This is a genomic window from Micromonospora sp. CPCC 206060, from assembly GCF_036906895.1.
Taxonomy (GTDB): domain Bacteria; phylum Actinomycetota; class Actinomycetes; order Mycobacteriales; family Micromonosporaceae; genus Micromonospora.
This window is the reverse complement of the sequence record NZ_JBAKHU010000011.1, coordinates 57293-114963: the sequence shown is the minus strand read 5'-3', so window position 1 is coordinate 114963 and position 57671 is coordinate 57293. Positions and strand designations below refer to the sequence as shown.

The 57671-nt window shown below is 73.1% G+C and carries 42 protein-coding genes and 2 tRNA genes (2 of these 44 running past the window's edge); 14 read left to right on the top strand and 30 right to left on the bottom strand.

Going from position 1 to position 57671, the window contains the following annotated elements; translation table 11 throughout:
- From V6U90_RS11190 to V6U90_RS11180, 3 genes are all read right to left on the bottom strand, one after another.
- Positions 1-31: the 5' portion of a ClpP family protease gene (locus V6U90_RS11190; RefSeq protein ID WP_334434213.1), read on the bottom strand. 611 nt of this gene lie to the left of the window's left edge; only the first 31 of its 642 coding nucleotides appear in the window; its start codon is at positions 29-31; its stop codon lies beyond the left edge, outside the window.
- A gap of 176 nt (positions 32-207) precedes the next feature.
- Entirely contained in the window at positions 208-1566 is a 1359-nt protein-coding gene (gene tig, locus V6U90_RS11185; RefSeq protein ID WP_334434211.1) for a trigger factor, read from the bottom strand.
- Positions 1567-1702: 136 nt separating this feature from the next.
- A tRNA-Pro gene (locus V6U90_RS11180) sits at positions 1703-1776 on the bottom strand.
- Between the two features lie 223 nt (positions 1777-1999).
- On the opposite strand from V6U90_RS11180, the gene V6U90_RS11175 reads away from it, so the two are divergent.
- Positions 2000-2073, top strand: a tRNA-Gly gene (locus tag V6U90_RS11175).
- Between the two features lie 142 nt (positions 2074-2215).
- Here V6U90_RS11175 and V6U90_RS11170 read toward each other — a convergent pair.
- From V6U90_RS11170 to V6U90_RS11150, 5 genes are all read right to left on the bottom strand, one after another.
- Complete coding sequence (locus tag V6U90_RS11170; RefSeq protein WP_334434209.1) at positions 2216-2896, bottom strand: SMI1/KNR4 family protein; 681 nt, start codon at positions 2894-2896, stop codon at positions 2216-2218.
- Between the two features lie 36 nt (positions 2897-2932).
- On the bottom strand, positions 2933-3202 hold the full coding sequence (locus V6U90_RS11165) for a hypothetical protein (RefSeq protein WP_334434208.1): 270 nt from the start codon (positions 3200-3202) through the stop codon (positions 2933-2935).
- Between the two features lie 230 nt (positions 3203-3432).
- Positions 3433-3960 (bottom strand): DUF6232 family protein, encoded by a 528-nt coding sequence (locus tag V6U90_RS11160; RefSeq protein WP_334434206.1) that lies wholly within the window; start codon positions 3958-3960, stop codon positions 3433-3435.
- A 27-nt stretch (positions 3961-3987) separates the two neighbouring features.
- The gene (locus V6U90_RS11155) at positions 3988-4731 is read right to left on the bottom strand and encodes a CHAT domain-containing protein (protein WP_334434204.1); all 744 of its coding nucleotides are present in this window, start codon (positions 4729-4731) and stop codon (positions 3988-3990) included.
- A gap of 14 nt (positions 4732-4745) precedes the next feature.
- Complete coding sequence (locus V6U90_RS11150) at positions 4746-5123, bottom strand: CATRA system-associated protein (protein WP_334434202.1); 378 nt, start codon at positions 5121-5123, stop codon at positions 4746-4748.
- Positions 5124-5487: 364 nt separating this feature from the next.
- On the opposite strand from V6U90_RS11150, the gene V6U90_RS11145 reads away from it, so the two are divergent.
- The 4 genes from V6U90_RS11145 (at position 5488) to V6U90_RS11130 (ending at position 10740) form a co-directional block, all read left to right on the top strand.
- Complete coding sequence (locus V6U90_RS11145) at positions 5488-6804, top strand: macro domain-containing protein (protein WP_334434200.1); 1317 nt, start codon at positions 5488-5490, stop codon at positions 6802-6804.
- Positions 6805-6837: 33 nt separating this feature from the next.
- A complete protein-coding gene (locus V6U90_RS11140) occupies positions 6838-8496 on the top strand; it encodes a CATRA conflict system CASPASE/TPR repeat-associated protein (RefSeq protein WP_334434198.1) in 1659 nt (552 codons plus the stop codon).
- 175 nt (positions 8497-8671) lie between these two features.
- The gene (locus tag V6U90_RS11135; RefSeq protein WP_334434196.1) at positions 8672-9874 is read left to right on the top strand and encodes an NAD(P)/FAD-dependent oxidoreductase; all 1203 of its coding nucleotides are present in this window, start codon (positions 8672-8674) and stop codon (positions 9872-9874) included.
- Positions 9871-10740, top strand: coding sequence for an RNA polymerase sigma-70 factor (locus tag V6U90_RS11130; protein ID WP_334434194.1), 870 nt, complete (start codon positions 9871-9873; stop codon positions 10738-10740). Before V6U90_RS11135 ends, V6U90_RS11130 begins: the two co-directional genes overlap by 4 nt.
- A 7-nt stretch (positions 10741-10747) precedes the next feature.
- Here V6U90_RS11130 and V6U90_RS11125 read toward each other — a convergent pair whose 3' ends face one another.
- The gene (locus V6U90_RS11125) at positions 10748-11581 is read right to left on the bottom strand and encodes a hypothetical protein (protein WP_334434192.1); all 834 of its coding nucleotides are present in this window, start codon (positions 11579-11581) and stop codon (positions 10748-10750) included.
- Between the two features lie 203 nt (positions 11582-11784).
- Between V6U90_RS11125 and V6U90_RS11120 the strand changes: the two genes are divergently transcribed.
- The 3 genes from V6U90_RS11120 to V6U90_RS11110 are packed head-to-tail and all read left to right on the top strand — an operon-like array spanning position 11785 to position 16015.
- On the top strand, positions 11785-13461 hold the full coding sequence (locus tag V6U90_RS11120; RefSeq protein ID WP_334434189.1) for a right-handed parallel beta-helix repeat-containing protein: 1677 nt from the start codon (positions 11785-11787) through the stop codon (positions 13459-13461).
- 5 nt (positions 13462-13466) lie between these two features.
- Positions 13467-14747 carry a type VII secretion protein EccE gene (locus V6U90_RS11115; protein WP_334434188.1) on the top strand — a complete coding sequence of 427 codons (1281 nt, stop codon included), beginning with the start codon at positions 13467-13469 and terminating at the stop codon, positions 14745-14747.
- Positions 14744-16015, top strand: coding sequence for a hypothetical protein (locus V6U90_RS11110; RefSeq protein WP_334434186.1), 1272 nt, complete (start codon positions 14744-14746; stop codon positions 16013-16015). The genes V6U90_RS11115 and V6U90_RS11110 overlap by 4 nt, the downstream gene beginning before the upstream one ends.
- Positions 16016-16307: 292 nt before the next feature.
- Here V6U90_RS11110 and eccCa read toward each other — a convergent pair whose 3' ends face one another.
- A complete protein-coding gene (gene eccCa / locus V6U90_RS11105; RefSeq protein ID WP_334434184.1) occupies positions 16308-20273 on the bottom strand; it encodes a type VII secretion protein EccCa in 3966 nt (1321 codons plus the stop codon).
- 147 nt (positions 20274-20420) lie between these two features.
- Between eccCa and eccD the strand changes: the two genes are divergently transcribed.
- The 3 genes from eccD to V6U90_RS11090 all read left to right on the top strand — a co-directional run bounded on the left by eccD (position 20421) and on the right by V6U90_RS11090 (position 24611).
- Positions 20421-21836, top strand: a complete 1416-nt coding sequence (eccD, locus tag V6U90_RS11100) for a type VII secretion integral membrane protein EccD (RefSeq protein WP_334434182.1) — start codon at positions 20421-20423, stop codon at positions 21834-21836.
- A gap of 7 nt (positions 21837-21843) precedes the next feature.
- Positions 21844-23247 carry a type VII secretion protein EccB gene (eccB, locus tag V6U90_RS11095; RefSeq protein ID WP_334434180.1) on the top strand — a complete coding sequence of 468 codons (1404 nt, stop codon included), beginning with the start codon at positions 21844-21846 and terminating at the stop codon, positions 23245-23247.
- Between the two features lie 161 nt (positions 23248-23408).
- Positions 23409-24611 (top strand): serine hydrolase domain-containing protein, encoded by a 1203-nt coding sequence (locus V6U90_RS11090; protein WP_334434178.1) that lies wholly within the window; start codon positions 23409-23411, stop codon positions 24609-24611.
- Between the two features lie 86 nt (positions 24612-24697).
- On the opposite strand, the gene V6U90_RS11085 is transcribed toward V6U90_RS11090, so the two are convergent.
- Both V6U90_RS11085 and V6U90_RS11080 read right to left on the bottom strand, forming a co-directional pair.
- Positions 24698-26011: a S8 family serine peptidase gene (locus V6U90_RS11085; RefSeq protein ID WP_334434238.1), complete on the bottom strand. Its 1314-nt coding sequence runs from the start codon at positions 26009-26011 to the stop codon at positions 24698-24700.
- 8 nt (positions 26012-26019) lie between these two features.
- Positions 26020-26577: a hypothetical protein gene (locus V6U90_RS11080; RefSeq protein WP_334434176.1), complete on the bottom strand. Its 558-nt coding sequence runs from the start codon at positions 26575-26577 to the stop codon at positions 26020-26022.
- 142 nt (positions 26578-26719) lie between these two features.
- On the opposite strand from V6U90_RS11080, the gene V6U90_RS11075 reads away from it, so the two are divergent.
- On the top strand, positions 26720-27004 hold the full coding sequence (locus tag V6U90_RS11075) for a hypothetical protein (protein WP_334434174.1): 285 nt from the start codon (positions 26720-26722) through the stop codon (positions 27002-27004).
- A 48-nt stretch (positions 27005-27052) separates the two neighbouring features.
- On the opposite strand, the gene V6U90_RS11070 is transcribed toward V6U90_RS11075, so the two are convergent.
- The 16 genes from V6U90_RS11070 to V6U90_RS10995 form a co-directional block, all read right to left on the bottom strand.
- Positions 27053-28111: a TY-Chap domain-containing protein gene (locus V6U90_RS11070; protein ID WP_334434172.1), complete on the bottom strand. Its 1059-nt coding sequence runs from the start codon at positions 28109-28111 to the stop codon at positions 27053-27055.
- Positions 28108-28635, bottom strand: coding sequence for a DUF6301 family protein (locus V6U90_RS11065; RefSeq protein ID WP_334434170.1), 528 nt, complete (start codon positions 28633-28635; stop codon positions 28108-28110). The genes V6U90_RS11070 and V6U90_RS11065 overlap by 4 nt, the downstream gene beginning before the upstream one ends.
- On the bottom strand, positions 28632-29258 hold the full coding sequence (locus V6U90_RS11060; RefSeq protein ID WP_334434168.1) for a hypothetical protein: 627 nt from the start codon (positions 29256-29258) through the stop codon (positions 28632-28634). The genes V6U90_RS11065 and V6U90_RS11060 overlap by 4 nt, the downstream gene beginning before the upstream one ends.
- Before the next feature lies 1 nt (position 29259).
- Positions 29260-30501, bottom strand: coding sequence for a hypothetical protein (locus V6U90_RS11055; protein WP_334434166.1), 1242 nt, complete (start codon positions 30499-30501; stop codon positions 29260-29262).
- A gap of 34 nt (positions 30502-30535) precedes the next feature.
- Positions 30536-44896, bottom strand: a complete 14361-nt coding sequence (locus V6U90_RS11050; protein WP_334434164.1) for a WXG100-like domain-containing protein — start codon at positions 44894-44896, stop codon at positions 30536-30538.
- A gap of 79 nt (positions 44897-44975) precedes the next feature.
- Positions 44976-45638: a hypothetical protein gene (locus tag V6U90_RS11045; RefSeq protein ID WP_334434162.1), complete on the bottom strand. Its 663-nt coding sequence runs from the start codon at positions 45636-45638 to the stop codon at positions 44976-44978.
- A 56-nt stretch (positions 45639-45694) separates the two neighbouring features.
- Positions 45695-46051: a hypothetical protein gene (locus V6U90_RS11040; protein WP_334434160.1), complete on the bottom strand. Its 357-nt coding sequence runs from the start codon at positions 46049-46051 to the stop codon at positions 45695-45697.
- Positions 46035-46451: a YbaB/EbfC family nucleoid-associated protein gene (locus tag V6U90_RS11035; RefSeq protein ID WP_334434158.1), complete on the bottom strand. Its 417-nt coding sequence runs from the start codon at positions 46449-46451 to the stop codon at positions 46035-46037. The genes V6U90_RS11040 and V6U90_RS11035 overlap by 17 nt, the downstream gene beginning before the upstream one ends.
- Positions 46452-46539: 88 nt before the next feature.
- Positions 46540-47538 carry an SseB family protein gene (locus V6U90_RS11030; protein ID WP_334434156.1) on the bottom strand — a complete coding sequence of 333 codons (999 nt, stop codon included), beginning with the start codon at positions 47536-47538 and terminating at the stop codon, positions 46540-46542.
- On the bottom strand, positions 47535-48608 hold the full coding sequence (locus V6U90_RS11025) for an SMI1/KNR4 family protein (RefSeq protein WP_334434154.1): 1074 nt from the start codon (positions 48606-48608) through the stop codon (positions 47535-47537). The genes V6U90_RS11030 and V6U90_RS11025 overlap by 4 nt, the downstream gene beginning before the upstream one ends.
- On the bottom strand, positions 48605-49198 hold the full coding sequence (locus V6U90_RS11020; protein ID WP_334434152.1) for a hypothetical protein: 594 nt from the start codon (positions 49196-49198) through the stop codon (positions 48605-48607). Before V6U90_RS11020 ends, V6U90_RS11025 begins: the two co-directional genes overlap by 4 nt.
- A complete protein-coding gene (locus V6U90_RS11015; RefSeq protein ID WP_334434150.1) occupies positions 49195-51282 on the bottom strand; it encodes a hypothetical protein in 2088 nt (695 codons plus the stop codon). Before V6U90_RS11015 ends, V6U90_RS11020 begins: the two co-directional genes overlap by 4 nt.
- 12 nt (positions 51283-51294) lie before the next feature.
- Positions 51295-52296, bottom strand: a complete 1002-nt coding sequence (locus tag V6U90_RS11010) for a hypothetical protein (RefSeq protein ID WP_334434148.1) — start codon at positions 52294-52296, stop codon at positions 51295-51297.
- Positions 52297-52381: 85 nt separating this feature from the next.
- Complete coding sequence (locus V6U90_RS11005) at positions 52382-52678, bottom strand: WXG100 family type VII secretion target (RefSeq protein WP_334434146.1); 297 nt, start codon at positions 52676-52678, stop codon at positions 52382-52384.
- Between the two features lie 36 nt (positions 52679-52714).
- Positions 52715-53074 (bottom strand): WXG100 family type VII secretion target, encoded by a 360-nt coding sequence (locus V6U90_RS11000; protein WP_334434144.1) that lies wholly within the window; start codon positions 53072-53074, stop codon positions 52715-52717.
- Positions 53075-53390: 316 nt separating this feature from the next.
- Complete coding sequence (locus V6U90_RS10995) at positions 53391-53987, bottom strand: hypothetical protein (protein WP_334434142.1); 597 nt, start codon at positions 53985-53987, stop codon at positions 53391-53393.
- Positions 53988-54100: 113 nt separating this feature from the next.
- Here V6U90_RS10995 and V6U90_RS10990 point away from each other — a divergent pair, with 113 nt between their 5' ends.
- Positions 54101-55336 carry a GNAT family N-acetyltransferase gene (locus V6U90_RS10990; protein WP_334434140.1) on the top strand — a complete coding sequence of 412 codons (1236 nt, stop codon included), beginning with the start codon at positions 54101-54103 and terminating at the stop codon, positions 55334-55336.
- Between the two features lie 63 nt (positions 55337-55399).
- Positions 55400-55747 carry a hypothetical protein gene (locus V6U90_RS10985; RefSeq protein ID WP_334434138.1) on the top strand — a complete coding sequence of 116 codons (348 nt, stop codon included), beginning with the start codon at positions 55400-55402 and terminating at the stop codon, positions 55745-55747.
- Between the two features lie 145 nt (positions 55748-55892).
- Here the strand turns inward: V6U90_RS10985 and V6U90_RS10980 are convergent, their stop codons facing one another.
- Together V6U90_RS10980 and V6U90_RS10975 are read right to left on the bottom strand one after the other, a co-directional pair.
- Complete coding sequence (locus V6U90_RS10980) at positions 55893-56360, bottom strand: ribose-5-phosphate isomerase (protein WP_334434136.1); 468 nt, start codon at positions 56358-56360, stop codon at positions 55893-55895.
- A 175-nt stretch (positions 56361-56535) separates the two neighbouring features.
- Positions 56536-57671 carry the 3' portion of a DUF1015 family protein gene (locus V6U90_RS10975; protein WP_334434134.1) on the bottom strand. 76 nt of this gene lie beyond the right edge of the window, so the window shows 1136 of its 1212 coding nt (coding positions 77-1212); its start codon lies off the right edge, out of view — the gene reads right to left on this strand; it ends in the stop codon at positions 56536-56538.

Here is a 57671-nt window from a genome sequence, read left to right as displayed (position 1 = left end):
GAGGCATCGCTGGGATGTGCATTTCGGTCATGGCAGCCCTTCGCTCTCCGTACCGTCTTACGCCCGACACTAACCGGTCACCGAGCCCACAGAGTCCCTCTCGGGGCACTGTTCGCTATGAGCGCAGCTCGCGCGGGGCGTACCCCTGAAAGAAGACTGGCCGCCGCGCGCCGCAAGCGGCGGACGGCGGCCAGACCCGGTCGTTGATCAGTGCTCGTGGTCGTGGTCGTGCTCGTGCGCGGCCTCGTTCTCCTCGCGCAGCGCGTCCAGGGTCACCTCGTTGCCCGCGGTGTCCTTGATCTTGATGCGCTCCATCACCGAGGCGAGCGCCTTGCCCCGGCGGACGTCGCCGAAGACGGCGCCCGCGGCGCCCGAGCGGACCAGCTGGTCGTAGTACTGCTGCGGGGCCATGCCGGCGCGCTGGGCCCGGTGCACGATCTCGTGACCGAACTCGTCGTCGGTGACCTGGACGTTCTCCGCGTCCGCCAGCGAGTCGAGCAGCAGCTGGATCCGGACGCCCTGGGTGGCCGCCTCGGTCAGCTCGGTGGTGATCTGCTCCTCGGTCTTCTCCTCGGCGGCGAGGTAGTCATCCAGGGAGGCGCCGATCCGCTCAAGCTGGTCGACCATCGCCTGCTTGCGGTGGTCGACCTCCTCGCGGACGACGCCCTCCGGCGCCGGTACCTCGGCGGTGGCGACCAGCTGCTCCAGGGCCTTGTCCCGGGCGGCGTAGATCTGCTCCATCCGCTTGTCCTTGGTGAGCCGCTCGCGCACGTCGGCGCGCAGCTCGTCGAGGGTGTCGAACTCGCTGGCGATCTGGGCGAAATCGTCGTTCAGCTCGGGCAGCTCCTTCTCCTTGACGGTCCGGACAGTCACCTTCACGTCCGCGTCGCGGCCGGCGAAGTCGCCGCCGACGAGCTGGGTCACGAAGCTGGTCTCCTCGCCGGCGGAGAGACCGACGACCGCCTCGTCCAGACCCGGGAGCAGCTGCTTGCTGCCGACCTCGTGGGAGATGTTGCTGGCCGTGCCGCCGGGGACCTCGTCGCCGTCGACCGTGGCGGCCAGGTCGAGCTGCACGAAGTCACCCTCCTGGGCGGCCCGCTCGACGGTCTTCAGCGTGGCGAAGCGCTCGCGCAGGTTCTTGACCTGCTCGTCCACCTCGGTGTCGCTGATCTGGAGCTCGTCGACGGTCACCTCGACGGTGGCGAGGTCCGGGATGGTGATCTCCGGCCGGACGTCGACCTCGGCGGTGAACTTGAGGGTGTCACCGTCGTTGAACTCGGTGATCTCCACCTCGGGGCGGCCGAGCGTCTTGACGTCGTGCTCACGGACGGCGGCGAGGATGTTCTCCGGGATCGCCTCCTGCACGGCCTCGTTCAGCACGGCACCGCGACCCACCCGCTGGTCGATCACCGCAGCCGGGATCTTGCCGCGCCGGAAGCCGGGGACGTTCACCTGCTGGGCGATCTCCCGGTACGCCTTCTTGAGGCTCGGCTCGAGCTCGACGAACGGCACCTCGATGGCGAGCCGCACGCGCGTCGGGCTCAGAGTCTCGACGGTGCTCTTCACAGGCGTACTCCTTGACGGATCTGAGTCTTGATCTGGGCGTGATTCAGCCCATCGAGTGTAGGCGAGCCGAAGCGGCGCCCGATCAGCGCCCGGCACCACGGGTGGTGCTGCCGGACGCCGAGGCCGCGGACGACAGTCGGGGTGGCGGGATTTGAACCCACGGCCCCTCGCTCCCAAAGCGAGTGCGCTACCAAGCTGCGCTACACCCCGTTGCGACGAGAAGTGTATGCCCGTCCGTGTCCGGGCGGGGTGCCGGGGCACACGGCGGGTCGCCCGAGCATCTTCCGGCCGGTCGTCCGGTCAGTCATATCGCCTTCGCCCGGTGCGCCGGGGCCGGTCGGTACAGGTCCGGTCGGTACGGCGGGATACCCGTACGCGTCGGTGGGGCGGACCGGGTACGCTACCTCCCACGGCCCGGGGATCCGGGGCGTACGCGGGCGTAGCTCAATGGCAGAGCTTCAGTCTTCCAAACTGACGGTGCGGGTTCGATTCCCGTCGCCCGCTCCATCGGCCTCCGGGCACGAAGCGGCCCATCCTCGACGTACGCGATGCGCCGCCAGCCACCGGCTAGCGGACGAGACGAGGTGCCACCGGGTGATCGGAGTGCGTCCGGCAGGGTCGGGCGTGCAGGGTCGGGACAGCGTGCCGTCTAGGCGCGGAGGTCGGGTGACACCGTTCCTTCCGCCGCCTCCAGCCAGCGCCGATACCAACGAGCGAACCTGAGGGGCGTCCCATCGTCGTCGTGAAGCGGCCGGAAGCCGCCTCCGTCGGCCCTGTCGTCGGCCCACATCTGGCCGCGTGCCGGGCCGGTGACGACAAGGGCCTCCCGCAGCGCGCAGCCAAGATGACACAGGTACAGCAACCCAATCGAATGCTCGGGCTTGAGAAGGACTGCGTCGCGCCGTTCCCAGTACGCTTCCTCCGCCTCGCTGAACTCCTCCTCCGAGTCGTAGTCCGCCTCGTCCGGCCGCGCGGGCAGACCGTCGGCGGGGTTGAACGCCTCGACGTGGGGAAAGGGCTGCCTGAGCGTGTCCAGGTCGGTGAGATCGGCTCCGTCGCCCGCCCACTGCCACCCTCCGTCCGATCGACGGACGGGGAAGAGCCCGTAGGCCGGTCCCGCACCGCCCCGCCCCGCCTCCAGCAGGAACGACCGGTACTCGCCGGGTAACCGCACCTGGAGCTGCGCCTCAATCTCGCCCAGGTCCCCGGGCCTCAATGGCGGCTCAAGCTCCCACTCGTGATCGGAGGAGCCGAAAACACCATCGGCGTCCGGCGCGGCGGCCAGCCGCTTGAGCCGTGTGCGTACATCCGACCAGCCAGTGAGCGTCACGGTCGGCACGATACAAGCGCGGGGTCCGCATCGGGTTCAGGTCCGTGCACCGTCATCACGGCGGGACCGTGTGGCCCACGCGGTCAGCAGGCCGCCCGCCATCCAGACCAGCGTGGCCACCGTGTGGACGGTGCTGTAGATCGGCACCACGAACAGCACGACGCCCGCACCCAGTAGGACGGCCAGGCCGATCCGCGCACGGGTCCGGCGGGCCGGGGACAACAGGCCCGCCGTTCTGGTCAGGATCCACCACAGCACCGGCCCACCGAGGACCATCACGATGGTCAGGATCATGATGATGTCCAACCCCGGCCTCCGTCTCCAGGGGCGCCCGCGCCCCGGCACGGTCGGGGCCAGCGCCCCGTCCGCAATCATGATGAGACCCAGGGGCATCGAACGCCATGGGCGTCCTGCCCTCCTGCGCAGCGATGTCGATTCGCGTCTCCTCGGCAGGCTGGCGACATCGCCGGGACGGCCGGACGGGATGCCCGCCTTGCCGGTGGCGGGCATCCCGGGTCTACCGGCCGTGGTCGTGACTAGTGCACGACCTTGTTACCGGCCACGTTGTCGCCGAGGAACTTGCTGCCGAGGACCTTGTCGCCCTGGATGTTCTCCACCGTGATGGAGAACTCCTTGGCCGGGTTGTCGATCGCCTCGACGATCTGGTGGACCAGGTAGTAGACCTGCTCCTGGTCCCTGCTCATCAGCGCGACGTGCGGATTGCCCGCGGTCTCCACCATCAGCGCGTAGATGTTCGTCTCGCTGAGCGCGCGGGCCAGCTGGATCGCCTTGAGGGCGAGGACACCGGCCACCGCCAGGAAAAGGATGACGTAGAACGCCTCCGACGCCGCGTCGCCGAGGCAGGTGAGGAAGATGAACCCGAAGAAGCCGGCCACGGCCGTCTTCACCGCGCTCCTGATGAAGGCCCGGATGGCGGCGCTGCGGTCCGGCACGTACGCCGCGGAGCGCACGCGGGCGATGTTGTGCAGCGGGTACGCGTGGTCACCGACCCACAGCGTACGGTTCCTGACGGCTACCTGGACGGTCTCCAGTGCATATCCCATGGTGCTCAGGTCCCTTCGGGAAGGTGGTCAGTCAGCGATCACGGTCTGCTCGGCCACGCCCTCACCCGCCACGAGGACAGGCAGTTGGGTGTCGTCGTGGCCGTGCAGGCTCAGCAGGTTGAGTCCGAGTTCGTAGGCGACCCGCACCGACCTGCCGTGCGCTATGCCCTGGTAGAAGCCGGTGGCGAAGCGGATGGCGGTCAGGTCCGGTACCGGCCCCTGCATGGCGATCACGCACGGCACGTGTCGGGCCACCGCGCGGGCCTGTTCGTGGGTGAAGCAGGCGTTGAGCACGACGCACCGCAGCGAGCCCCGGAGGATCCCGAACAGGTCGCTGAGCGCGTGCGGGGGTACGGGCTGCGGAAGGCCGAAGTCGTCGTTGACCAGGATTCCGTGCGACTGGCTGCCGTGCCCGCTGAAGTGGGCGATCGCCGGTCGGTGCCGCAACAGGGCGGACTGGAGGTCGTCCAGGCGTACCGCGTCGGCGGTGCGGATGGCCAGCCAGTCACCGGCCTGCGCCAGGGTGACGGCCTGGTCGATCGCCCGCCGCTCCTGGTCGAGGCGCAGGGCCGAGGTACGTAGCGGGTTGGCGGTCATCAGCAGGATCACCCGGGATTCCCGACGGTGGGCGCGGCCACCGTGGGTCTGGGTGCCGGAGAGCCGGCCGTCGTCGGGGACGTGGCCGGCGCCGTAGACGTGCTTGTCGCCCTGGACCAGGTCGCCGCCGAACTTGTTGCCGTAGACCTTGTCCCCGTAGACGATCTCTCCCATGACGGCTCCATGCCTCATCGCTGTTCTCCCGCCTGGCCGCCCTGGCTGTGCTGGTCGTGCTGACCCTCCTGGCCGTCCCGGGGCGTCGGCGGGGTGGTGCCCAGGGTGTGGAGCAGCGTGCTGCGCCGGTCGCGGACCGAACGGGGCATCGGGTGTGCCGGCCGGGAACCGATCGGGGTCGCCCTGGTCGCGCTGATCCGGTCGAGCAGCCGGGCGGCGGTGAGCACCTGCACCGGGTCCTGCCGGCGCACGGCCGGCTCAAGGGAGTCGAGCACCCCGAGCACGCGTGGCCAGAAACGTTCGTCGTCGGTTTCCACGTCGTCGAGGCGAATGAGCGACGCAATGAGAAAGTTCTTTACGTCCGGTTCCAGGGTGCGGAGTACCTCCGTCATGAAATCACCCCCTCAGGCCCAGAACGAGCCATTGAGTCATGCATATCGATTTCAGGGGTCGGGTTGGTCGGTTAGCAGGGGGCGGCGATACCGATTTTCTGCACCACCTGTGCCGCCGGTTGAGCATGTGGACAACATGGCCGGCAATTTGCCACCTTCAACCGGTTCGGTCCGAAGTAACGGATCAACCGGAACAGCTCCCTGCCTTTCTCCGCCCGACGTACGAGTTCCCTGATCAAGCACACAGCCGGAACGCTTCCAACGCAATGCCGTATCTGCTTCCGGTTTGCTTCCGACCATGCGCAGTTGTACGCTCCCCCGATCGAGTCATTTCCGCAGGTAGACCCTTTAGAGGGGACGTGCGATGCCTCATGTGCGGGTGGCGGCACTCGGCCAACTCCTCGTCGAGGTCGATGGGAAGCCCGCAAGACTCACCCCGACCAACGCCCGGATGCTGCTCCGACTCCTCGTCGCCGGCGGCCGGCCGGTGGCGATCGAGCAGCTCTACCGCGACATCTGGCACGCCGGCACGGCGGCGCCACTGAGCCGGGGCAACCGGACCCTCGTCCAGCGGCAGATCGGCGAACTGCGCAGGATCGTCGACCCGGAACGCCCCGGTGACACCTCCAAGGTCATCCTGACCGCCCGGGGCACCTCGTCGGCGTACCGGCTGGCACTGGCCCGGGACGACGTGGACGTCTGGCGGTTCGAGGACCTGGCCGAGGCCACCCGAACGGTGGAGCCGGCCCACGTCCCCGAACTCGCCCGCACCGCGCTCGCGCTGTGGCGGGACACCACGGCCGTCCAGCTCGGGCCGGACCGCTCCGGCGTACGCGAACTGCGCCGCCTGCTTGCCCTGCGCGCCTCGGTCCAGCGCCGGCTCCTCGACGCGTACGTCGAACTGCGGCGCCCCGACGAGGCGCGGTCGCTGGCCCGGGAGCTGCTCGCCGAGCAACCGACGGACAGCGAGGTCCGGGCCATCCTCGACGACCTGCGGCAGCGGGAGTCCACCGACCAGCACGTCGTGCTGCGGCACACCTTCGACCGGCCCCGGGCCACCCTCCTGCTGGCCGTCGGGGACCTGTTCGCCCTGCACCGGGCGGACCTGGTGGTCGGGTTCACCGACACCTTCGACACGTCCACCCAGGGCGACCGGGTGATCTCCGCGACCAGCATCCAGGGACAACTGCTCCACCGGGTTTACCAGGGCGACCGGGAACGGCTCGACCGGGACCTGCGACGCGCCCTGTCCGGGGTACCCGAGGCGGGCCGGGAGACCCGCAGCAGCAAACGCCACGGCAAGCTGGTCCGGTACCCGGTGGGTACGGTGGCGGTGCTGCCCGACGAGGCGCGGCGGATCTTCTGCGTCGCGTACAGCCGCCTCGGCAACGACCTGGTCGCCCAGTCCTCACTGGAATGGCTGACCGACAGTCTCGACCGGGTGTGGGAGGCGCTGCACCGGCACGGCCAGTTCGCCGACGTCGCGATACCGCTCGTCGGGTCCGGCCGGTCCCGTCTGGACACGGTCGACCATCAGGGGTTGCTGGAGCTGATCGTACGTTCATTCATACGTGCGTCGGGTCGTATTCCGATCTGCCGGGAACTCCGTATCGTCCTGTCCCCGCATCAACGTGAGAAGGTCGACATCGACGCCCTGCACCGACTGATCAACTCGTTGTAGCAACGAATATGGCGCACCGTCTACGATCTTCCCGTGCCCGAGACGGAATCACCTGCGGTTCATGGCCGGGAGTTGGTCGTCCACCTCTTTGCACCACTGAACGGTCCGCGGGCGGTCGAGGCGTACGCAGATCTGCAACGCATCTGGGCGCGGTGTCACGAACTCGTCGGAATGTGTCACCCGATCGGTGGCATTCCGGTCCCCGACAAGTTACCGGACCTGTCGGATATCCGCCGCGACACGTCCGGTCTCGATGATGTGGCCCTGGCCGGGCAGCAGGCCACCGAGCCGGTGTTCCAGGCCGTTCTGCGCCGCCACCACGACGTGGTGAACCTGTCGGTGGTCCTCGCCCCCACGACCGGGACCGGGACCGATGACTGGATCCGGCTCGACCGGCTGTGGTCCACGATTGCGCCACCGTGGTCCGGTGGGCTCCTCGGCGTCGCCCGCGTCTACCAGGGGCTGATGTCGCACCAGGCAACCGTCGACCACTCCTCGGCGGACACCCTGCACCCTCTGCTGCCGGTCACCGGCACGGCCCGGTACTGGTCGGACGGGGTGGTGACCCCGGTCGGGCTCGGGGTGTGGGAGGTGGGCGCGACCGACGACGCCCGGCCGGAGCGACGGCTGCTCGTCCTGGCACCGGACGGGTACGACGACGTGTTGAGTGCCTGGACCTGGTCGCGGGGTGACGCGGCGATGCCGCCACTGGCCCGCTACCTGCTGCACGCGGCGACCGTCCGGCATCACCTGCGCGTCCGGTTGGCCGCCGGCGACCCCGTCGCCGAGGTCGATCTCGCGACGGAACTGGTCGCCAGGTCACCGGCCGGCTGGTTGCCGGACGACGTGTTACCGCGTCTGGTCCGGAGTGAGGTGGCGGCGACCACCCTGGAACGGCAGTTGGGCACGATGAGCCGTTCGGTGGAGACGACCCGCGCCAACATGCGCGCGGCACTGGGCGGCGAGGCGGACGTGCTGGTGACCGGCGCCGGTCCGTTCGCCGACGACGACCGGCTCGTCGACTGGTTCCTGACCCTGCTCGCCGACGACCTGTCGGGGCTGGCCGCCAGCACCGGACACCTGCGCACGGTGGCCGGCATCGTGGGGCGCATCCCACCCGAGAATCCTTACCGAGAACAGAGGAGCACCGTGCCCAACCCGCGCAACGTCTTCGTCGTACACGGCCGTGACCTTCAGGTGGTCGACGCGTTCTCGGGGTTCCTCCGGGCGCTCGACCTGCACCCGCTGGACTGGGAGGAGGTGGTGAACAACACGAGCGCGGCAACCCCGTACCTCGGCGACGTGGTGCGGCAGGGCTTCGAGAACATCCAGGCCGCCGTCGTCCTGCTGACCCCCGACGACGTCGCGTACCTCCATCCGGACCTGCACGGCGAGGACGAGCCGGAGCACGAGCGGCAGCCGACCGGACAGGCCCGGCCCAACGTGCTGTTCGAGGCCGGCATGGCGTTCGCCCTCCACCCGACCCGGACCGTGCTGATCCAGGTCGGCCAGCTCCGCCCGTTCTCCGACATCGGGGGGCGCAACTTCGTCAGGTTCGACGGCTCGGTGGGCGCCATGCAGAAGGTCGCACAGCGGTTGAAGAACGCCGGGTGCGCGGTCAACGACCGCGGCCCGGACTGGCTCGACCAACGCCGGTTCGCCGGCCTGGCGGCGTTGACCCGTCGGCCCTGATTCCGGCGTCCCGCAACGGCCGTTCGTCGTGGAGGCGGCCGGGGCGGCGGCGACACCGGGACAGTCCCGCAGCGAGGTGTGACCTGGCTCATCGTCAGGGGATGTCACGCTCCGGCGGCACCGCCGGTCCCATGGATGTCACCGACACCGGTGACGTCGAGCATGGGAGTGCGCGATGCAGACCAACCATCACCAGATCGTCATCCTCGGCGCCGGCTACACCGGCATGCTATGCGCCATCCGCCTGGCCCGGCGTACCCGCCGGCACCCGGTCCAGATCGTCCTGGTCAACCCCGTGGACCGGTTCACCGAGCGGCTGCGACTGCACCAGCTCGCCGCCGGTCAGGCGTTGCCCGGCCACCGGATCACCGATCTGCTCGCGGGGACCGGTGTCACGTTCGTCCGGGGCACCGCCACCACCATCGACACCGCCGGGCGGCAGGTGACCGTGGACAGCGTCGGACCGCTGCGGTACGACACCCTGGTGTACGCGCTGGGCAGCAAAGCCGACACCGGCATCGTGCCGGGAGCCGACCGGTACGCGTACACCCTCGACGATCCGGGCACCGCGTACCGCTTCTCGGCGCGCCTGGCCGACCTGTCCGCCGCCGGCGGCGGCACAGTGGCCGTCTGCGGCGGTGGTCTGACCGGTGTCGAGGCGGCGGCGGAGATCGCGGAAAGCCACCCGGCGCTGCGGGTCATCCTGCTGAGCCGGGACGTGCCCGGGTCGATGATGGGTGACCGGGCCCGGACACACCTGCACCGGGCGCTGGCGCGGCTGGGGGTGACCTGCCGGACCGGCGTGACGGTGGCCAGGGTGCTGCCGGACGCGGTCGAACTCGACGGGGGCGGGCGGGTCGACGCCGACGTCTGCCTCTGGACCGCCGGGGTGCGGGTGTCCCCGCTGGCCGCCGAGGCCGGCATCGAGACCGATCCGGGTGGCCTGGTCGTGGTGGACGATGCCCTGCGCTCGGTCTCGCACCCGCAGGTGTACGCCGTCGGCGACGCCGCAGCGATCCGGCAGCCGTGGGGCCGGGTGCACGGCACCTGCCAGAGTGGGGTGCCCTCTGCCGCGCACGCCGCCGACACGATCGCCCGGCGGCTCCGCGGTCGGCCCGGGAGACCGTTCCGCTTCGGCTACGTCCACCAGCCGGTCAGCCTCGGCCGCCGCAACGCGGTCATCCAGTTCACGCACGCCGACGACACCCCGCGCCGCTGGTACCTCGCCGGCCGGCCCGCCGCCGCCTACAAGGAACTGGTCAATTGCAGCCCGCTCAGGCTCTACCGGCTGAGCAGGCGGGTCAACGTCAGCCTCGCGCTGACCAGGGGCGGCCGGACCGCCCGTACGGGGGGTGCCGCTGTCAGGATGGACCGGTGACCGAGGATGCCGGCGGGGCGGACCCCTTCATCACGCACCGTCGGCTGCTCTTCGTCACCGCCTACCGGATGCTGGGTACCGTCACCGACGCCGAGGACATCCTCCAGGACGCCTGGTTGGCCTGGCACCGGACCGACCGGGACAGGGTCGACAACCCCCGGGCCTATCTGGTGCGGATGGTCACCAACCTGGCGCTGAACCGGCTCACCTCCAGCAGGGCACTCCGCGAGACGTACGTCGGGCCGTGGCTGCCGGAGCCCATCCTGACCTCGCCCGACGTCGCCGGGGAGGCCGAGATGTCGGAAGCCGTCTCCACCGCGATGCTGGTGGTGCTGGAGACGCTCAGTCCGGTGGAGCGTGCCGTGTTCCTGCTGCGCGAGGTCTTCGGCTACCCGCACGCCGAGATCGCGGAGATGCTCGACCGCCCCGAGCCGACCATCCGCCAGATCGCCCGGCGGGCCCGCGACCACGTCCAGGCCCGCCGCCCCCGTTTCGACACCGACCGGGCCCAGCGCGAGGCGGTGACCGCACGGTTCCTGGCGGCCTGTGCCGGGGGCGACCTGAGCGCGGTCATGGAACTGCTCGCTCCCGGGGTGACCGCCTGGTCCGATGGCGGGGGTCGGGTCACCGCGGCCCGCCGCCCACTGCACGGCGTCGGTCCGGTCGCACGTTGGATGCTCAGGGTGCTGGCCAGGCCCGAGGTGGCCGGCGTGGACCTGGTGCCCGCCATCATCAACGGTGAACTGGGTGTGCTGTTCACCCAGGCCGGTCTCCCGGTCGGCACGCTCTCCTTCGACCTGGTCGGCGGACGGATCCTCAACCTGCGTTTCCAGGTCAATCCGGACAAGCTTCGTGGCCTGCGTTGATCCGTGACTAGGCGCGCAGGGCGATCGGGTCGCAGCCCCGCTGGATGAACCCCCGGGCGACCCGGCCGTCCGGCGTGGTGCCGACGAACTCCATGCTGGCGTTGGACGGGTCGGTGATCCCCAGCGGGGTCACCACGCCACCCCAGTCGAAGTACGGGTCACCGAAGAAGCGCCCGGTCACCGTGGGCGCGGTGGTGCCCGGTATCCGGATGATCACGTTGAAGGTGGGGTTCGTCAGGTGCAGCGGGTCGACGAAACGAACGAAGGCCGCGTCGACGTCGCAGTCGGCGTACCGGTGGTCGAGGAACGGAGCAGACGGGCTGACCGAGATCGAATCGGAGGTCCAGGAGGGCGCCGAGCCGGTGAACCGCTTGATCCGCAGGCCGGTGGTCCCCGGCCGGCGCAGGTACATCCGGCCGGTATCCGGATCCATGAAGGCCACGCCGTCCAGGTCCCAGTTGTCGGTGGTATCCGGCCAGGTCGGGGTCGAGATCGAGGTGATCGTGAACCCGCTGAGCAGGGCGGAGTGCGGGATGCAGACCGGGAAGGCACCGGTACGGCTGGCGACGCTGTTGGCGGAGATGCCACCGGGGACGGTGAAGCTCTGCCCGCCGGCCGCGATCCGTACGATGGTGTTGCTCCGCAGGTCGTCGGGGCCGATCTCGAAGAAGATCTGCACCCGGCAGACCTGCGAGATCGAAGCCAGGGCGGGTGCCGGGGTGACGACGGTCAGCAGGCCGGCCGCGAGGGCGGCAACCCCGGCCGTGGCGAGCAGCCTACCGGCTGCCGCCCGTAGCCGGGCCTGGCGATCCGGGCGGGGGTTCCGGTGTGACAACCTCATGCTGCTCTCCACTCTCGGGCCACTGATGCCGCGCTGGCGGCCAGATCGTAGTGCGCAACTCCACACCAGGGTTGTCGATATCCGGACAGCCTGGCCGGGGTCCGGATGGGCGTCGGCCGCCCACCGGGGCCAACCTGTGTCACCGGCGACCGGCCCGGACGCGGTAGCCTGCCTCAAAAGTCCCTCCTGGACCGAGCGGAGCCATGCGTACTCTCACCGTCTCCACCCAGCGAGCCGGGGCCTACCCCACCATCCGCGACGCACTGGAGGTCGCGCCGGACGGCGCCACGATCTCCATCGAGGCCGGCAGCTACTCCGAAGCGGTCCGCCTGACCCACCGGCGGGTGAGTCTGGTGGCGGCGGGCGAGGCCGGGTCGGTGACCATCGACGGCAGCGGTGCCGGGGCTTCGACGATCGCCTGTTCCGGCGCGGACGTGACCCTGCGCGGGCTGGTGGTCACCGGCGGCGACTACCCGGCGGTCGAGGCGACCGGTGGCCGGCTGACCATCGAGAAGTGCGAGGTGCGCACCGGGTACGCGGCCGGGGTGCAGGTCGTCGACGGCGCCATGATCGATGCCAGTGACGTGAAGGTGCTCGGCGGTCAGCACGGGTTCGTCATCTCGGACGCCGGGGGTGTGCTGGACACCTGCGAGGTACGGGACATCAGCGACGACGGCATCATCGTCCGGCTCGGCGCCAACCCGACGATCCGCAACTGCACCGTCGCCGGCTGCGGTTACCGGGGCGTGTACGTCTACCAGGGCGGCCGGCCGACGATCGAGAAGTGCGACATCTCGACCACCGGTGACGCGGGGATCGTGGTGGCGCACCAGAGCGCACCGCAGATCAGCGCGACCTGGGTGCACGACACCCGTGGGGTCGGCATCTCGTTTGGACCGGGCTGCGGGGGCCTGGTCGAGACGACCCGGGTGGAACAGACCGCCCGGCCCGGCATCGACGTGGCCGAGGGCGCCAACCCCACCATCCGCGCGGAGGACCCGGCCGCCGGTCAGCCCCGGGTGGGGGTACAGGCGGTGTCCGGCGCGACCACGCAGGACACCGAGAAGGTCGAGAAACTGCTCGCCGAACTCGACTCGATGATCGGCCTGGCCGGGGTGAAGGCCGAGGTCCGGGCACTGATCGACGAGATCCAGGTCAACGAGTGGCGGCGCAGCGCCGGGCTGGCGGTCGGCGGGGCCAGCCACCACCTGATCTTCACCGGGGCACCGGGTACCGGTAAGACCACCGTCGCCCGGATCTACGGGCAGCTACTCAAGGCGCTCGGCGTACTGCCGAACGGACAGTTCAAGGAGGTCTCCCGGCGGGACCTGGTCGGCCAGTACATCGGTCACACCGCCGAGAAGGCCACCAAGGTGTTCGAGGAGGCGATGGGCGGGGTGCTCTTCATCGACGAGGCGTACACCCTGTCCCGGGCCGGCGGGGCCAGCGCCGACTTCGGCCAGGAGGCCATCGACACCCTGGTGAAGCTGATGGAGGACCATCGCGACCAGGTGGCCGTCATCGTCGCCGGCTACACCGACGAGATGCTCACCTTCCTCGATGCCAACTCCGGTCTGGCCTCCCGGTTCGCCAAGACACTGGAGTTCGAGAACTATGCCCCGGACGAGCTGGTGCTGATCGTCAACCGGATCGCCCGCAACGACGACTACCTGCTCGCGCCGGGTCTGGGTGACGCCCTGCTGGAGTGGTTCGGGCAGATCGAGCGGGACCGGAACTTCGGTAACGCCCGGGAGGCCCGCAAGCTGCTGGAGGGGATGCGCAAGGCGCAGTCCGGACGGCTGCGGTCGCTGGGCCGGATGCCGGATCGTGACGACCTGCGCACCCTGGTCCTGGACGACCTGCTCGTCGCGACACGGTGACCGCCGTGGCACCGCGTACTCCCCCCACGGCCGGCTCCGGTCCGGCCCCGTCCGCCCCGGTCACCGCCCCGACCGGGGCACGGGGTACCAGCGGATCGGCCGTGCTGCGTCCCCGTCGGCGGCCCGGTCAGCTGGGCCCGGTACACCTGATCCAGCTCCTGCTGGCCGAGTCCGCCATCGTCGCCGTGGCCGCGGTGCTCGGGCGCGGCCTCGTCGTGCTGGCCGCCGCCGTACTCGGCGCACTGCTCCTGCTGCTGGTCACCCTCGGTCGGCGGCAGGGCCGCTGGTGGGTGGAGCGGCTGCTGATGAACCGGGCCTACCGGCGGCGGCGCCGGGGGGTGGCCACGGTGGCCGCCGGCACCGATCCCCGGTTGACCGCCCTGCGGGCGCTGGCCCCGGGTCTCGTCGTGCAGGACGTGTCGCTGGCCGCCGGTGGTCGGGTCGGCGTCGCCCGCGACGACGCCGGCTGGTACGCGGTGGCGGCCCTCCAGCCGGGTACCCCGGGTGGCCCCACCGAGGGGGACATCAACCTCGACGCGCTGGCCGCCGCCCTGGCCGAGGCCGACCAGCCCGGAGCGGTGCTCCAGGTGGTACTCCAGACCGTGCCCGCCCCGAGCATCGACGCGCACCCCTCGTCCCCGGCCGGCCAGTCGTACCGGCAGCTGCTCACCGGGTTCGACACCCCGCCGGTTCCCGCGGACCGGCAGACCTGGATCGCGGTGCGCCTGGACGCCCGCTCCCTCGCCGAGGCCACGGTGGACCAGCGGGCCGACCTGGAGCTGGCACCGGCGGTGGTGGCCGCACTGCTGCGCCGGGTGGTCAAGCCCCTGCGCCGGGCCGGGCTCGGCTACCGGCTGCTGGACGCCGACGAGCTGGTGCAGGCCCTGCTCAACTCCTGCGACCTGGACCCGGCCGGCACGCTGGACCCGCATGCCGCGTCACCCCGGGAGGAGTGGTCGGCGTGGCACTCCGGCCGGCTGGTACACCGGTCGTACTGGATCCGCTCCTGGCCGGAGGTCAGTCAGGCGGGTGGTCTGCTCGGTTGGCTCGGCAGCGCCCCCTCGGCGATGACCACCGTGTCGCTGTTCCTGGCGCCGGAGGACACCGACGGACTGATCGACCTGCGTGGCCTGGTACGCGTCGCCGCACCGGCCAACGAGTTGACCCCGCTCTGCCAGGCCCTCGTCCGGGGCGCCGAGCAGCGACAGGCCACGCTGTTCCCATTGGACGGTGAGCAGGGCCCGGCCGTCTACGCGACGGCCCCCACCGGAGGTGGTGCCCGATGACGACGCCTGGTTCCGGCCAGCCACCCGGCCACCCGGACCGCCCTGCGGTCGACCCGGGGCTGCCCACGCCGACGATCGGCCGGGCCGTCGTCGGTCGCTCCTCGGTGGGGCCGGCTGTCCCGCCCGGACCGGCGGTGCCGCCGCCCGGTCCGGCGTACCCCGCCGGGGCGCAGCCCCACCCCGGGCAGCCCCATGCCGCTCCGGGGTATCCGGGACAGCCCTACCCCGGTCAGCCCTACGCCCCGGCCGGGTACCCGGGGGCGCAACCGGTCGCGGCGCAGCCCTTCGCCGCCGCCCCGTACGCCGCCGCACCGTCCACGGCGGCGCAGCCGCTCGGGGCGCAGCCGCTCGGGGCGCAGCCGCATCCCGCCGCCCAACCGGCACCGTCCGCCATGCCGCTGGAGGTGTCGACCGGCGACTCGCAGGCCGGCAGCGTTGCGGCGGCCAGCGCAGCCACGACCGCCGCCGCCCGGCCGTTGCTGGCCGGTGTGCCGGGGCAGCGGTTGGCCGTACCCGAGGTGCTGCGGCAGGATCCGCCGGCCCCGGGCCCGGATGCCCCGCCCCCACCGGGGGGTTCCGATCCGCAGCAGCGGCTCACCCGGCTACGCATCGGTTCGCACACCGCCTCCCCGGCGGCGCTCGCGCAGCTACGCGTGTCGGCACCCGGCACCGGGGTCATCATCGGGGCCGACCAGGAGCGACGTCCCGTGCCGGTCCGGTTGTTCGGCCCCGAACCGACCCGGGTGGCCCTGGTCGGCGGGGTGTGGGCCAGCCAGTTACTGGCCTTCCGGGTGCTCGCCCTGGGTGCCCGGGTCGCCGTGGTCACGGCCGACCCGCGCAACTGGGACGGTTTCGGCGAGCGGGTGACCGGACGCAACGACCGGGTCGCCCTGGTCCCGGCCGACCAGCCGCTGGCGCTGGCCGCCACCGCCCGGCAGCCCGTGCTGGTCATCCACGACGTGGGGCTGACCGGCGCGGTCGCTCCCCAGCCACTCGGTCCGTGGCAGGCGCAGCTCACCGTGCTGCGTCAGCTGGACCGTTCGGCGGTACCGGTCCTGCACGCCTCCGATCTGGTGCTGCTCCAGCGGCTCTCCAGCGGGGAGTCGGCGCTCGTCGCCGACGTGCTGCGGCTGCCCGGGGTCAGCGCGCAGTACCTCCAGGCGATGACCGACGACATGCTCGCGCTCGTGGTGGACGGTGTCGAGCGGTATCTCTGGTTGGCGCAGACCGAGGTCGAGCGCCAGTACGGCGGCGCGCCCCGACGCTGACGGCCGGCACGCGGGTACGGCCCGCCCGTGTGCCGGGGTCGGCCCGCATGCGTTCCTGTCCGCCTCCCGCAGGGTGGTCTCAGCGCCTTTGCTCTGCTTCAGCGGAGGCGACAGTCGACCGGGCGAAGTGTGGCCGTCGTTGAAGCAGAGCAAAGGCGGGTGGCGGGACACCCGCCCGGGCAACAACGCGTGGACAGCAACGCGTGGACAACGACCCGGTGGGCGGAGAACGCGATGGACAGCGACCGGGTCAGGGAGCGGACGCGGACGTCGGCTCCCTGACCCGGGGCCGTCAGTGCTCCGGCGGGGTCCAGGCGAGCTGTACCAGCCGGGCACCGTCGCGCCGGGTGATCAGCCAGGCCCGTCCCGGGGGCAGGATCTGCGGCTTGATGTTGCCGAAGATCGGCCCTTCCTCCCGGGGGCCGGACATCATGATGCCCGGTGAGGCCAGCTCCCGGATCCGACCGATGACCGGGTCGAACATGGCCCGGGCGGCGCCGCCGATACGGCGGGTGATCACCACGTGCAACCCGATGTCGCGGGCCTGGGGCAGGTACTCCAGCAGCGGGGCGAGCGGATTGACCGCCGCCCCGGCGACCAGGTCGTAGTCGTCGATCAGCAGGTACAGCTCCGGGCCCTTCCACCAGCTACGGTTGCGGAGCTGCTCGGGCTTCACGTCGGGGCCGGGCAGCCGCTCCTTCATCACCGTGGCCACCTGCTTGATCAGGTCGGCGGTGGTCTGCTGCGAGGTGCCGTACCCGATCAGGTGCTCGGTGTCGACGCAGCCGAGCAGGGCACGCCGCAGGTCGACCAGGATGAGCCGGGCCTCGCTGGGCTGGTAGCTGCGGGTGACCATCTTCGCCACCCCGCGCAGGAACGAACTCTTGCCGCTCTCGATGTCACCGAAGAGCAGCAGGTGCGGCTCGGCGTCGAAGTCCAGGTAGACCGGTTGCAGGTCGGCCTCGGCGATACCCACCGGCAGCCGGCCGGCCTGCGGTGCGGGCAGCGCCGCGTACGGCAGCTCGGCCGGGAGCAGGCGGACCGCCGGGGCCGGCGGGCCCGGCCAGTACGCCCGGGACTGCTTGACGAACTCGGTGACCGCCTCGGCCAGGTCGTCGACCTGTTCCAGGCCGTCGATCCGGGGCAGCCCGGCCAGGAAGTGGAAGCCGTCCGGGGTGAGGCCCCGGCCGGGCGTCCGCTCCGGCACGTTCACCGCAGCCTTGCGGTTGATCATCGAGTCGCTCGGTTCGCCCAGCCGCAGCTCGATCTTGGTGCCGAACATGTCCCGGACCGCGGCCCGCACGTCCATCCAACGGTTCGTCGCCACCAGCAGGTGGACGCCGTACCCGAGGCCCCGGTTGGCCAGCTCGTTGAGGGTGCCCTCCATGTCCTCGAACTCGGCCCGCAGGGTCGACCAGCCGTCGATGACCAGGAAGATGTCCCCGAACGGGTCGCTGCTGAACTCGCCCCGCTCCCTGGCCCGGCGGTAGCCGGCGATGCCCTCCACGCCGTGCCGGTCGAAGACCGCCTCCCGGCTCTGCATCAGCCCGTGCACCTCGGCGATGGTCCGGCGGACCTTGTCCACCTCGCGGCGGGTCGCCGCCCCGCCCACGTGCGGCAGGCCGGCCAGCGCCGACAGCCCGCCGCCACCGAAGTCGAGGCAGTAGAACTGCACCTCACGGGGGGTGTGCCGGAGCGCCAGACTGCCGATCAGGGTACGCAGGAAGGTGCTCTTGCCGCTGCGGGCACCACCGACCACGATCAGGTGCCCACCGGCGCCGGAGAGGTCCAGCCACATCGGCTCGCGGAGCTGCTCGACCGGCTTGTCGATGATGCCGACCAGCCCGTGCAGGAACCGCTGCGGATCGGCGTCGCGCAGGGTCAGGCCCCGACGGGGGCTGACGACGAACGGGCCGAGCAGCTTGTCCAGGGTCGGCGGTTCGGCCAGCGGCGGCAGCCACACCTGGTGGGCCGGCGGACCCTGCGCCTCCATCCGCCGGACCAGCACATCCAGCAGGCTGTCCCCGACCGCGCTCTCCTCCGCCTCGACGACCGGCTCGCCGGGCTCGGCCGGCTGGTCGTCGCGGTTCGGCGCCACGTAGTAGGTGGTGAAGTCGCGGACCGGGTCGACGGCCTGCCCGCCGATGGTGGGGCGGGAACCGTCCGAGCGGACCACCCCGGAGACGTACGCGGCCCGGAACCGGATCAGTCCCTCGGTGCCGATCCGCAGGTAGCCGTGGCCGGGTGAGCGGGGCAGCTCGTAGGCGTCGGGTACGCCGAGGGCCGTCCGGCTGTCCATCGAGGAGAAGGTCCGCAGGCCGAGCCGGTAGGACAGGTGGGTCTCCAGGCCGCGCAGCCGCCCCTCCTCCAGCCGCTGCGAGGCGAGCAGCAGGTGGATGCCGAGGGACCGGCCCAGCCGGCCGATCTGCACGAACATGTCGATGAAGTCGGGCCGGTCGCCGAGCAGCTCGCTGAACTCGTCGACCACGATCAGCAGACTGGGCAGCGGTGCCAACGGCACGCCGGCCGCCCGGGCCCGCTCGTAGTCGCGCTGCGAGGCGTAGTTGCCGGCTTCGCGCAGCAGCTCCTGCCGGCGGACCAGCTCACCCTGGATGGCGTCGCGCATCCGGTCGACCAGCGCCATCTCGTTCTTCAGGTTGGTGATCACCGCGCTGGTGTGCGACAGCCGGTCCAGCTTGGTGAAGGTGGCGCCACCCTTGAAGTCGACCAGGACGAAGTTGAGGATCTCCGAGCTGTGCGTCACCGCCAGGGCCAGCACCAGGGTACGCAGCAGCTCGCTCTTGCCGGAGCCGGTCGCGCCGACCAGCAGGCCGTGCGGGCCCATGCCGTCCTGCGCGGACTCCTTCAGGTCCAACTCGATCGGGCGGCCGTCCTGCCCGACGCCGATCGGCACCCGCAGCCGGTCCCGGTTGGGACGGCTGGCCCAGCTCTGGCCCAGGTCGAAGTCGTACGGCGAGCCGAGGTCGAGCAGCTCGGCCAGCCCGAGGTCGACGGTGGCACCGGCGGACTGCTCGGCGTACGAGGTGGCGGAGAGCCGCAGCGGGGCCAGCTCCCGGGCGAGCACCTCGGCGCGCGGCACGTCCAGCCGGTCCGCCGACCCGACCTGGGTGGTGCCGTCCATGGTGGTACCGGAGACCGTGCCGTCGGCGGCGATGTCCAGCACCACGGAGGTCTCGTCGAGCAGCCGGGGCGGCGCGTTGGACAGGTCGAGGATGGTCACTCCGGCCACCCCGCCGTCGGTCATCAGGTGGTCGGAGCCGGCGGTGGAGCCACCGTCGATGACCACCACGACGTGCGGCCCGCCGACCGCGTTGCCGGCCGCCGGGTCGAACCGGGGCCGGTTGGCCAGGACGTCGTCGAGCATCGCCTCCAGCGAGGTGACCGCCGGGGCGAAGAGCCGGATCGGCCCGGCGGCGTCGATCTTGCTGGGGTGCTGGGCGTGCGGCAGCCACTTGGCCCACTCCCAGTGCGGGCGCCGCTCGTCCGGTACGCAGAGCCCGATGAGCAGGTCGTCCGGGGCGTGGAAGGTGGCCACCTGGGCCAGGACCGCGCGGACCAGGCCACGTACCTCGGTGTCCGAACCGCGCAGGTAGACGTGGGAGAAGTCGCGCAGCGCGATGGCCACCGGCAGGTCCGGCACCACGGAGTAGGTGGCGACGAAGGTACGCAGTGCCATGGCGCAGAGCGGTTCCAACTCGTCGACGGGGCGGGTCTGCGGCGGGACCAGCGGCGTGGCGATCTCCTGGGCGCCGAGTCCGATCCGGACGACGGTGAAGTCGGCGTCGGACCGGCGGCGTTCCCAGAGCCGGCCGCTGTGTACCGCCGACCAGAGCGCCCCCGGGTCGGGGTGCCGGTAGTAGATGGCCTCGCGCTGCTCACCGATGGTGGTGCGGACCTGGGAACGGAGTGCGGCCAGGCGGCGCATGTACTGCCGGCGGGACTCGATCATCTCCTTCTTGCCGGGTCCGCTCTGGTTCACCATCATCATGGCGATCATGCCGAGGATGGAGACGCCGTACATGGCGCCGGCCACGTAGACCAGCGGCCCACCACGTTGCACACCCATCATCAGGCCCATCGCGGCGGCACCCGCGGCCATCGGCAGGATCATCAGCATCCGACCCCAGCCCTTGCCGGCGGCCGGCGGCACCTCGGGCGGCGGCTCCAGCATGACCTCGCCGGTCGGCAGCGCGGGCGCCGGACGCCGTGGCGGACGTTTGACGATCAGCGATGTCATCCCGAGTCAACCTCCCCGTCACCCGGCCACTGGCCGGGCCATCCTATAGAGGGGCCACTGCGCTGTGGATCACCGGCGGGGGCGGCGGACCGGCCGTGCTAGGTTGTCCGCTGCGACAGCGGTCGCTCCATACGCGGGTACGGGGAGGTGACCAGCGTGACGGCGCCGGGTGGCCTGAGTCTGGCCAGGGTGACGGTCGCGGCACCGAAGCGACGGATGGATGTCGCGCTGCCGGACAACCTTCTCGTCGCGGAACTCCTGCCGCATCTGCTCCGGCATGCCGGTGACGATCTCGGCGAGTCCGCCGAACGATCGGGCGGCTGGGTGCTGCGCCGGGCCACCGGAACGGTACTGGAACCCACCCGCAACCTCGCCGTGCAGGGGGTACGCGACGGGGAGCTGCTGCACCTGGCGCCCGGTGGTACCGACTGGCCCGAGCTGGCGTACGACGACGTGGTCGAGGTGATCGCGGGCGGTGCCCGGCGGGTCGGCCGGTCCTGGGGCAACGCCGCGACCCGGCGTTGCGGGCTGGCCGTCGGGGCCGTCCTGCTCGGGCTCGGGGTGCTCGTACCGCTGCTCGCCGGTCCGCCGTGGACGGTGCCGGCCCTCGTCGCGCTCGGGTTTGCCGCGCTGCTCGCGGTGGCCGGGTTGCTGCTGGCCCGGGCCTTCGCGGACGCGGTCGCCGGTGCGGTGGTGGCCGCCGCCGGGCTGCCCTACGCCCTGGCCGGCGGTGCGCTGCTCGCCGCGCCCGACGGTGCCGGCCTGAGCCGGCTGGGCGCGCCGAGCGTGCTGCTCGGCTCGGCCGCACTGCTGGTGTTCAGCCTCGCCGGGTACGTCGGGGTGGCCGGCGTGCAGCGGCTCTTCATGGCCGGCATCACCACCGGCCTGGCGGGGCTGCTCGCCGCCGGGCTCTGCTTCGCCGGTGCGTCCGGTGCGGGTGCCGCCGCGGTGGCCCTGACCACCGTCATCGCGCTGCTGCCCGGCTATCCGGTGCTGGCCAGCTCGCTGGGTCGGGTGCCGGTACCCGAGCTGCCGGACCGTCCGGAGGAGATCCTCGCGGACCGGCCGATGCCGAAGCGCTCGGCGGTGTTCAGTGCGGTCGCCCGCGCCGCCGAACTGCTCACCGGGCTGCTGCTGGCGGTCGCCGTGACCAGTGTCTGCGCGCTGACGTACCTGCTCACGGTCACCGACGGGACGGCCGCCACGCTGCTGGCGGTCTGCGCATCCGCCGCGCTGCTGATGCGGGCCCGGCTCTTCGCCGTCGGCCAGCAACGGATCCCGCTGCTGGTGGGCGGGATCGCCGGATTCGTGGTGCTGACCGCCGGTCTGGTGCTGGGCGCCGGCCCCGGTGGGCGGCTGCTCGCGCTGCTGCCGCTGGCACTCGTCGGGGCCGGCGTGTTCGCCGCCGGGCTGGTCTACAGCCGGCGCCGCCCGTCGCCCTACCTGGGACGCGCGGCGGACATCCTCGACGTACTGGCCATCATGGCGCTGATCCCGCTGGCCTGCGCGGTGCTCGGCGTGTTCGGCGCGATCCAGGGAATGTTCGCCTCGATCGGCGGGTGAGGATCACATGGCGACCCGACGGGACCAGCTCCAGTCGTACCAGTTCATGACCCAGCGGGTCATCTCGGCGCTGGTGATGCGCGAGACCGACCCGCAACAGTCCCCGCTGCGCCGGGGGATCGGCGCGGTCTTCGGCGGGCTGATGGTGGCCGTGCTGGTGGCCGCCGGCTTCGGCGTCTACGGCATCCTGACCAAGGTCGGCAGCGGCAAGTGGAAGGTCAGCGGCTCGGTCGTCATCGAGAAGGAGACCGGGGCGAGCTTCGTCTACCTCGACGGGGTGCTCTACCCGACGCTCAACTACGCGTCGGCCATGCTGGCCGCCGGTCGACCCAACCCGCAGGTGTTCCGGGTGGCCGGCAACTCCCTCGGTACGGTGCCGCGCGGTACCACGGTCGGCATCGCCGGTGCCCCCGACTCGCTGCCCACGGTGAAGAACCGGGTCGGACTCCCCTGGACGGTCTGCGCCACCCCGGGCGCGGACAGCTCCGGGCGCGGGGTCAGCACCGTCGCGCTGGCGGTGGCCCGGGTACCAACCGGTGGCCGGCAGCTCGGCGACGAGGGGCTGCTCGTCTCCGACGCCACGCAGGGCATGACCTACCTGGTCTGGCGGGGGCGCCGCCACCTGGTGCAGGAGTCCAGGACGGTGGTGCCGGCGCTGTTCGGCGCGGTGAACCCCACTCCGGCCGGTACGGCGTGGCTGAACGCCCTGCCCGCCGGGGTGGACATCGAGGCGATCCGGTTCCCCGACCGGGGCGAGCGGTCCCCGGCCGTTCCCGGGCAGAAAATCGGTGACGTGCTGCTCGCCACCACCGCCTCCGGACCGCAGCACTACCTGGTCCTCGACGACGGGCTGGCCCCGGTCACCCCGGTGCAGGTGGCCATCCTGCGGGCCGGTTACCCGGTCGAGCCGACCCCGGCAACGGTGGCCGAGGTGACCGCCGCGCCGAAGAGTGCCCGACTGCGGCAGCCGGCCGGGGAGGCCCCGCCGCCCGCCACTCCCCCGGCCCTGGTCACCCCGGGCAACGGTGACCCGCTCTGCGCGGTCACCCGGGATGCGCGTACCGCACCGACGATCCAGGTGGGTGGCACCGTGCCGGGCATCGACACCGCCGCCCCGACCGTGGCCACCACGACCGGCGGGACGCCGCTGGCCGACCGGGTACTGGTACCGACCGGGCGGATCGCCGTCGTGCGGGTGCTCGCCGGGCCGGACGCCCAGGCCGGCAGCTACCACCTGGTCACCGACCTGGGCATCCGGTACGCCGTACCGGCCCCGGCTGTGCTGCCGCTGCTCGGCTACCCGGCCGACGGTGCGGTGGACGTACCGGCCGCGCTGCTCAGCCGGATCCCGACCGGCCCGACCCTGGACCCCCGGGCCGCCGTGAACCCGGCCGCCGCCGTCGCCCAGTAGGACACTGTCCCGGTAGGAAATCGTCCCGGCAGGAAACCGTCACGGTACGAACGCTTCCGGTAGGAAGGCTTCCAGTAGGGAATTCTCCCCAGTGGAGGATCAGGGCAGCGGCCGGGAGTTGCCCGGATGATCATCGGTTGTGGTTCGGCCAGGCTGGGCCCATGCCTGAACCGACCCGTACCGTCGCACTCCTGACCACCCTCGCCGTCACCGGCGGCGCAGCTGCCGTCGTCGCTGGCGACGCACTCGTCGGAGCACCGGCGGCGGCTGCCGCTCCGGCCGCCCGCTGCCCGATCGCCCCCAGCCAGCCGACCACCCTGCCGGAACTCTCCGCCGAGCGGCTCCGGGCGGCCCTCGGGACGCTGCCCGACGCCGAGGTCAGCGCGGCGCTGGTACAGATCCGGGGATCGGCCGGCTGCTGGCAGGACAGCGAAGGGATCGCCGACACCCGGTCCCACCGGCCGGTACCGCCGGACGCGCGGTTCCGGATCGGCTCGATGACGAAGGTCTTCACCGCCGTGGTGGCCCTGCAACTGGTCGCCGAGGGACGCCTCGACCTGGACCGGTCCGTGCAGCACTACCTGCCCGGGCTGCTGCCCGCCGACTATCCGACGATCACCGTCCGGCAGGTGTTGAGCTACACCAGCGGGCTCAACGGGGTGGGCGTACCGCACAAGGACCCGGACTGGTTCCTCGCACACCGGTACGACCACTGGGCACCGGGCAGCCAGCTCGACCTGACCCGGCCGCCGCTGTTCACGCCGGGTAGCCGACAGCGCTACGCCAACGCCGACTACTGGCTGGCCGGACTGCTCATCGAGCGGGTCACCGGCAACCGCTGGGACGAGGAGGTCACCGAACGGATCATCCGGCCGCTGCACCTGACCGGTACCAGTGCACCGGTGGACGATCCCCGGATCCACGGCCCGCACGTACGCGGGTACGAGGTGATCGACGGTCGGTGGGTCGACGTCACCGAGGCCAACCCGTCCCTACAGTGGTCGGCCGCCGCGATGATCTCCACCGCCGGGGACCTGGACCGGCTGCTCGTCGAGCTGTTCGGTGGCCGGCTCGTGCCGCCCGCCCAACTGGAGCTGATGTTCACCGTGCCGGACGTTCCGGCGTACGACGGTGACGACGACCCGACCAACGACCGGCCGGCCGAGTACGGCATGGGGCTGAGCCGGTACCGGATGGGTGCGCTGACCATCTGGGGAAAGTCCGGCGACCGGCCCGGCTACAACAGCGGGTTCGGCGCCACCCGGGACCTGTCCCGCCGCCTGGTCTACTCGGTGAACACGCTGCACATGGGCGGCGAGCAGCCGGACATCGCCCAGCGGATCATCGTCAGCACGTTCTTCTGAGCCGGATGCTGGAAGAAGGGCCCCGCCCCGCCGGGTGTTAACAAGGGGCCCTTCCTCTACCGGAAACGTTAAGCGGGGGCCCTTCCTTACACCTTGAACAGTTCGACGGGTGGGCCCGGTTCGGTCGGCTCGGGGCGGGTCGGGGGTGCCGGGGCGACTGCCGCCCGCCAGCGTCGCCGCCGGGCCCGGGGCAGGGTCACCGCGACGGTGAGCACCACCAGCACGGTGAGCAGCGCGAGTCCGGTACCGGCCAGGGCCCGTTCCCGGGACCGGGCCAATGCCGACGAGTCCCGCTGGGCGGCAGCGGCCAACCCCGGCAGGGGTTGTGGATCCCGCTGCACCACCTGGTCGTTGACCGCCCCGTAGGGGTTGACCACACCGTGGCCGTACGCGCCGCCCCCGGCGGCGGGCACGGCGGTGCCCGACAGCAGCCGCTCCACCTCGACCGGCGGGAGTTCACCCCGTTTGGCCCGGACCAGGGCCGCCGTCGCGGCCACGAAACCGCAGGCGAGCCCGGTGCCGCTGACGTTCGGCGTCATACCGCGGGTACGTTGCAGGGTGGCCACCTGGGCACCCGGTGCGACCAGGTCGACGTGTGGGCCGGGCTGCGAGCCGGGCCACGCCTCACCGGTCGGACCGATGGCGCCGACCCCGATCACCCCGTCGTAGGCGGCCGGGTAGGAGACCCGTGCCGGGCCCTTGTCGTCCCGGCGGTCCCCGGCGGCGGCCACCACGACCACGTTCCGGTCGAGGGCGAACCGGACCGCGCCGCGCAGCGCGTCGCTGTCGGTCCAACTGACCGCGGAGACCGCGATCACGTCGGCGCCCCGGGTCACCGCGACCCGGATCCCCCGGGCCAGCACCGCTGACTCGGCGACCGAGCCGTCCAGGCCCAGACCGGTGACCACCCGCACCGGCAGGATGGTCACCTCCGGGGCGGTACCGGCGAACCCGGTCCCCGGGACCACCCGGGCGGCGATCACGCCGGCCACCCCGGTACCGGTACCCGAGCAGTCGTCGTCGGCCCGACCGGACCGGGCCACCGCGTCATAGCCCGGCTCCACCCGGCCCCTGAGCTGCGGATGACGACCGTCCACTCCGGAGTCCAGCACGGCGACGGTGATCCCGCCGCCACGGACCAGGGGCCAGACCCGTTCCGGGCCGAGCATCCGTTGCGGCCACGGTACCGGCGCGACGGGCTGGCCGGGCTCGGCACAGTTGCGCTCCAGCGGCGCGACGGCGGGTAGCACCACCCGCCCCGGTGGGACAGCCGCCACGGCGCCGGGCAGCGCCACAGCCACCGGGGCGGCTGCCGCCGGAACAGCCAGCACGGCACCGGGCAGCACCGCCGCCGTGGCCAGACCGAACACCAGGGTGGCACGGGAAAACCGGTCGACCATCGACACCGTCACTCCCGGAACCGGTCCTCGAACTCGTCGGCGAACACCCGCCGCCACCGGGTCACCTGCTCCCGGCTGAACTGCTCAGGGTCACGGTCCCGGGCGGCCCGGCCGTGTTCGGTCCAGAACGCCGTGTCCGGTACCGCGTCCGCGCCCTCCGGGATGAACTTGAGGATTTCACCGAGAGCGGCGACCGCCATGGCGAAGGACTGCCGGCGCTCGGCCCGCAGCACCGGGTCACCCCGGAACGGAGCCGAACCGTCCCGGATGCCAAGGTCGGCGACGAGTCGCCACTCCCCCGCGTCGAGCAGCTGCGACGGCTCCGGGCCGCCGAAGAAGACCAGGTCGTCCGGGCCGGGCAGGGCGGGACGCGCCGGCAGCCGGAAGACGTACCCGCGCTGCTGCCCGCAACCGCCACAGGCACCGTGGTAACGGCGGGCGGGCACCCCGCCGTCCTCGGTCAGCGCGCTCTGCCAGGTGACGTCCACGCTGCCGCACCGCTCACAGGGGTGCAGGTCCAGATAGAGATGGGCTTCGTCCCGGGAACGGACGATCGGCAGAGCCATGGCGCGCCTCCCCGTAAGCCACCCGATGCTCGGGCAAATCTAGCAGCGGCGGGTCGCCGCCAGTTCGGGTGGACCGTGGACCGTGGTCCGTGGTTCGTGGTTCGTGGTTCGTGGTTCGTGGTTCGTGCGCCAGGATGGAGCCGTGACGGGATACCCCGACCAGACACCGACCGGCGGCGGTGTCCCACCGGCTGTCCGGGCCAGACGGACGCTCGGCATCGGACTGGTCCTGCTCGCCGCCGGGCTCCTGGGCACCACCGCCAGCTGCGCCGGCATGGCCGCCCTGACCAGATGGGACATCCCGCTGGCCCGCCTGGCCGGCATCCTGCTCGTCGGCGTGGCCGTGGTGGCGGTGGTCGCGACGGTACGCGGCCTGCTCGCACTGGTACAGGGCCTGACCGGGTACGCCCGGCACCGTCGACGGTAGCCGACAGCACCGGCGGCGTTGCGACGCGGCGGCATGCCCGGCACGCGGTCAACGCCGCAGCGCCGCCTCGGCCCGTCGGAGCGCCGCCTCGTCCACCTCGGGACACCGGTGGTCCTGCCGGCGCAGGTGGGCCAGGAACTCGGGCTCGGGTGGCAGGCCGTACCGCTCGGCGAAGTAGGCCAGCGACTCCGACCACACCCACACCCCGTCGGTGTGCAGGTGCAGCGGCACCACCTCGGCCTGTTCCGGGTCGTACGGGTCGGGGTCGTAGCCGAACCCGGCCAGCACGATCGGCGCGTCCCGCAGGTACGCGGCGACGGCCGCCCGTTCCCCCGGGTTGAGCCGGTTCTCCGGCAGCACCGGCCGGCCGCCGGGATCGCGCCGCACCTCGCCGGTCGACGCGATCCGCACACCGCCGCCGGCCGCCGCCCCGGTCGCCCGGTCCCGCCACTGCGCGACGAGACGCCCCGCCGTCGGCTCGTCCAGCGGTACCACCTCGTCGAGCAGTTCGCCCCGCTCGGCACACTCCAACGTGCGGGTCGGATGCCACCGGCCGTCCCGGCCGAACGCCTCGTCGGTGGTCACCGCGCCGACCCGGGTCCGCCGGAGCAGCCCCGCCGGCCGGTCGACCGGATCGCCCTCCCCCAGCCGCGCCCAGTACTGCGTCCGGACCGGCGCCAGGCCGAGTTCCGGCAGGTCCAGCGGCCCGGTCTCGGCCCGCCAGGCCCGGTAGCCGAGCCCGGCCGGGGTGGTCAGGCCGAGCACGTCGCGGACCGTGTCGACCAACCGGTACGCCAGGTGCTGGTAACCGGCCGCCGGGGCGGGCCAGGCCAGTTCGGCCCACCAGTGCGCCGGGTGGGCCGGCCCGGGTGGCTGCCAACCGATCCCGGCCAGGGCCGCCGGGTCCACCGCCGGTAGGCCGCGCGTCGGATCGTCGGGCGCTGCTGCGCTGACCTCCACGCGGAGTGCCGCCGGGTCCTGCCAGAGCTGGACGTACCGGTCGCCGTCGGGTTCCCCGGCATCGACGAGTTGGAGCACCGCACCGGCCGGCAGGCGGCCGAGTACGTCGGTCAACGCGGTCGCGAGCCGGTCCCAGCCGGCGGTCACCGACCCTCCCCCGGCGTCGCCTCGTCGAAGTCGTCCGGCTCCGCCACCGGGTCGGACAGGTGCGCGGTGGGATAGTCCGGGGAGAGCAACGTCAACTCCACGAAGGCCCCGTCGTCGGCGAGCCGCAGCCGACCGGCCGGTACCGACCAGGACACCTGCGGGAACCCACCCGGCTGCCGCTCGTCGGGTGGCCCGAGTAGTTCGCGGACCACGGTGACCGCCATGGCGAAGGTGTCCCGGCGGAAGGCGGTGGCCGGGGCAGCCGGTTCCCGGGCCGGATCGGTCACCCGGACCACCACCGCGGTCGCCCCGGACTCGGTGAACCGCAGGTCGGCGAAGCCGTCGTACGGTGCCAGCCCGGTGCTGAGCACCGCACCGCCGAAGCTCGGCCCGGCGACCACCGGCCAGCCGAGCCGCCGCACCGCCTCGTCGGAGGCGTACGCGGTCAACGGCGCCGGCAGTGCGGCGAGATGGGCAGCCACCTGCGCGACCTGCTCCCGATCCAGTACCCGCCAACCGGTCATCCCGGCGATCCCCACCCTCCGTGTCCGGCCTCGGTGTCATGGCGCCCCGGACCTTCGGACCGGCCGGCCGGCGGACCGGATCCGTCGAGCCGGGCCAGCAGCCGGTCGTAACCGTCCCGGGCGGCCAGCAGGCGCAGCCGACGGAAACGGCCCGGTTCGTCGGCGCGTACCTGCCGGCCCAGCGGGGACCAGAACGCCGACTCCGGCACCTCGTCCGCCCCGTCGGGTACGAACTTGAGCGCCTCGGCCAGCGCGGCCCGGGCCGCCGACAGGTCGGCGCGGGCCTGTTCACGGGCCGGCGTGGAATATCCGGCCAGATCCACCGGCAGATCGCCGTAACGGTCGGCCAGCCAGCACCACTGCCCCGCGTCGATCAGCTCGGACGGCTCGGGACCGTCCGCCCAGTCACCGTCGGCGGGGACCGTCGGTTCGGCCGGCTGGCGGAACTCGAAGACCCGCTCCCGGCCGCAGGTCACGCAGCGGCCGGCGTACCGGACCAGCCAGTCGCCGCCGGACGAGCTGACCGAACTGGTCGGCCCGAACTCCGGCTCCCCGCACGGACACGGGTGCAGCGCCAGGTAGAGGTGCGCCTCGACGGCGTTACGGGCCAGCGGAGGTGCCATGTCAGCGACCATATCGGGCGGTGAACTCGTCCAGCACCCGCCATCGGTGGGCGCACCATCCCGCCAGCCGGTCCCGGTCGAACAGGTCCCGCTGCCGGGCGTACCGGTCCCGGCCGGGTCCGGTCCAGAATGCCGACGCCGGCAGCGCCGACGCATGGCCGGGGAGGAACTTCAGCACCTCCTCGACCGCGGCGGCGGCCCCGGCGAGCAGCCGGACCATGGCGGCCCGCTCCTGCGGGTCCCGCCAGGGGCCGTCGGCGCCGCCGGAGGCGTCCGCCTCCACGGCGGCCAGCAGCGCGTCGGCGAGCGCGCCGTGTCCCTCGGCGACCCCGAGCCAGTCCGCCGCGTCGAGCGTCTCGGACGGGCCGGCGCCGGGCCCGCTGAACAGGTACGCCGGTCCGTCCGACCGGTCGACGGCGGGTGGCAGCTCGAAGACCACGTCCCGGGGGGTGCCGCAGGCGTCGCACGGCCCGGCGTACCGGACCAGCAGCCGGTCCGGATCGTCGGCGAGGACGGCCATCCGGTCCCTCGGGAAACCGGCCGATCCGCACCCGCACGGGCGCAGGTCGAGATAGATGTGCGCCTCGGCGATGCTGCGTACCCGCACCGGCACCGTGCCGGTCGGCGGGCCGGCCGGGGCCGGGCTGCCCGCCTCGGGGCGGTGCGCCCCGGAACCGTCGATCCTGGCCTGCGCCTCGTCGAACCGGCGCCGGTAGCCGTCCCGCGCGGTGTCCAGCCGGGCCCGCCGGAACGCCTCGGGCCGGGCCGCCCGGACCGATCGGCCGTGATCGGTCCAGAACGCCTCGGCGGGTATCTCCTCGGCATCCGGCGGGAGAAACTTGGCGATCTCGTCGGCCGCGGCCCGCGCCGCGTCCCAGGCGGCCACCACCGCCTGGTACGTCGCCTCGTCCGGGCCGCTGTGCGCGAGTCGGGTCAGTCCGGTACGCGCCATCCCCGCGTAGCCGTCCTCGATCGCGTACCACTGGCCGGCGTCGAGCAGCCGGGACCGGCCGGAGCCGTAGCAGAGCATCGGCCCGTCCGCCGCCCGGTGCGACGCCAGCGGGACGGTGACCTCGATGTTCCAGTGCCGGTCGCCGTACGGGCCGTCGAACCGGAGCAGGTAGTGCTCGTCGTCGCGCCGGTCCAGGGTGGTGTGCCGGTCGTAGTCGACCGCGTCGTCGCCCGCCGGCAGCGTCAACTCCAGATAGAGATACGCCTCGGCGAGGGTACGGGCCTCGATCATCCCGACCCTCCGCAGAACCGGGACGCGTCCGTCGTCATCGCCGATCCCGTCCTTCCAGGGCCGCCAGCAGTTCCTCTTCGAGGTTGCCCAGGTCATCGGCCACGGCGGGCCAACGGTCGGGATGCGGGACCTGCGGGGCGAGCCCCGTGGCGGCCAGCCGGCTGTCGACGTACGCGGTCAGCAGGAGCCGCCGGAACGCGGCCCGGTCGGTCGGGGTGAGCGTGCCGTCGCTGGCGTGCAGCCACAGCCGGGCGGTCTCGTCGCGGGGCGGCAGGTGACCGTGGGTGACCTGCCCGGACCCGGTCACCATCCGGTGCTCGGTCCGGAAGATGTGCTGTTTGACCTGCTCGACGACGCGCTGGTCGAGCGCGGCGTGCCGGGCCACCGCGCCCACGTCGTCGGTGTCCCGGATGTACGCGTAGGCGTCGGCCGCCGCCGGGCTCTGCGGCTCGGCCAGGTAGCGGACGCCGTCACCGGCCGGTGGGGCGTCGAGGGCGGCTCTGCCGCCGGGCGGCGGGGCCGCACCGTCACCGGCCCGGTCGGCCGCCCAGGAGACCGGGTCGTCCGGGTCGACCAGGGGGCCGCGCCGGAACTCGGCGGGCCGGTGCGTCGGTGGCAGCGCCTCCGCGATCCGTTCCAGGTAGAGCAGGCGTTCCACCGCCAGCCAGGTCCGGTCGAGCAGCCGGTCGGCGTCGGCGGCGAAGACCCCGAGCTGCTCCTCGGTGGCGGTGCCGAAGTGCCGGCGGGCCAACTCGGCCCGGGTGGCGTTGGTGACCGCCTGGTTGCCGTCGAAGGAGACGTTGCTGGCCTCCCGGGCGCCCGCGCCGACGGCGGTGTTGCCCACTGCGGTGCCCTGCCGCTGCATTTCCTGCCCGATCGTCGGCCGGGGCGGGTCGCCGGGGCGTAGCGGCGGGTCGGGGGTCAGGCCGCCGACAGCCAGGTGGGCCCCGGCGGCGATCACCGCCGCGCCGGTCTCCCGGGCGAAGCTCAACAGCCGGCCCTGCACCCCGGGCAGTCCGGTCGGCCCGCTGGACACCCGGTCGATCTCGCTGACCAGCCAGGTCCGGATGGCGTCGGCCAGTTCGGAGGCCGGGCGCGTCGGGTCGACCCGCAGCGCGTGGGTGATGTCCGAGTCGACCCGGTGCGCCCGCACCGCGACGTCGTCGCCCGGCTGCCCGGTGCCCACCTCGAAGGTGAACCCCTCGGGCCGGCGGGCCGCGCCGACGAAGGTGACCCGGTAGGTGTCGTCGAGCCCGGCGACCGCGGTCAGCCGGGCGCTGCGCGGCAGGTCGGTCAGCCCGGCCAGCCGCTGTGCCACGTCGGGCAGCAGCGCCTCGTCCGGTGCGGGCAGATCACCGACGGAGTCGTGCAACGCGGCCACCTGGGCGGCGGTACGCGGATCGGCGGCGAGCTGCGCACTGATCGTGGCGGCGAGCCGTTCCAGGTCCTGCACCGGGTCACGCTGCCCGGCCAACCGCTCCCGCAGGTCCTGCGGGGTGACGTCGTTCTCGTTCGTCCCGTCCAGCGTCCGGTTGAAGGCGATGTCGTTGACGCGTACCTGGTGCCAGCGGGCGATCCACCGGCCCACCGCGTGCATCCCGGCTCCCACCCCGGCCAGCGCGCCGGCCGCCGGGTTCGCGCTGACGAGGGCGACCACGGCCGCCGAACCGGCCCGCAGCCCGACCGGGAGCAGGTCCTCCAGGAGCCGCCGGCGGAACGGGAGCCGGAACTCCCGGTCGTACATGATGTTGTCGGCGATGTGCTCCAGGGTCCGGGCGATCCGCGCCGGGTCGGCGTCCCGATTGACGACGAGGTGGAACCGGCCCCGGCTCACCCGGGTACGCTCCGGCACCACCGGGCGCCCGTCCGACACCTCACCGATGCGCAGGCGCAGCTGGACGTCGTACCGGCCGCCGGCGCGGTGGTACCGGTAGACCACCTCGGTCAGGTTGGACCGCGTGTCGTACACCTCGCGGCGAACCTCGAAGGCGTCGTCGTGCCGCCGGTTGACCTCGGTCATCGCGTCCCGGATCGCGGTGACGACGGCCCGGTGGTTGGCGGTGACCGGCACGGGCGCGGCGTTCGGGTCCGGGGCCGGAGTCGCGTTCGGGTCCGGGGCCGGAGTCGGGGCCGCGTTCGGATCCGGGGCCGGAGTCGGGGCCGCGTTCGGATCCGGCGTGGCGTTCGGGTCCGGCGTGGGTGTGGCGTTCGGGTCCGGCGTGCCGGCGGGCGTCGGCGTACCGGTGGCCCGGTCGTTGATCGCGCGGGCCACCGCCTGGCCGCCCTCGGCCAACTCGACGATCTGCCGGGCGATCTGCCGCCGGCCGGCCCCGCCCATCCGGGTGGTGTTCGCGTCGTCGTGCCGGTCCCGCAGGTCGTTGAGGGTGACGCCACGGTGGCCGAGGACCCGGTCCACGAGCGCCTGCACCGCCGCCCGGGTGATGCTGGAGACGGAGAGCACCCGGCCGAGCTGGTCGCGGATGGTCTCCGCGACCGGCGTCGTGACGACCAGGCCGGCCTCGCCGGTCAAACCCCGTTCCGCGTACGCGCCGAGGCCCGGATCGTCCCGGGTCAGCGCGTACTGGCGCTTCACCACCGCGTCGATGGCGTCCCGGACCGCCGTGTGGAACTCGTCACCGCCGCGTTGGTCCAGCTCCGGTGGGACCTGGAGGGTCACCTCCCGACCGTCGGTGTAGTCGACGGTGATCGTGGTCGGGTCGTCGGTACGGGCCACCTCGATCCGGATCACCGCGTCGTTGCCGGCGCCCCGGACGACCAACCGGTACCGGTCGCCGGACAGGGACCGGATCCGCAGCAGCCGGTCGATGGGTTGGTCCCCCAGGTTGTCCCGGATCGCCGCGATCTCGGTACGGACCCGGTCGCGGATCGGCCCCGCCTGGTTCTCCGGCACCGGGTCGGGGTCGGGGGTGGCCGCCGTCGCATCGCTGGCCGCCCGGCTGACCAACGAACCGTCCCCGAGTACCCCCCGGGCCAGGTCGTTGGCGCGCCGGAAACTGTCGTCCAGGGCGCGTTGCAGCCCGCCGTTCTCGATGGTGGCGCGGTCCGGCAGGTCCGCCAGCGCCCGGTCGTGCTGCCGGGCCGACCCGTCCAGCGCGATCCACCGGCTGACCCGGTTGCTGGTGATCAGGTCGAACAGGGCGGTCGCCACCGCCTTGGTGCTCATGCCCGGGGCGCCGACCGCGCTGGCCGCCTGGTAGTTGCTGGCGCCGCCCAGGGCGGTCGGCAGGCTGGCCACGATCCGGTCCCGCAACCGGGCCGGTACCTCCTCCGGTCGGGCCTCCTGGTGCCGGATCATCGCGTCGATGGCGGTCCGCAGCCCGTTCCGGAACCGGTACCCGGCGACGCTGTCCAGTGCGACCGCGTCCGGGTTCACCACCAGCAGGAAGTGCTTCTTCCGCGCGGTCACCTGGAACTCGGCGGCCCGCCCGTCCGGCACCGGGCCGGTGACCAGTTCGAAGGTGAACGACGCGCGTCCGCTGCGCTGCCAGCCCTCGGGGTCGACCCGAAAGATGCTCCGGCCGCGTACCGGCACCGGTTCGATGACCGCCGCGGTGACCGTCGAGGTGGTCAGCAGGTGCCGGGTACCGGCCAGCGCCGGGTCGGAGTCCCGCGACCAGCTCCGCTCCGCATCGAGCAGCCGGGTTGCCGGTTCGGAGAGGTACCGGTGGGCCAGTTCGGTCCGCTGCGCCGACCCGGGCATCCCCTCCCGCAGGCCGTGCCGCTCGATGAACCGGCCCAGTTCTGCCGCCAGCGCGGCCCGTTCGGCGCCGGTGGCCCGGGCGTACAGGCCGGCCAGTGCCTCGAACTCGCCGAGGTGGGCGAGGTCGGTGTGGCTGACCCGCAGCCGGTTGCCGGCCCCCGGGTCGGCGACCAGTGCCTCCCGGCCGCCCAGCCGGCCGCCGTGCAACCCGACCAGCCGGCCGAGCCGGCCGCCCCGGGTCGCCGCCACCTCCCCGGCGGTGTGCCCGATGCCCCGGGCCAGCAGCCGGTCCAGGCCGGCGGTGTCCAGGCCGTCCGCGGTGGTCCGGGACACCGCCATCCGGTGTACGCCGTCCGCGCCGAGGGTGACCGTGATGTCGGCCCGGGCCGTAGGGTCGACGGTGACCTGGATCTGGTACGGCCGACCGCTGACCGGCCGCACCTCGAACCGGTCCGGAGCGACCAGCCGGACCGCCGCGATGCCGGTCCGGCCGTCGGTGGCGGTGAACGTGTCGGCGATCCGCTGGCCCGCGCCGTGCAGCCGTTCGCCGAGCCGGGGGTCGGGGGTGCCGGAGGCGGGCGGCAGCCGGTCGGCCACCCCGGACAGGTCGAGCCCGGTCACGTCGAGCTGCCGGGTGAACACGGTCGGCGTGCCGCCGGTGGTGTCGACCTCGACGCGCAGCACCTCGACGGTCAGCTCACCCCGGGCCAGCGCCCGGTGCAGCTCGTCGAGCAGGTCGGGCCGACCGCGCAGGGCGTCGTGCAGGCGGGTGCTGCCGCCCAGCACGTCCCGGACGTGTTCCGGGGTGCCGCGCTCGGTCCGGCTCCCGTTCTCCAGCAGATGGCTGGTACCGGCCGTGGCGGTCGTCTCCACCACGACCAGCCGGTGGCCGGTCGGGTCGAACCCGGCCACCGCGAAGTCACCGGACCGCCGGGGGCCGGCCGCCGGGCGGTCGGCGAGCAGGGCGTTGGCGTCGATGCCGTACCGGTCGGCGAGGACCCGCCGGGCGGCGGTGTACGGCAGCTCGGCGGTCGACTCCCGCAGGTCCACCGCCCGGCGGGCGTACGCCTCGGCGACCGCCTCCAGCTCGTTGATCCGGTGCTGGGCCACCGGGTCACCGGGGTGCGTGGCACGCAGGTCGGTGAGGGTGCGGGCCAGGTTCGCCCCGGTCACCCCGCGCAGGCCGGAGACGCCGAACTCGGCCATCAGCGGACGCAGGAACCGGTCCCGCAGGTCGACCAGGCGCGCCTGGTCGTGGTCCAGCCGGGCGGCGGCCCGTTGCACGTCGGCCGGCCCGCTGCGGGGGCGGAACTCCTCCCGGGGCCCCTCGGCGGCGTGGTGGCTGACCGGGAGCGCCCGGGCGGCCAGCGGATCGGACACCGGCCGGCCGGTGTCCGAGGACATCAACCGGAACTGCTGCTCGGTGCGGTACGTGCCGAGCGGGTCCAGGTCGTGGTGCAGCCTGCCGGTCGGCTCGTCCCGCCAGGTGTGCGGCCGGTCCCCGTCGTGGTGCAGCCGGCCGTCGTCGCCGCGCCAGGTGCCGGGGGCGTCGCCGACGGCGTGCAGCCGCCCGTCCCCGCCCTGGTGCAGGACCGGCCCGGTGTCACCCGGGCGGCCCGCCGGGTCGGTGATCTCCCGGCCGTCCGGGCCGAAGGTACGCCAGTGACCGTCCGGCGGATGGGTGGGCCGGTTCCCGTCGTGGCGGTCCGCGCTGGCCACCACCTCGGTGCCGTTGCGGTACGTCCAGACCCGGTCGGTCGCGCCGGTGACCTCCCGGCCGAGAACCTGGGCGAGGGTGGCGGCCAGCGACCGGTCGCCGTGCCCGGAGTGGCAGGCGACCAGGACCACCCGGCGGTCGCCGAGGTCCACGATGCCGGCCCGGTGCAGCTCGGCGAGCCCGTGCGCGAAGTCCGTCGCGCTCATCCGGGAGCCGCCGACCACCACCTCCCCGTTGGGCAGGCCGTGCAGCGCGATCCGGACGGCGTCCGGGTCCACGGTCAGCGCCCGGGCATGGGCGTGCATCCGGGCGTCCCCGGTGAACTCGTGTCCCGCCGGTACGGCGCGGGCGGCGGCGGTCATCACCGGCAGCACGTCGGGCCCCTGGACCAGGGGCAGCAGCAACCGGGCCGCCTCGTCGCTCCACTGTCCCGGGCCGGGCTCGGCCGGCTGCCCCGGCGACCGTGTCGGGTCCGACGCGTCCGGGGTGGCGGTGCCCGACGCGTCCGGGGTGGCGGGCAGGTGCAGGGTGTGCACCCCGTCCGGGACGCGTACCCCGGCGATCGTCGCCCGTTGCCGGTCGACGAGTTCCTGCTCGCGGTGCGGGTCGACGCCCTCGGCACGGGCCTGCTGCCAGTCCCGTACCGCCGCGTACGCGGCCCGGCTGTCCGCCGTGTCCAGGCGCAGTTCGAAGCGTTGGCCGGTACGCGGATCTTGCCATTCGGTCAGCAGCCCACCGGCCCGGTCGCCGCCCCAGAGGCTGCGCAGCCGCAGGGGCTGGTACCCCTGCCCGGCGAGTTCGGCGAAGATCCGGCGGGCGGTGTCGGCGTACCCGTGGTGCGGCAGTTCGGCGGTGTAGCGCAGGGCGGTACGCGGCTGCGGTTCCGGCGTCGTGCCGGTGGTCTCCATCCGGAGCGCGGCGAGCCGCTGGTGCAGCGCGTCGGCGTCCTCCCGGGGTGGGCCGGCGTCGGCGGTGCGGACGGCTCCGGCGTCGGTGAGGGCGGCGTCGACCGCCCGGGTGATCGTCGGCTCGTGCCGGGCCGCCTCGTGCAGCGCGTGGGCGGCTCCCGGCTGCCCGCTGGCGGCGTCGGGCCGGCCGGTGGACGGCTGGCCGGTGACGGCCGGCCCCGGCGCGGGGCGAACGGCATCGGGCCGAGCGGCATCGGGGTGGACCGCGCCGGCCTCCGGCCGGTGGAGGGTCTTGGCCCCCTCCCAGATCGCGCCGAGCAGTGCCCGCTTGCCGACCCAGGATGCGGCCGGTCCCCGCCCGCCGGTCCGGCCGGCCTCACTGACGTCCCACGGCGTCGGGTAGCCGGGTTCGCCGGGACGGTGCCGAGCGGCCCGGTCGAGCAGGTCGGCTGCGGCGGCCCGCTGCCGGGCCAGTTCGGCGGGGAGATCGGCCGGGTCCACCTGCGGGTACCGCTGGCGCACCGGGCCCAGGTCGGCGGTCGGGTCACCGGCGTACCAGCGGCGCACCAGGTCGGCGTCCGCGTCGAGGGCACGTGTCTCGTCGCGGAGCCGGTCCATGACCGCCTGCGCGTGGTGCGGCGCCTGGGGGATCCAGTCGAACCCGGCCCGTGCCCAGGCGTACCCGCCGACCGTCGAGGCCGCCCGTACCTCCACCCGGGACACCCCGGCCCCGGCCGCCCACTGTTCGAGGTGGCGGACGAAGGCACCGGTGAAGCCGGCACCCTGGAGGTCCGGGCTGATGTGGAAGCTGACGTACCGCATGGTGATGCTGCCGTCGTGGTCCCGCCGGAAGGTGACCACCATCTCGCCGACCCCGCCACGCGTGTCGGTCCGCACCCCTGGCCGTACCGTCACGCCGCCCTCGTCGACGGTGACGGCGTTCGGGGCGTCCGGGTCGAGCCGGACGCTCATTCCGGCCCGGGTGAACCCGTCCAGCCGGTCGGCGAAGGCCCGCGCCACGGCCCGCTCGGTGACCCGGGCCTCGGCGTCGGTCCGGGGTACCAGGTCGTCCAGGGTCGGCGGTCGGCCGGAATCGACCCACGAGGGCACCGCCGGGGAGGTGACCGCCCAGGCCGGGGGTACGGCCGGGGTGGCCGGAGCGCGCGTCGGGAAGGGCAGGTCACGGGTCGGGTACCCGAGCCGATCCAGGTCGCGGTCCACGCCGATCAGTTCCTGCCGGAGGTTGAACTGTTCGCCGAACGAGGTGGCCTCGGCGTACCGGCGGAGCAGGAGTTGCCGCTCGTTGAGTCGGGCGAGCACGTGCGGATCGGGTTGCGGGGTCGATGCCGGTGCGGGTACCGGTTCCGGGCGGCCGAAGAGCCGGGCGACCTGGTCACCGAGCCGTCGCAGCAGCCCCTGTGGGCGGGGCCGGTCGGCCCGGGCGGCGGCCTGCTCGTGGATCGTCTCGGTGATCTCGTGTACCCAGGTCCGCGCCAACTGGTCGGCGTCGACCCGGTGGTTGACCACCGTCAGGTGCGGGTCCTCCGGCGTACCCGCCCGGACGGTCGTCTCGGCCAGGTTGCCCATCCCCTGCCCGACCGACGGCCGGAACCAGTGCACCCGCCCGTCACCGGTGTCGACCCGGACCAGGCCGTCCTGCGCCCGTACGCTGACGACCCCCTCGCTGCGGAAGTCCGCCGGGGTGACCGTCGGCGCGGCGGCGAGCAGTTCCGGCACGCTGACGTCGGGCAGGTGGGCCGGTCGGCCGTCCGGCACGAAGTCCGTACCGTCGATCGGGCTCGCGGTGTGGGTGTGGCCCGGATGGCTGTCGGCGGGGTGCGCGGTCGGATCGGCGACGGGCGTCGGGTCGACCCTCGGGGTCGGATCGACGGCCGGGGACGGATCGACGGCCGGCGAGGTGGCCGGGTGCGCACTGCGGGGATGGAACGGGCCGCCCTCGGTGATGGGCTTGACGCCCTTCCAGTCGGAGCCGAGCATGGCCCGCTTGCCGATCCACGAGGCGTCCCGCCCCTGCTGCCCGTTCCAGCCGGCGCGGCTGATCTCCAGCGGCGTCGGGAAACCGGGCGTACCGAACGGGTGCTCGGCCGCCTGGCGCAGGATGCGCTGCCCGTCGTCCACCTGCCGGCGCAACTCGGCGGCGAGGGTCGCCGGATCGGTGGCGCCGTACCGGTCCAGCAGGGCGTCGACCTCCGGCGACCGGGTACCGGCCGACGCATTCGCCAGGTCGTCGATGGCGGCACGGGCGTGCCGCATCTCGGTCCGCAGCCGGTCCAGCACCCCTTCGGCCCGGTGCCCCGTGTTCGGGGCCCAGTCGTACCCGGCCCGGGCCCAGGCGTAGCCGCCCACCGTGGACGCGGCGTGGATCTCGATGCGGTGCACCCCGGAGTGCCGGTACCAGCCCTCCATGAACCGGTTCCACTCGGCGGCGAAGCCACCCCCCTGCGCGTGCTCGGACAACCGCAGCGAGGAGTGCTCGACATAGAGCGAACCGTCGTGATCCCGGTTGAACACCCGCACGGTCCGGCCGACGTACCCCCGGTCGGGGTGCACGATGTCCAGGCGGACGACCACGCTGTCCCGGTAGACGCTGACCGCGTGCGGGTCGGTGAGGTCGACGCGTACCCGCAGGCCACCGAACTCCCGGCCGTCGAGGTGCCGGGCGAACTCCTCGCGTACCGCCGGCTCCCAGCGCGCCACCTCGGCATCGGTGGACGGGATCAGCTCGTCCACCGACGGTGGTCGGTCCTCGTGCCGCCACGGCGGATCGGCCCAGATCTCGTCGTGGGTGCTCTGCTCCGGCGGCATCGGCTCCGCGTCGGGCCGCCGCTGCTCGGGTACGGCCGGCAGGTCGTGGGTGGTGTGACCGAGGGCGGCCAGGTCCCGGTCCAGGCCGGCGATCTCGGCCCGCAGCCGGGTTTGCTCGTCCGGGCTGGCCTGGTCGAGTTCGCGGAGCAGGAGATTCCGCTGGGCGAGCCGGCCCGCCGATCCGTCGGGAACCGGGGTGGGATCCGGTGCCGGGGTGGGGTCGGGCGTCGGCGTGGCCGGAGTCGACCCGAAGAGCCGGCCGAGCGCCTGCCGGATCCGGCCCGGCGATCCGCTACGGCCGGTGTCCACCGGTTCCGGGGTACCGGCCCGGGACTGCACCGTCTCGGCGATCTCATGCGCCCAGGCCCGGCTGAGCTGATCGGCGGCCACCCGGTGGTTGACCTGCACCCGGTGCGGGTCGGTGGTGGTACCGCTGGCCGGGGTGGTCACGGCGACGTCGGGCAGCCCGTACCCGACCTCCGGCCGGAACACGTGTACCCGCCCGTCGACCGTCTCGACCAGTACGAACGGCCCGTCGGTGCGGATGTCACGGGCGCCGACCCCGGCAAGGTCGTCCGGGGTCACCCGGGTGACCGCGTCCCGGAACTCCTCCGGCGTGACGTCGGGGAACCAGCCGCGCCGGCCCTCCGGTACGAAGTCGCTCTCGGGGGCGGTGCGGTCCGGACGGGTCCCGCCCTCCTCCGGGCCGCCCCGTTCCGCCTCGGCGGCGTCATCCACCCGGTCCGTCTCCGGCCGGCTGTCGGGGGTACCGGTCGGGTCGCCCTCCGGGGTACCGGTCGGGTCACCCTCCGGGAGGCTGGTCGGGTCGCCCTCGGGGGTGCCGCCGGTGGTGGCGCTGTCGGTGAGCGGCGGGAAGTCGAGTTGCGCCTGCCGCTGCCGCAGGCCGTCGATGTCCAGCCCGTACGTCCGGGCGGTGTCCTGGGCGATCGGGCCTTCGAGCATGCCCGGCCGACGCTGGGCCGGGTCCGGGTGGTTGGCGTGCATGATGGCCAGCCGGGCCTGCGCGACCACGTTCTCCATGGTCAGATCCGGGAAGCGACTGAGCACGTCCGCTCCCACCAGGTCCCGCACCGGCTCGGGTAGGTAGGACTGGAAGATTTTCTGGCGGAGCGCTTCCGGGGTGTAGTCGGCCACCGCCCGGTAGTTGTCACTCCGCGGTACGCGCAGGTCACCCGAGTGGTCCGGTCCGCCCCGGAATCCGGCCAGGCCGCGCAGGAACTCCCGCTGCACCGCGAAGCCCTGGAACTCGCGCTCGAACCGGAACAACCCCGCGGCCCGGAACCGCTCCGCCTGCGGCAGGCCGGCGTTGTCGATCTGCCTGAGCAGCAGGTCGTTGTTGGGTTGCAGGGCATGCATCCCCTCGTGCACGAGGGTGGTGGCGACCGCGCTGATCGACCGGGGCGAACCATCGCCCGCGTTGGGGTCGATGAACATGACGCCGATCTCCGGGTCGTAGAAGCCTCGGGGGCGGTCCTCGACCTGCCGGACGAGCTGGGGTGTCACCTGGTCCGCCGGCAGCAGGGCACGTACCGAGTCCAGGTCCATCGGAACCGTGCGGGTCAGGATGTTCGTGGCGTGCAGCTCGAACTCCGGCCCGAGGACGTCCCCGATCTTGGCGATGGCGATGGCCTGGTCCAACGGGTGGAACCGGTGCGTCTGCGGATCGATGCCCATGGTCCGGTGTGCCAGTTCGACCGAGTTGAGCGGGTCCACGCCATCAAGGTCCCGCCAGCCAGGATCGGCTGGCTCCCCGCCCCGGCTGTGGTCCCGCCAGTCGCGGTACCGGTCGGCGTAGTCGTTCACCGCCGTGCTCAACTCACGTACCCGGCTCACCAGGTCACCCAGGTCACCGTTGGCGCGGGCCCGGTCCGAGGCGGCCTGTAGGCGGTCGGCGATCCCGACGACGTCGTCGAGGTCCCGGAGTCGCTGCGCCACCGTGTGCTCCGGGTACCGGGCCAGCAGCCGGGTTCTCGCCTGGTCGGCCAGTTCCCGGACCTGGTGCGGTAGATCCGTACCGGTACGGGGCGCCGTCGGTGAGAAGTTGACGCTGGGGGCCAGTTCCGCCTCAGAGCTGCTGTCCGGCACGGTGTCCGGCAGTGGCGTGCCGGTAGCAGGCTGGTCGGCGGTGGTCGGGGCCGACGTAGCGCCGTCGGCCGCCGTCGGGGGCGTGTCCGGCCGGGAACCCTGCACGTCCGGATGCGCCGGTTCGGGCCGGGCACCGTCCGATCTGGTACCGCCGATCTCCGACTCGGGCCGTGCCCCGTCCGGCTCGGCCGGCTCGGCGCGGCCCGCATCCGCATCCGGCTCGGGCTCCGAGCGGCGGGATTCGGGGTCCGGGCGGGTGCCTTCGGGTCGGGCAGCGTTGTTCTCGGGACGGCCATCCTCGGGTGTCGGTGCCGGGCCTTCCGGATCGGGTACCGGCTCCGGGGTGGGCCTGCCGCCCCGACCGGACGAGCCGTCCTCCGGGGTGGCACCGTCCGCAGGGGCCGGAGAGCCGTCGCCCGGCTGCGGATCGCCGGACAGGTTCTCCTCGTCGGTCGGCGTGGACGTACCGATCGGCGGCGTGCTCCGCAGTTCCTGGAGCTTCGCCCCGATGCTGGCCTCGTCCAGCGGACGCCGGGCTCCCGCGCCGTCGAGCGTGGTGAAGTGCTGTTCGAGGTACGTCCGCAGCCGGTTGCCGTAGCACGAGAGATCCTCGGGGCGGGCGTCCAGCGCCCGCTGTACGAGGTCCGGGGTGAGCCGGGGCACGGTCTGACCGGCGAGCGTCAGGGCGCCGAACTGGTGCGCGACCGCGTCCCCGTACTCCTGCTGGGCCCGCAGCTCGGCCCGCTGGCGCCACTCCCACCACCGTGGTTCGGGCTGGTCGGGTGGGTTGTCCCCGTCCCGGTCCCCGGCACCGTCATCCGCCGAGTGGTCCGGGTCCGTCGACGGCTGCGCAGGGTCGGCCGGTCCGGTACGGGCACCGTCCGGTGGGTCGGCCGCCGGCTGACCGGCAGGGTCCCCGTCCGGCGTACCCGCTGGCGGGGTGCCCCCATCGCCAGGCGTGACCGGTCCGTCAGCCGGACGGTCGGTGCGGGTGTCCGGATCCCCGGCGGACCGGGTCGGGTCGCCTGTGCCGTCGGCACCGGTCCGTTGGGCGGGGATGGTCGAGGAGCCCGGGGAGGACGTGGGAGAACCGGACGTCGTGGTGTCCCGTGATGCGGCGGAACCGGGGGTGCCGGTGTCCCGCGCCGGGGTGGCCGGGCCGGGTGTACCGCTGTCCGGCGAGGTGGCGGGAGAACCGGGAACCGCAGCGGTCGGGGCAGTGCCCGACGGTACGACCGTCGGCGTCGGGGAATCGACAGTCGGGGCCGGAGTGCCCACGGTCGGTGTGGTCGGCCGACCCTCCCCGGTGGGTGTCGGGTCGACGGTCACCGTCGCAGGGGTAGCCGAAGTGCCGCCGTCCGAGCGGTCCGGGGACCGGGTGGCTCCGTCGCCGCCGACCGGCGTACCGGCGTCCGTCCCGGGCCGGGTGGCGTCCGGCGTGCCGCCCGGCTCGACGGTCGGCGTCGGCCCGGAGCCGGCGGGAACGGCGGTGGGCGTGGGGGTCGACCCGGTGGACGCCGGCCCGGACCCGCTCGACCCGGTGGCGGTCGAGCCCGAGGAGGTCGAACCGGAGGAGGCCGAACCAGAGGAGGTCGAGCCCGAGGAGGTCGACGAACCGCTGGAGGCCGAACCGGAGGAGGTCGAACCGCTGGCCGGCGACGTGGTGGGGCTGGTCGTGCCGGTCGGCGCGGTCACCGTTGCCGGGCCACCCGTCGGGGTACGGCCGCCCTGCGCGCCCGTCCGGCCGTCACCGCTGCCTGCGGAGCTGCCCGATCCGGCACCCTGGTTGGCCCCCGCGCCCTGGGTGCTGCCGGCCGGCGCGCCGGCGGTCTGGTTCGCCCCGGCCGGCGCCCCGGCGACCGGGGTGGCCCCGGCCGGGGTAACCGCGCCCTGGTTCGTCCCGGCAGCCGACGTGTCCGGTGCGGCGAGCTGCCCGGGGGACACCGACGGCGCGTTCGTTCCCGTCGGCAGACCGTCCGGCAGGCCGCTGGGCAGCGTGCCGGGCGACAGTGTGGGTGCACCGCTGGTGCCGGTACTTCCGGACGGGGCGTTGCTGCTGGCCCCGTCGTTACCGAAGAGGTCCAGCGAGCCGTACCGGACCTGGTGCGCGCCGACGTCCAGGCGGTTGCGCCGGGTGTCGGTCATCATCTCGCCGAGCAGTGCGGCCGGGGTCAGCCCACTCGCGAGGTTGTCCCAGGTCATGCCGCTCCACACCCCGTTGCGCTGCGCCCAGTCCTTGAGACCCACCTCCTCCAGCAGGTTGTCCCGGCCGATCTGGAGCGCGTTGTCCGCGGTCTGGCCGAGGCCGAAGGCGAGTGCCTCGGTCGGTCGGGTGTGGATGCCCATCATCAGCGGGCCGCCGATCGCGCCGGCAATCAGACTGTCCAGCACCTCCATGCCGAACCGGCCGGCCCAGCCCTCGACGAACGGGTCGTGCCCCTCGGCCGCCTGGAGCAGCATGATGCCGCCCTTGGCACCGGCCATGAAGCCGGCGTACGCCAGGCTGCCGCGCAGCGCGGCCCGGCCGACGCCCCGCGCGCCGCTGGCAATGAACTGCCGTACCCCGCCCTTGATGGTCTGTTCCCAGAGCTTGGTGAGCAACTGCCGGGCGAGCTGCCGGATGGCGAGCCGGGTGCCGGCGATCTGGGCGCCACCGACGAGCAGCCCCACCCCGGTCCACGAGGTGAGGATCATCTGTACGACGGCGATGCCGAGCATCACCAGGTTGATGACGGCCATCCACTTCATGGCCTCGATCTCGACGGCCTTGCCGTGCACCGTCTCGTGCATCGAGCCGAGCGCCTCGGCCATTCCGCTGACCTCGTCCAGATGCTGCTGGAGGAGGTCCCGGGCGGCCTGGGCGGCACCGTCGCCCTGCCAGGCCTGCAGGTCGTTGAGGTAGCCGTTGATCTCGTCGAGATGGTCGGTGTAGAGCTGGGCCGCGTCCCGGTAGGCGTCGGCGAGGTCGAAGATCCGGTCGTGCCGGGCCTCCGGCCACTCCATGATCATCTCAAGGAAGTCGCCGAGGATCGGCACGTACTGGTTCAGCTCGACGAAGAACTGGCGCACCTGTTCGAGGACGAAGTCAGCTCCGTCCTCGACCGCATTCCCGCCCACGCCAATCCTCCTCCCCCGCACTGACCGCGCAGCGGACCCCCGCTACGCGCCCGAACCAACCGACCGACCGTGGCTACCGTCAGTCGACGAAGGCCGGCTGCCGCCGGGCCAGGTACCGCCGCGACCAGACAGCGGGTTCCCCACCACCGCCCTGCACGTCCCACCGCAGGACGTCCAGGGCGCCCCCGGCCTCGGTGATCAGGTAGTGACAGGAGTCGAACCGGAGCATCGTCCGGTCACCGGTGGCGTCGACCGTCGGGGCGGTGAGCAGCGCCGGATCGAGCGCCGGGTACCGGTCGGCCGTGACGAGTGGATCGCGGACCAGTTCACCGGCCCGGTGCAGCTCGGTGGCCGACGAGGCGAGTACCCGTGGCCCGCTGACGTCCCCGTCGGAGTAGAACTCGGCGAGCAGCTCGGCGTAGGCGAGCGGGTCCAGGTCGACGCCCAGCCGGCCGCCCAGGTCGCGCATGGTCGCCACGTCGTTGAGGAACAGTTCGTCGCCCCCGGTCGGGAAGATCAGGCCGTAACTGAAGTTGTAGTTCTCCGCACCACTGCCGGCGACCACCCGGACCGCATCGTCGACCCAGGTGGCCTGCGTGACGAGCCAGTCGGCCGCGACGATCTCGTGGCGGGTACGGGCGGCGTACAGCACCGCACCGTCCGGCCGGAGGTAGCGCTCCTCGATCGGTACCCCATCGAGGATGTGCCGCTGCACCGCCGCGACCACCCGATCCGTCCGCACGTCCACAACCCTCTCCGCACCGCCACGTCAGCCGGTGACCCGGCCGACGGCACATCTCACACCTGGTAGGACCGCCGGATACCGGCCTCGTTCTCGGCCTCGATGCCCTGGTAGTCGTTCATCGCCCGGACCACGCCGCCGCTGGCCCGCTGCAACTGCTCGCCGCCCTGGCTGAGACCGTCCTTGACGGTGTCGCTGAACGGGGTGTCCCCGCCCTCGGGCACCTGGCGGTAGGTGGTCTCGAACGCCTGACCGTACTTGTCGGCACCCCAGGGCTGCTCGCCCTCGATCCCGTTGATCTGGCCGAGCACCCCCTGCGACTTGGCCCGGAGCGACTCGGCCATCGCCCGCAGCACCGACCCGGTCGCGGCGACCTGGTTCGGATCGCCATCGATCTCAAAGTACGTACCCATGGCCGTCCTCCTTCTTGAGCAGCTTGGGCAGATCGGCGTCGTGGCTGTCCAGCATTCGGTCGAAGTCCGTCTGCTCGGTCAGCCCGAGACCCCGGTCCTTGGGCAGGGTCCGTTCGAGGATCTCCCGGGTCTTGCGGCCGGCGTCCTCCACTGCGGCACGTACCGTGCTGAGGATCGCCGCCGAGAGCGCCTTCGAGTTGGGCGTACGGTATACCCGGGGATCGATGTCGAGGTCGACGAGCTGCCCTCGGGGGCCAACCACCGCCTTGATCATCCCGTCGTCGGACCAGGCGGTCCCGGTTACCTCCAGCACCTGCTGACGGGTCTGCGCGGCGTTCTCCAGGCTCTGGCTGAGATCGTCGAGCACCGCCCGGATCGCCGACCACTTCGGACGTTCCACCGTCGTCACCTCCCCGTTGCCCGGTCACGGTGCACGCTGGGTGAACCGGACCGGATCCGACAATAGTGGACCGCCGGAAAGTGGATCATCATTGCCGGCCTCGCAGCAGGTCGGCAAGCCAACCGTCGACCGGGGTCTGCGCCTCCTGCGGCGCGGCTCCCGCAGCGCCGGCGACCTCGGGTTCCGGACGCGGGGCGGGTACGCCCGCTGCCGCCTTCCCGGCGCTGGCCGGCGTACCGGCGCTGGCTGCCGGGACCGGGCCGCCCGGACCGAGCCGCCGGGCGGTGAGCGCCACCGCGTGACGCAGCAGGTCCGGTACCCGTTCCCCACCGAGGGAGAAGCCGATCGGTGAGCCCGGGTTGACCGTCAGCCGGTACCCCGGCCCGGGCCACCGATGCAGCACGGCGACCAGGTCGCAGGTGGTCAGGGGCGGTGCCGGGCCCTCGGCTGCCAGATCCTGGAGGTAGTCGGCGCAGCGTTCCGCCGAGGTGAAGACGGTCACCTCCGGGACGCCGTCCACCTCCAGCACCCGGGTCGGCATGATCACGGTCGCGGTGACCAGCACGTCGAGCAGCACCTCGGCGTCGGGTGCGGTGAGGGCGGCGCCGAGCAGTCGTTCCACCTCGTTCGCCGGGGTGAAACCGGCCAGCGACGCCGGGGTGGGCAGCAGCCCGGGTACCCGCTCCGGTGCCACCAGCAGCCCGACCGGGGTGGCCGGGTTGACGGCGAGCCCCCAGTCGGCCGGGATGTCCCCGTCGGCCCAACCCCGGACCAGTTCGGGCAGGTCGGTGCTGCGCCAGCCACCGGCCGGCAGTACCCGGTACAGCGCCTCCGCCGAGGTGAAGGCGAGCAGGAAGCGGATGCCGTCGCGGTCGGCGGTCATCAGCCGCTGCCCGTCGGGGCCCGGCTGGTCGTCGCTCCCGAACCGGTCGTCGCCCCGGTCCGGGAGGAACAGCGGAGCGACGGCGAGGATCCGCAGTACCGCCTCGGGGTCGTCCTGGTCGACCGCGTGCCGCAGCCGCCGTTCGACCTCGTTGACCGGCTGCCACGGCGGCTGTGCCCCCTGGGCCTCGAGCTGCGTCGTCATCGCGCCTCGAAGAGTGCGACGAGCGGGTCGGCGGTGGACCGGGGCGGGTCCTGCCGCGCCGGGCGTTGCCGGGCCGGCAGGCCCGCCCCCACCGCCGGGTCACGCAACTCCCGGACGGCACCCCGGCGTACCCACTGCCCGGCCAGGTCGGCCAGCGCAGGGGCGGGCGCCACCAACCGGGTCCAGAGGTCGTCGATCGAGTCCGCGACCCGGTGCAGCAGGTGGGCGCAGATGTGCTCCGCGTCGTAGCGGTCCCGGTCCCGGGGGTCGTCGTCGTCCCAGTACCAGATCGAGTCCGGGTCGTCCCCGGCCGTCCGGACCGCGAGCAGCCCACCCTGGACGTAGCCGACCGGCAGGAAATCCCGGGTGAGCCGGTCCCCCACCCAGTCGGCCAGATAGGACAGATCCTGGTGCCGGTCCTCCCGGGCCAGGCCGAAGAACGGCTGGTCGGCCAGGAGACCATGGCCCGGGAGCACTGCGGGCCCCGCCGGGCCGGCACCGTTCGTCGCGGCCAGGAAGCGCCGGTACGCCGGTGGCAGCACCCGGCCGAGGAGCTGTTCCAGCAGGTCGAGCAGGTCGTCCGGGACCTGGTGGCCCGGCGCCGGGCCGACCGGCCGGCCCGCTTGCGGTGCCGCTGGCCGACCGACGGGCGGTCCGGGGCGGTCCGGGAGCCGGCCGACCCCGCCCTGGTGACGGAAGGAGCCGTGCAGCTCGACCGGGACCAGTGCCACCTGGCGGACGGCGCCCAGGTGCGCCCAGCACCAGCCGGCCGGGGTACCGACCACCGACGAACCGCCGACCGGAGGCCAGAGGGGGTCCCCGGCCGACCGGGCCATCGCCAGGTTCGCCGCGAGCACGTCGACGATCCGCTGCTCCGCCCGGGTCAGGTCGGGGTGCGGTGCGGGCAGTTCCACCACGGCCCGCGCGCAGAGCGACCAGTCGGGGAAGCCGTACGGGTCGATCAGGACCCCGTGGCGGTACCGCATCCGCAGCGTCGGCGAGCCGGGGTGGATCACGCTCATCGCGAACCGGGCCGCCGGTGGGGCGTTCCCCGGGCCGGGTCCGGTCACGGCGCCAACCGGGCGAACGTGCCGGCGGCGACCCGGGCCAGCCGCTGCGGGACGTCGGCCGGCAGCCGCCCGGCTGCGGCGACCGGCTCACAGGTGAGGGTGAGGGCCAGGTTGCCGTGGTACGTCACCAGCTTGATCCGGTTCTTCTCAACGGTCCAGAACGCCGCCGTCCCGGCCCCATCGATGTCGGTGGGGGTACCCCGGGCGAGCCGGCGGCCGGTCTCGTAGAACCGCTGGGCCCACTGGCCGTCCTTGAGCAGTTCGGCGTCGACGTTGAGGCCGACCGTCATGCCCTCGGCGAGCCGGGTGATGCCGCAGGCTCCGGGGATGTCCAGGACCGGTGCGCCACCGTCGCGCGGGAAGATCTCGGCCAGCGCGGCGTCGTCCACCGCCGGGCAGAGCTTCGCCGGCAACGTGTAGGTGACGTCGCCCGGCCCGACCGGTCCGGTGGTGGTCGGGGCGCTGGTGGGGGCCGGGTCGGTGGACGGGCCGGCGGCATCCGGTTCCGGCTCGGACCGGCCGCAGGCCGCGCCCGCGCCGACGAGCAGGAGCGCGGCCAGCCCCAGCGAACCGGCCCGTCGGGCGGTCACGCGCCGCCACCCACGGTCGGCTTCGGTTCGGCGGCCGCCCTGGTGGCGCGGGTGGGGGTGCTGTCGAGCACCCCGCCGCCCGGGGTGGCGACGGTCCACGCCTCCTCCCGGTCGAGCAGCCGCCGGATCTGGTCGAAGTCCCGGTCGACCCGGGCCGCCTTCTCGTCCCGCTCCCGTTCCTTGCGCCGGGAGCCGAGTTCGGCCTGGTACCCGGCGGGGCGGCGGGCACCGCGCAGCACACCGTTGGCCGGTTCGGCGGGTCGGGGCGTACCCGGTGCCGGGGTGGTGGCGGAGCGTCCCACCACCGGTCGGGTGGTGGGCGGGGTCGGCGGGGCCAGCGGGGCGTCCCGGCGTGGGCCACCGCCGGGCTGCGGCGTGAGCTGGTGTGCGGTGTCCGGCGTACCGGCCGTCCGGGGCCGGTTGAGCACCGGCGGCGCCGCGTCGTGGGCGAGTGGCCCACGCCGGGTGGGCGCGCCCTGAGGTGGGATCGGCGCGGTGGTCCGGGGTGCCCGCAGCACCGGGCTGGACGGCGCGGCCGGCGGGCTGCCGAACTGGTTGGTCCGGGTCCCGCCGCCCGGGACGGCCGGTCCGGCCGTGTTCCGGGCGTCCGGCCCCGGTGCACCGGCGCGGGGCGTGGACGGGGTGCCCGGCGGCAGGGAGGTCCCCGGCGGGACGGACTGCCGCGATCCCGGCGGGGCGGCGCTGATGGTGCGTTGCGGTCCACGGCCACCCGTCTGCGGCCCGCCCGGTGCGCCCCGGGCCGGGTTCTGCGGTGGGGAGGGGGGCAGTCCCTCGCCGGGCGCGCCCGGCACGGCGGGTACGCCGCGCAGGACCCCGGGCACCCCACCGGCCCGCGCGTCGCCCAGCAGGTTCGTACCCCGGGCGAGGGCGGAGCCCGGAAGGGATCCGGTGCCGGGCTGCCCGGTGCCGGGGACCCCGGGCACGCCGGGCACGGTCGGGACGCCCCGGACCGGCAGGTTGCCCACTGCGGGCACCACGGGTGGGACGACCGGCAGCGTCGGTGTCGGCGTCGGTACGGTCGGCATGCCCACGTCGGGGACGGTGATCTCCGGCGTGGGGGTGGTCTGCTGCCGTCCCTGGTCCTGACCGGGCACCGTCGGTTCCGCGACCAGTCGGCTTACCGTGCGCTGGAGGTTGGCGTCCGGTGTGGGCACGTTCCGGGTACTGATCGTCGGCGTGGTCACGTTGGGGGTCCCGACCCGCGACGGATTGCCGATCGACGGCAGCCGGCCGCGCATGTACCGGGCCAGGAACTCGGGGTTGGGCTGGACCGCGTCGGTCGGCCCCTCGTAGACGGTGGCCCGGCCGCCGGCCAGATCCTCGCTCATGATCGACCAGTAGGACCGGGCCATCTCGTACTGGATCTGCTGGGCCCGCTTGCTCCACGCGATCTGCTCGGTACGCAGCGCGGTCACGTACTTGTCCTGGGCGGTGGGACCGGCGTCCTCGACCGGCACGTCACCGAGGTTCCGTTCCTGCCACTCATTGCCGAAGGTCACCATCGCCTGCTTGTACTGCTCGTACAACGAGCTCATCCGGCTCTGGTGACTGGTGATCGTGCTGGCGAGGGAGAGCGAGCCGAGCCAGTTGGTGATGGCGGCGCTGCGCCATTCGTCGAGGGACTTGAGGGTGGCGCCCGGGCCCCGGGCCAGGAAGGCGTCGGCGCCCTGACCGGTCCAGCCACCGGAGTTGCCGGGACTGCCGTCGCCGCCGTACTTCAGCCCGCGGGCGGCGTTCAGCACCCGGTCGGAGATGTCCTGGATGACCTGACTGACCCGGTACCACTGGTCGGCGACCTCCCGGACCGCGTTCGCGTTCTGGGCCATCACCCGCTGGTAGATCTTCTCGATGCTGTCGTTGGCGAACAGCTGGTTGGAGCGTTCCTGGTCAGCGTCGCTGAACCTCGGGTCCTCCCAGTTGATGGTCGGCTCGATGTACTCCCCGTTCTCGGGTGCCGGGTAGTACCGGATGTCCTCACCCATCCGCCGGGCCAGCTGCCGGTTCTGCAGCAGCAGGGTGTTGTCCGCCGTGGTGTAGCCGAAGTACGGTTCCTCGCCACCCATCGCACCGTCCTCCTAGTACCCGCGGCCGAACTCTTTGACGAACCAGTCCTCGCCGGCCGTGTCGAGCTGCTGCTCGGCCTGCTGCACCGGACCCATGTCGGGCTCGGTACGGTGCTGCCCCGGCTCGATGACGACCGGGTCCGAGGTGGTGGTCTGCTCCTGTGGCTTGCCGTCGGCACCGGTGGTGGTGATGGTCGTCTCGTTGGTGACCGTCATGGTGCCGTCCGGATCGGTCACGGTGGAGGTGCGTGAGCTGCCGCCGTCGCCCCGGGTGGTCGTGGTGCTCTGCACCTGGTAGCCACCGTAGACCCGGCTGTCCTGCTCGGTGGTGGTCTGCAGGACCACCGCGCCGGGTGCGTAGTAGGTGGTGGTGGTCGTGGTGCCGGCCTCGTACGACCCGCTGGAGTAGGTGGTCGTGACCTGCTTGCTGGAGCCGTCCGGGTAGAGGTAGATCGTCACGCCGGAGGCCGGGTTGATCACCTGGGCCTGACTGTCGTCGCCGCTCAGGGCCATCGCGGTCTGACCGGTCTGCTCGGCCATTCGGGCCTCGTACTCCGACCAGGACTCCACCGGACGGAAGCCGGGTGGCGGATTGGCCCCGGGGTCGGAGAAGGCGAAGGAGACATCGTCGATGCCGGCCGCCGACTCCCGGTCGGTGCCCTCGTACATCTCGGCGACCACCAGGGCCGCCGAACCGATGTTGCGGATGCCGTCGAGCACGTCCCGCAGGAAGTACTGGAAGTCGCTCTGCCGGTGGCTCAGCAACCGGGCGGCGGAGGCACCCTCGGGGAACACCCCGGCGGCCCCGGCGGGGCGGGAAAGGCCCTCCTGGATCAGCTGGGTCATGGCCGACACCTCCATGGCCGCCGGCCCGGTGGCGTCCGCCTGCACGTCGAGCATCTCCAGGTAGTAGCTACCCAGGTCGGTGATGTCGACGTTGACGTCAGGTCCCGCGAAGGACTGGTAATCCGACGGCGAACCCCCGCCGTCGCCACGATCATCCGGTCGACCCACTGTGCCCTCCCCCGATCAACGTCAACCTGTGCGGAGCCGTACCGCGGGTGGTGCCCCACCAGATGGGGCACCACCCGCAGGCGGATCACATACCAGCGGCGATCTGCTGGTCAACCTGCTGCATGCGGTCAGCCGAGGCACCGAGGCTGACCCCGAGACGGGTGAGCGCGTCCTTGATCTCGGTCGCGCCCTGGTTCCACTTCGCCCGCGCGTCGTCGCACGCCTGGCCGGCGGAACCGGACCAGTCCTGGGCGAAGAGCTGGGTGAACTGGGTGTAGAGGTCCGACAGGGCGTTGTCCATCTGCCCCTGGTACGTGCCGATCGCGGTTGCGACGTCGGTGATCGCACCGAAGTTGTAAGTGATCGAATTGGGATCGGTCATCTGACTATCGCCTCTCCAGGTCTCTCGTCCGGGTACTCAGCCGCGCAGCGCCGCGATGACGCTGCTGTTGCCGGTGGCCTCGGCGGCGGCCCGGATCTCCCGCGCCGCGTCCTCGTCGTTCACGCCGTACTGGGAGGAGGCGTTGCTGATCTTGCCGGCCAGCTCGTCGAGCGCATTGAGGATGGTGGTCAGGCCGGAGTTCAGATCGGCGGACACACTCTGCAACGCATTGTTCGCCGTGCCCCGCATCCCCGCGCCGCCCAGCGCCTGGATCCGGTCGAGCAGCTGCGCCATCCCGGTCGCCAGCCCTTCGCCGGTGTCCATACAGCGCTGCGCCATCGTGTTCAGCTGGTCCTGGGTGGCATGTACCTGCCCAACGCCTGGAGTACCTGTCAAGGTGGATTCACCCCGCTTCGTCGTGACGCCCCCCGGCCAGGGGAGCCTCCCTTCGCGCGCATGACCGCTCATACGTCGCGTTTGCGAAAGCGAAACTATCGTGCTTCGTCCACTCAGACCAGCTCAGCCCAACCGACCGGGCCGGGCGGAGCACCCGACAACGCGCCGACCAGCATCGATTTATGCATGTCCATATACAGGACTCAACTCAGGTTAATCAACCAGTGACCTTTGCCGCCCCGGGCCAACTGCCACGCCCCGATTCGGCCGGCCGCACCGGTCCGCCCTCCGGTGCCCGTTCCGACGGCCCGGACGGTCAGCCGAAGACCCAGTTCCAGGCAGATACCACCCACTCGGTCTGCCGCAGGTAGGCCACCCCGAGCCCGACCAGGAACACCGCCGTCACCAGATGCGCGCCCCGGGCGGTACGCCGGACCCGGCCGAGCTGCCGCTCCCAGATCAACCGCCCGAGCAGCCGGGCGAGCCCGAACAGCCCGACCGCAACGAAGAGGGACAGCACGAAGGTCACCACCGGACTGGTCAGGTCCCCCCGGGCGGAGATCGCCCAGATGCCCCAGCAGACGAAGGCGAACAGTCCGCCCGCCGCACTCCATTCGCCACCCAGCTTGAGCTGGGCCACGTGGTAGCTCAGCGGCAGCCGGGGGCGCGACTGGTCCCCCCAGTGCGGGTCAGCCGGATCCGACCCGACCGCCGTGAACTGCTCGGTACGCGGCGCCCGACGCGCCCCCACCGAGGCGACCCCGCGCAGGAAACCCTCGCGCTGTGTCGGGTCGACGGCGTCGTGCGGCGGGGGAACCACAGCCCGCCCCCGCTGCGACGGCACCCCGACGCCGTTCGGCTGCGGCGGCACCTCGACGGTCCGCTCCGCCCACGGTCGCGTCTGGTCTGCCATGTCGTCCTCCCCATCGCCGGGGAACCCCGTCCGGCCGGACGGCCCCGCTGCTTCGAGGGTAGCCAGTACACAAATCGGTCGCCCGGCCACGCACCGTGGACTACACAGAAACGATGACCGAGCAGCAGCTACCGATCACCACGGCCGACGCCGACGACTGGCCGGAGATCTCCCGGCTGATCGCCGCCGCGTTCCACGAGGCCCACGACCCCACCGCCCGCGAGGGCGACCACGTGGTCTTCGAGCCGGACCGGTCCCTGCTGGTCCGCGACGGCGGGACGGTCGTGGCGCACGCCTCGGCGTACACCCGGGAGCTGACCGTGCCCGGCGCGGTGCTGCCCGCCGCCCATGTGACGCAGGTCGCGGTGGCGCCCACCCACCGTCGCAACCGGCTGCTGACCCGGTTGATGACCCGGCAACTGCGGGAGGTACGCGACGCCGGCACCGAGTACCTCGCGGTGCTCTGGGCCAGCGAGGGGCGGATCTACCCGAGGTTCGGCTACGGCCAGGCCGCCCAGCGGCTGACGATGGAGGCCGACCTGCGGGAGCTGCGACTGCCCGAGCCCCCGGCGTCCGTCGGCGGCCGGCTCCGCACGGGCGAGCCGGCCGCGCTCGCCGACGAGCTGGCCCGGGTGTACGAGGACGTGCGCGTGAACCGCCCGGGCTGGTCCAGCCGGGCGGACCGGCACTGGCGGGCGCGGCTGACCGACCCGTCGGCGCTCCGGTTCGGGGCCACCGAACGGCGTGCCGTGCTGCATGAGGGGCCGGGCGGCGTGGACGGCTACGCGCTCTGGCGGACCCACAGCGAGTGGGACCGCAGCGGGCCACGGGGTACGACGCGGGTGGAGGAGGTGGTCGCCGACACCCCGGCCGCCTATCTGGCGCTCTGGCGGCTGCTGTTCACCATCGACCTGACCCGCCGCCTGTCGTACCCCTTCGCCGCCGTGGACGAGCCGCTGCTGCGGCTGGTCGACGAGCCCCGCCGCCTCGACGCGCAGCTCGTCGACGCGCTCTGGCTCCGGTTGGTCAACGTACCGGCCGCGCTGGCGGCCCGCCGGTACGCCGCCCCGGTCGACGTGGTCATCGAGGTGACCGACCCGCTGCTGCCGGAGAACGCCGGCCGGTGGCGGCTGACCGGCGGCCCGGACGGTGCCCGGTGCGTACCGGCCGACGAGCCGGCGGAGCTGGCCTGCGACGTCCGGGACCTGGGCGAGCTGTACCTCGGAGGTACCGCGCTCTCCGCTCTGGTCGCCGCCGGCCGGGTCCGTGAGCTGCGGCCCGGGGCGGCCCGCAGCGCGACGACCGGGTTCGGCTGGTACCGGGCGCCGGTCGGCATCGAGGTGTTCTGAATCGACGTCTTCTGAGCCTGTTCGACCGGGACGGAGCGCCGGCCCAGCCGGTACGGTCGGGAGATGGCGGATGCGGAGCGCCGGCGACGCCGGCTGCGACACGGCGGGGCGGAGAGCACGGGACGCGGTAGCGGCGGCGGATCCGCGGCGACCGCCGACAGCTACGACGGTGGGCCGCCGTCCGGCGGACGGCGCAGGTCGGGTACCCCCGCCGGGGAGGACCGCGACGGCGAGCGGGGCCTGCGTGGGCTGGTCGGGTCGGGCGCCTCGCAGGTGGCGGTCAGCGCCGCACTCCGGGCCCGGGATGCCGCCCGACCGACCGAGGCGGACCTGGCCGAGGCAGAGCGCCGGGTCACCGTGGTACGCCGTAACTGGGTGCCCCGGGACGAGTCGCCCCGGCCCGGCCGCTGAACCGACCGGGGCGGGCGATGGCCGGGGGTCGGCAGGCGGCTGAGCGGGAGTCGGCACGCCGCTGAGCGGGCGGCCTGCAACTGAGCGGGAGTCGGCACGCCGCTGAGCGGGCGGCCGGCGGCGGCCGGGTGACCGCCGCCGGACGTCAGGGAAGGTCGGGCAGCTCGCGGGCCTTCTCGTAGGCCGCGACCTGGGCGATGCGCCGGGCGTGGCGCTCGTTGCCGGAGAACGGGGTGCTCAGGAACGCCTCGACGATCCTGGTCGCCTCGTCCAGGGTGTGCTGCCGGGCGCCGACGGCCACCACGTTGGCGTCGTTGTGCTCCCGGGCCAGCTGGGCAGTCTCCAGGTTCCAGGCCAGCGCCGCCCGTACCCCGGCGACCTTGTTGGCGGCGATCTGCTCGCCGTTGCCGGAACCACCGATGACCACGCCCAGGCTGCCCGGCGACGCCACCACCCGGTCACCGGTGTGCAGGCAGAACGCCGGGTAGTCGTCGTCCGGGTCGTAGGCGTGCGGCCCGACGTCGACCACCTCGTAGCCCTGCTTGGCCAGATGGCTGGCCAGGTGCATCTTCAACTCGTAACCGGCGTGATCGGAGCCCAGGTAGACGCGCATACCGCGCAGTGTGACAGGCCGCTGTCCGCGACGCCGCAGGGGCGGCGCCGCGGACGCGATTCGTCACATCACCCCGACCCGCCTGCCCGGGCTACGGCCCGACGGGCAGGACCGGATGCGACGCCACCCGCCTCAGGGGCAGGACGCCACCGTCAGGGGGCAGGACGCCACCGGGTCAGCGGGCAGGACCGGCGCCCAGCTCGGCAAGGACCAGCCCGCCGCGTGCCTTCGGGGTGAACCAGGTGCTCTTGCGCGGCATCTTCTCCCTGGCGAGGTTCACCGCGACGAAGTCGTCGACGGTCACCGGGGCGATCAGCACCGCCAGCTCGGCACGACCCGCGTCGACCTCACCGGTCAGCCAGGAGGCCGGATAGTCGCCACCGACGTAGGTGATCCGCTTGTCGCCCGGGTCCAGCCCGAGCGCGTCACGCAGCAGGAACCGCTCGACCAGTGCGTGGTCGAGGTTCTCCACCACGCCACCCGGGCCGGCCGGCAGGCGTACCGCGTACCCCCGGCCGGCGAGGTAGATGTGGACCGCCCCGCCCGAGGCCGGCACGTCGACCGGACCGTCCAGCGGCTCCACCTGGGCACCTGCGCCGCGCAACCGGTCGAGCAGTTCGTCGGCGCCGACGGTCAGCTCACTGACCAGACGGTTGTAGGGCTGGATCGCCACCGAGGCGGGGGTGGTGATCACGGCCAGGAAGCGGGGCAGCCCACCGGTCTGGGCGGCCAGGCTCCGGTGGTTGCCGTCGGCCACCACCAGGTCACCGCCGCCGGCCAGGTCACGCAGTGCGTCCTGCTCCGGCCCGGGGCCCAGCAGCCAGATGGCGTGGGTACGCCCGGACTGGTCGGTGTCGGTCGCGGCCGGGGCGCCGGCCGCATCGGTGGCCGCCGCGAGCGCGCCGTGCAACTCGTCGCCCCGCCCGGTCTGGAGCAGGAGTACGGGCGAGAGCAGGTGACCGAGCGCCTCGGCGAGGGCGACTCGCTCGCGCACCTTGGCGATGAAGACGTCCTCGTTGCGGATCACCAGCCCCGGCTCGTCGGCGCTGGTGGAGATCTGGTCGGTGTCGACCAGCGCGAACATCCCGTATGCCGGCTCGTCGAGCGGGGAGCTGATCCGGTAGAGGACCACGACCTGCTCGGCCGGGGTGTAGCTGCCGTCGGCCTTGGCCTCGGCGAGACGGGCGACCGCGTCGGGAAGCGCGTCGAGGAAGGACCGACCGAGGCTGCCGGGCGCCCGGTGGGGCATCTCGATGGCCAGGGCACTGTGCGGGTTCGCCTCGATGATCGCGGTGATCTCCGCGTCGTCGG

Bases quoted from the DNA above. Each gene is read 5' to 3' on its own strand.
- V6U90_RS11160 (WP_334434206.1), bottom strand. From the start codon at position 3,960: ATGGGATATGCACTGGAGACCGTCCAGGTAGCCGTCAGGAACCGTACG.
- V6U90_RS11155 (WP_334434204.1), bottom strand. From the start codon at position 4,731: ATGGGAGAGATCGTCTACGGGGACAAGGTCTACGGCAACAAGTTCGGC.
- V6U90_RS11150 (WP_334434202.1), bottom strand. From the start codon at position 5,123: ATGACGGAGGTACTCCGCACCCTGGAACCGGACGTAAAGAACTTTCTC.
- V6U90_RS11145 (WP_334434200.1), top strand. From the start codon at position 5,488: ATGCCTCATGTGCGGGTGGCGGCACTCGGCCAACTCCTCGTCGAGGTC.
- V6U90_RS11135 (WP_334434196.1), top strand. From the start codon at position 8,672: ATGCAGACCAACCATCACCAGATCGTCATCCTCGGCGCCGGCTACACC.
- V6U90_RS11125 (WP_334434192.1), bottom strand. From the start codon at position 11,581: ATGAGGTTGTCACACCGGAACCCCCGCCCGGATCGCCAGGCCCGGCTA.
- V6U90_RS11120 (WP_334434189.1), top strand. From the start codon at position 11,785: ATGCGTACTCTCACCGTCTCCACCCAGCGAGCCGGGGCCTACCCCACC.
- V6U90_RS11110 (WP_334434186.1), top strand. From the start codon at position 14,744: ATGACGACGCCTGGTTCCGGCCAGCCACCCGGCCACCCGGACCGCCCT.
- eccCa (WP_334434184.1), bottom strand. From the start codon at position 20,273: ATGACATCGCTGATCGTCAAACGTCCGCCACGGCGTCCGGCGCCCGCG.
- eccB (WP_334434180.1), top strand. From the start codon at position 21,844: ATGGCGACCCGACGGGACCAGCTCCAGTCGTACCAGTTCATGACCCAG.
- V6U90_RS11090 (WP_334434178.1), top strand. From the start codon at position 23,409: ATGCCTGAACCGACCCGTACCGTCGCACTCCTGACCACCCTCGCCGTC.
- V6U90_RS11085 (WP_334434238.1), bottom strand. From the start codon at position 26,011: ATGGTCGACCGGTTTTCCCGTGCCACCCTGGTGTTCGGTCTGGCCACG.
- V6U90_RS11080 (WP_334434176.1), bottom strand. From the start codon at position 26,577: ATGGCTCTGCCGATCGTCCGTTCCCGGGACGAAGCCCATCTCTATCTG.
- V6U90_RS11065 (WP_334434170.1), bottom strand. From the start codon at position 28,635: ATGACCGGTTGGCGGGTACTGGATCGGGAGCAGGTCGCGCAGGTGGCT.
- V6U90_RS11060 (WP_334434168.1), bottom strand. From the start codon at position 29,258: ATGGCACCTCCGCTGGCCCGTAACGCCGTCGAGGCGCACCTCTACCTG.
- V6U90_RS11055 (WP_334434166.1), bottom strand. From the start codon at position 30,501: ATGATCGAGGCCCGTACCCTCGCCGAGGCGTATCTCTATCTGGAGTTG.
- V6U90_RS11040 (WP_334434160.1), bottom strand. From the start codon at position 46,051: ATGGGTACGTACTTTGAGATCGATGGCGATCCGAACCAGGTCGCCGCG.
- V6U90_RS11030 (WP_334434156.1), bottom strand. From the start codon at position 47,538: ATGACGACGCAGCTCGAGGCCCAGGGGGCACAGCCGCCGTGGCAGCCG.
- V6U90_RS11015 (WP_334434150.1), bottom strand. From the start codon at position 51,282: ATGGGTGGCGAGGAACCGTACTTCGGCTACACCACGGCGGACAACACC.
- V6U90_RS11005 (WP_334434146.1), bottom strand. From the start codon at position 52,678: ATGACCGATCCCAATTCGATCACTTACAACTTCGGTGCGATCACCGAC.
- V6U90_RS10995 (WP_334434142.1), bottom strand. From the start codon at position 53,987: ATGGCAGACCAGACGCGACCGTGGGCGGAGCGGACCGTCGAGGTGCCG.
- V6U90_RS10990 (WP_334434140.1), top strand. From the start codon at position 54,101: ATGACCGAGCAGCAGCTACCGATCACCACGGCCGACGCCGACGACTGG.
- V6U90_RS10985 (WP_334434138.1), top strand. From the start codon at position 55,400: ATGGCGGATGCGGAGCGCCGGCGACGCCGGCTGCGACACGGCGGGGCG.
- V6U90_RS10980 (WP_334434136.1), bottom strand. From the start codon at position 56,360: ATGCGCGTCTACCTGGGCTCCGATCACGCCGGTTACGAGTTGAAGATG.